Annotated in this window: 49 protein-coding genes (2 of these 49 cut by a window edge); 14 read left to right on the top strand and 35 right to left on the bottom strand. The window is 63.3% G+C overall.

All coding sequences use genetic code 11. The features are described from left to right. On the bottom strand, positions 1-562 hold the 5' portion of the coding sequence (locus tag HNP33_RS03765) for an ABC transporter ATP-binding protein (RefSeq protein WP_184705440.1). 524 nt of this gene lie to the left of the window's left edge; 562 of the gene's 1,086 nt are visible here — the first part of the coding sequence; it begins with the start codon at positions 560-562; its stop codon lies off the left edge, out of view. 3 nt (positions 563-565) lie between these two features. Continuing rightward, on the bottom strand, positions 566-1,714 hold the full coding sequence (locus HNP33_RS03760; RefSeq protein WP_184705438.1) for an ABC transporter ATP-binding protein: 1,149 nt from the start codon (positions 1,712-1,714) through the stop codon (positions 566-568). A 229-nt stretch (positions 1,715-1,943) separates the two neighbouring features. Here HNP33_RS03760 and HNP33_RS03755 point away from each other — a divergent pair, with 229 nt between their 5' ends. Both HNP33_RS03755 and glpK read left to right on the top strand, forming a co-directional pair. Then, positions 1,944-2,705, top strand: a complete 762-nt coding sequence (locus tag HNP33_RS03755; RefSeq protein ID WP_184705436.1) for a DeoR/GlpR family DNA-binding transcription regulator — start codon at positions 1,944-1,946, stop codon at positions 2,703-2,705. A gap of 110 nt (positions 2,706-2,815) precedes the next feature. Then, positions 2,816-4,309: a glycerol kinase GlpK gene (gene glpK, locus HNP33_RS03750; protein WP_184705434.1), complete on the top strand. Its 1,494-nt coding sequence runs from the start codon at positions 2,816-2,818 to the stop codon at positions 4,307-4,309. A 119-nt stretch (positions 4,310-4,428) separates the two neighbouring features. On the opposite strand, the gene aqpZ is transcribed toward glpK, so the two are convergent. Then, positions 4,429-5,130 (bottom strand): aquaporin Z, encoded by a 702-nt coding sequence (aqpZ, locus tag HNP33_RS03745; RefSeq protein ID WP_184705432.1) that lies wholly within the window; start codon positions 5,128-5,130, stop codon positions 4,429-4,431. 160 nt (positions 5,131-5,290) lie between these two features. On the opposite strand from aqpZ, the gene HNP33_RS03740 reads away from it, so the two are divergent. Beyond that, a complete protein-coding gene (locus tag HNP33_RS03740; RefSeq protein ID WP_184705430.1) occupies positions 5,291-6,520 on the top strand; it encodes an esterase-like activity of phytase family protein in 1,230 nt (409 codons plus the stop codon). 54 nt (positions 6,521-6,574) lie between these two features. Here the strand turns inward: HNP33_RS03740 and HNP33_RS03735 are convergent, their stop codons facing one another. Further along, positions 6,575-7,702 carry an ABC transporter substrate-binding protein gene (locus tag HNP33_RS03735; protein WP_184705428.1) on the bottom strand — a complete coding sequence of 376 codons (1,128 nt, stop codon included), beginning with the start codon at positions 7,700-7,702 and terminating at the stop codon, positions 6,575-6,577. 365 nt (positions 7,703-8,067) lie between these two features. Between HNP33_RS03735 and proC the strand changes: the two genes are divergently transcribed. Together proC and HNP33_RS03725 are read left to right on the top strand one after the other, a co-directional pair. Next, positions 8,068-8,901, top strand: coding sequence for a pyrroline-5-carboxylate reductase (gene proC / locus HNP33_RS03730; RefSeq protein ID WP_184705426.1), 834 nt, complete (start codon positions 8,068-8,070; stop codon positions 8,899-8,901). Positions 8,902-9,075: 174 nt separating this feature from the next. Beyond that, positions 9,076-10,356 (top strand): aspartate carbamoyltransferase, encoded by a 1,281-nt coding sequence (locus tag HNP33_RS03725; protein ID WP_184705424.1) that lies wholly within the window; start codon positions 9,076-9,078, stop codon positions 10,354-10,356. Positions 10,357-10,574: 218 nt separating this feature from the next. On the opposite strand, the gene ubiA is transcribed toward HNP33_RS03725, so the two are convergent. The 4 genes from ubiA to recG form a co-directional block, all read right to left on the bottom strand. Beyond that, positions 10,575-11,462, bottom strand: coding sequence for a 4-hydroxybenzoate octaprenyltransferase (gene ubiA / locus HNP33_RS03720; protein WP_184705423.1), 888 nt, complete (start codon positions 11,460-11,462; stop codon positions 10,575-10,577). 50 nt (positions 11,463-11,512) lie between these two features. Further along, the gene (locus tag HNP33_RS03715) at positions 11,513-12,454 is read right to left on the bottom strand and encodes a phosphatase PAP2 family protein (protein WP_184705421.1); all 942 of its coding nucleotides are present in this window, start codon (positions 12,452-12,454) and stop codon (positions 11,513-11,515) included. A gap of 166 nt (positions 12,455-12,620) precedes the next feature. Then, the gene (locus tag HNP33_RS03710) at positions 12,621-13,589 is read right to left on the bottom strand and encodes a LysR substrate-binding domain-containing protein (RefSeq protein ID WP_184705419.1); all 969 of its coding nucleotides are present in this window, start codon (positions 13,587-13,589) and stop codon (positions 12,621-12,623) included. Between the two features lie 237 nt (positions 13,590-13,826). Continuing rightward, entirely contained in the window at positions 13,827-16,037 is a 2,211-nt protein-coding gene (recG, locus tag HNP33_RS03705) for an ATP-dependent DNA helicase RecG (protein WP_184705416.1), read from the bottom strand. 280 nt (positions 16,038-16,317) lie between these two features. Between recG and HNP33_RS03700 the strand changes: the two genes are divergently transcribed. Continuing rightward, positions 16,318-16,686, top strand: coding sequence for an FHA domain-containing protein (locus HNP33_RS03700; protein WP_184705414.1), 369 nt, complete (start codon positions 16,318-16,320; stop codon positions 16,684-16,686). Between the two features lie 12 nt (positions 16,687-16,698). On the opposite strand, the gene HNP33_RS03695 is transcribed toward HNP33_RS03700, so the two are convergent. Both HNP33_RS03695 and HNP33_RS03690 read right to left on the bottom strand, forming a co-directional pair. Next, positions 16,699-18,234, bottom strand: coding sequence for a glycine betaine ABC transporter substrate-binding protein (locus HNP33_RS03695; protein ID WP_184705413.1), 1,536 nt, complete (start codon positions 18,232-18,234; stop codon positions 16,699-16,701). A 605-nt stretch (positions 18,235-18,839) separates the two neighbouring features. After that, positions 18,840-19,868: an ABC transporter substrate-binding protein gene (locus HNP33_RS03690; RefSeq protein WP_184705411.1), complete on the bottom strand. Its 1,029-nt coding sequence runs from the start codon at positions 19,866-19,868 to the stop codon at positions 18,840-18,842. Positions 19,869-20,089: 221 nt separating this feature from the next. Between HNP33_RS03690 and queA the strand changes: the two genes are divergently transcribed. Next, positions 20,090-21,262: a tRNA preQ1(34) S-adenosylmethionine ribosyltransferase-isomerase QueA gene (gene queA, locus HNP33_RS03685; RefSeq protein WP_184705409.1), complete on the top strand. Its 1,173-nt coding sequence runs from the start codon at positions 20,090-20,092 to the stop codon at positions 21,260-21,262. 96 nt (positions 21,263-21,358) lie between these two features. On the opposite strand, the gene HNP33_RS03680 is transcribed toward queA, so the two are convergent. The 5 genes from HNP33_RS03680 to HNP33_RS03660 all read right to left on the bottom strand — a co-directional run bounded on the left by HNP33_RS03680 (position 21,359) and on the right by HNP33_RS03660 (position 25,764). Further along, positions 21,359-21,691, bottom strand: a complete 333-nt coding sequence (locus HNP33_RS03680) for an FHA domain-containing protein (RefSeq protein ID WP_184705407.1) — start codon at positions 21,689-21,691, stop codon at positions 21,359-21,361. A 212-nt stretch (positions 21,692-21,903) separates the two neighbouring features. Further along, entirely contained in the window at positions 21,904-22,659 is a 756-nt protein-coding gene (locus HNP33_RS03675; protein WP_184705405.1) for an ABC transporter ATP-binding protein, read from the bottom strand. Positions 22,660-22,687: 28 nt separating this feature from the next. Next, positions 22,688-23,662, bottom strand: a complete 975-nt coding sequence (locus tag HNP33_RS03670; protein ID WP_233464343.1) for an iron chelate uptake ABC transporter family permease subunit — start codon at positions 23,660-23,662, stop codon at positions 22,688-22,690. A 61-nt stretch (positions 23,663-23,723) separates the two neighbouring features. After that, complete coding sequence (locus HNP33_RS03665; RefSeq protein WP_184705401.1) at positions 23,724-24,755, bottom strand: ABC transporter permease; 1,032 nt, start codon at positions 24,753-24,755, stop codon at positions 23,724-23,726. A 37-nt stretch (positions 24,756-24,792) separates the two neighbouring features. Then, positions 24,793-25,764, bottom strand: coding sequence for a siderophore ABC transporter substrate-binding protein (locus tag HNP33_RS03660; RefSeq protein ID WP_184705399.1), 972 nt, complete (start codon positions 25,762-25,764; stop codon positions 24,793-24,795). A gap of 551 nt (positions 25,765-26,315) precedes the next feature. Between HNP33_RS03660 and HNP33_RS03655 the strand changes: the two genes are divergently transcribed. Continuing rightward, positions 26,316-27,215 (top strand): DMT family transporter, encoded by a 900-nt coding sequence (locus tag HNP33_RS03655; RefSeq protein ID WP_325064904.1) that lies wholly within the window; start codon positions 26,316-26,318, stop codon positions 27,213-27,215. Positions 27,216-27,351: 136 nt separating this feature from the next. Here HNP33_RS03655 and HNP33_RS03650 read toward each other — a convergent pair whose 3' ends face one another. The 3 genes from HNP33_RS03650 to HNP33_RS03640 form a co-directional block, all read right to left on the bottom strand. Then, on the bottom strand, positions 27,352-27,915 hold the full coding sequence (locus HNP33_RS03650) for an HdeD family acid-resistance protein (protein WP_184705395.1): 564 nt from the start codon (positions 27,913-27,915) through the stop codon (positions 27,352-27,354). Between the two features lie 195 nt (positions 27,916-28,110). Beyond that, on the bottom strand, positions 28,111-29,712 hold the full coding sequence (locus tag HNP33_RS03645; RefSeq protein WP_184705393.1) for a gamma-glutamyltransferase family protein: 1,602 nt from the start codon (positions 29,710-29,712) through the stop codon (positions 28,111-28,113). Positions 29,713-29,724: 12 nt separating this feature from the next. Then, positions 29,725-30,786, bottom strand: a complete 1,062-nt coding sequence (locus tag HNP33_RS03640; RefSeq protein WP_184705391.1) for a Bug family tripartite tricarboxylate transporter substrate binding protein — start codon at positions 30,784-30,786, stop codon at positions 29,725-29,727. Between the two features lie 310 nt (positions 30,787-31,096). On the opposite strand from HNP33_RS03640, the gene HNP33_RS03635 reads away from it, so the two are divergent. After that, the gene (locus HNP33_RS03635; RefSeq protein ID WP_184705389.1) at positions 31,097-32,011 is read left to right on the top strand and encodes a LysR family transcriptional regulator; all 915 of its coding nucleotides are present in this window, start codon (positions 31,097-31,099) and stop codon (positions 32,009-32,011) included. Between the two features lie 71 nt (positions 32,012-32,082). On the opposite strand, the gene HNP33_RS03630 is transcribed toward HNP33_RS03635, so the two are convergent. The 8 genes from HNP33_RS03630 to HNP33_RS03595 form a co-directional block, all read right to left on the bottom strand. Continuing rightward, positions 32,083-32,787 carry a uracil-DNA glycosylase gene (locus tag HNP33_RS03630; RefSeq protein ID WP_184705387.1) on the bottom strand — a complete coding sequence of 235 codons (705 nt, stop codon included), beginning with the start codon at positions 32,785-32,787 and terminating at the stop codon, positions 32,083-32,085. Positions 32,788-32,809: 22 nt separating this feature from the next. Further along, entirely contained in the window at positions 32,810-34,309 is a 1,500-nt protein-coding gene (locus tag HNP33_RS03625; RefSeq protein WP_233464341.1) for a sensor histidine kinase, read from the bottom strand. Then, positions 34,264-34,995: a response regulator transcription factor gene (locus HNP33_RS03620; RefSeq protein ID WP_184705385.1), complete on the bottom strand. Its 732-nt coding sequence runs from the start codon at positions 34,993-34,995 to the stop codon at positions 34,264-34,266. The genes HNP33_RS03625 and HNP33_RS03620 overlap by 46 nt, the downstream gene beginning before the upstream one ends. A 65-nt stretch (positions 34,996-35,060) precedes the next feature. Further along, entirely contained in the window at positions 35,061-36,323 is a 1,263-nt protein-coding gene (locus HNP33_RS03615) for a TolC family protein (RefSeq protein WP_184705383.1), read from the bottom strand. Positions 36,324-36,327: 4 nt separating this feature from the next. Next, complete coding sequence (locus HNP33_RS03610) at positions 36,328-39,438, bottom strand: efflux RND transporter permease subunit (RefSeq protein WP_184705381.1); 3,111 nt, start codon at positions 39,436-39,438, stop codon at positions 36,328-36,330. A 133-nt stretch (positions 39,439-39,571) separates the two neighbouring features. Further along, positions 39,572-40,723 (bottom strand): efflux RND transporter periplasmic adaptor subunit, encoded by a 1,152-nt coding sequence (locus HNP33_RS03605; protein ID WP_184705379.1) that lies wholly within the window; start codon positions 40,721-40,723, stop codon positions 39,572-39,574. 139 nt (positions 40,724-40,862) lie between these two features. Continuing rightward, on the bottom strand, positions 40,863-42,674 hold the full coding sequence (locus HNP33_RS03600; RefSeq protein WP_184705377.1) for an enterochelin esterase domain-containing protein: 1,812 nt from the start codon (positions 42,672-42,674) through the stop codon (positions 40,863-40,865). Between the two features lie 26 nt (positions 42,675-42,700). Further along, the gene (locus tag HNP33_RS03595; protein ID WP_221451984.1) at positions 42,701-44,803 is read right to left on the bottom strand and encodes a TonB-dependent receptor; all 2,103 of its coding nucleotides are present in this window, start codon (positions 44,801-44,803) and stop codon (positions 42,701-42,703) included. Positions 44,804-45,162: 359 nt separating this feature from the next. On the opposite strand from HNP33_RS03595, the gene HNP33_RS03590 reads away from it, so the two are divergent. Then, positions 45,163-45,543: a DUF5329 domain-containing protein gene (locus HNP33_RS03590; RefSeq protein WP_184705373.1), complete on the top strand. Its 381-nt coding sequence runs from the start codon at positions 45,163-45,165 to the stop codon at positions 45,541-45,543. 71 nt (positions 45,544-45,614) lie between these two features. Here the strand turns inward: HNP33_RS03590 and trpC are convergent, their stop codons facing one another. From trpC to rpe, 9 genes are all read right to left on the bottom strand, one after another. Then, positions 45,615-46,457 (bottom strand): indole-3-glycerol phosphate synthase TrpC, encoded by an 843-nt coding sequence (gene trpC, locus HNP33_RS03585; protein WP_184705371.1) that lies wholly within the window; start codon positions 46,455-46,457, stop codon positions 45,615-45,617. A gap of 14 nt (positions 46,458-46,471) precedes the next feature. Continuing rightward, entirely contained in the window at positions 46,472-47,506 is a 1,035-nt protein-coding gene (trpD, locus tag HNP33_RS03580; RefSeq protein ID WP_184705369.1) for an anthranilate phosphoribosyltransferase, read from the bottom strand. A 31-nt stretch (positions 47,507-47,537) separates the two neighbouring features. After that, positions 47,538-48,197: a LysE family translocator gene (locus tag HNP33_RS03575; RefSeq protein ID WP_184705367.1), complete on the bottom strand. Its 660-nt coding sequence runs from the start codon at positions 48,195-48,197 to the stop codon at positions 47,538-47,540. Further along, positions 48,197-48,769: an anthranilate synthase component II gene (locus tag HNP33_RS03570; RefSeq protein ID WP_184705365.1), complete on the bottom strand. Its 573-nt coding sequence runs from the start codon at positions 48,767-48,769 to the stop codon at positions 48,197-48,199. Before HNP33_RS03570 ends, HNP33_RS03575 begins: the two co-directional genes overlap by 1 nt. Positions 48,770-48,771: 2 nt before the next feature. Then, positions 48,772-49,101, bottom strand: coding sequence for a chorismate mutase (locus HNP33_RS03565; protein ID WP_184705363.1), 330 nt, complete (start codon positions 49,099-49,101; stop codon positions 48,772-48,774). Beyond that, on the bottom strand, positions 49,098-50,609 hold the full coding sequence (gene trpE / locus HNP33_RS03560) for an anthranilate synthase component I (RefSeq protein WP_184705361.1): 1,512 nt from the start codon (positions 50,607-50,609) through the stop codon (positions 49,098-49,100). Before trpE ends, HNP33_RS03565 begins: the two co-directional genes overlap by 4 nt. Before the next feature lie 325 nt (positions 50,610-50,934). After that, the gene (gene speD, locus HNP33_RS03555) at positions 50,935-51,345 is read right to left on the bottom strand and encodes an adenosylmethionine decarboxylase (RefSeq protein ID WP_184705359.1); all 411 of its coding nucleotides are present in this window, start codon (positions 51,343-51,345) and stop codon (positions 50,935-50,937) included. Positions 51,346-51,516: 171 nt separating this feature from the next. Continuing rightward, positions 51,517-52,230, bottom strand: coding sequence for a phosphoglycolate phosphatase (gene gph, locus HNP33_RS03550; RefSeq protein ID WP_184705357.1), 714 nt, complete (start codon positions 52,228-52,230; stop codon positions 51,517-51,519). A gap of 138 nt (positions 52,231-52,368) precedes the next feature. Then, the gene (rpe, locus tag HNP33_RS03545; protein ID WP_184705355.1) at positions 52,369-53,049 is read right to left on the bottom strand and encodes a ribulose-phosphate 3-epimerase; all 681 of its coding nucleotides are present in this window, start codon (positions 53,047-53,049) and stop codon (positions 52,369-52,371) included. 29 nt (positions 53,050-53,078) lie between these two features. Here rpe and apaG point away from each other — a divergent pair, with 29 nt between their 5' ends. The 4 genes from apaG to HNP33_RS03525 form a co-directional block, all read left to right on the top strand. Further along, positions 53,079-53,489, top strand: a complete 411-nt coding sequence (apaG, locus tag HNP33_RS03540) for a Co2+/Mg2+ efflux protein ApaG (protein WP_184705353.1) — start codon at positions 53,079-53,081, stop codon at positions 53,487-53,489. Beyond that, positions 53,489-55,594 (top strand): site-specific recombinase, encoded by a 2,106-nt coding sequence (locus tag HNP33_RS03535; protein ID WP_184705351.1) that lies wholly within the window; start codon positions 53,489-53,491, stop codon positions 55,592-55,594. The genes apaG and HNP33_RS03535 overlap by 1 nt, the downstream gene beginning before the upstream one ends. A gap of 7 nt (positions 55,595-55,601) precedes the next feature. Beyond that, positions 55,602-56,579 carry a thiamine-phosphate kinase gene (gene thiL, locus HNP33_RS03530; RefSeq protein WP_184705717.1) on the top strand — a complete coding sequence of 326 codons (978 nt, stop codon included), beginning with the start codon at positions 55,602-55,604 and terminating at the stop codon, positions 56,577-56,579. An 87-nt stretch (positions 56,580-56,666) separates the two neighbouring features. Beyond that, positions 56,667-57,671, top strand: partial view of a DUF4139 domain-containing protein gene (locus tag HNP33_RS03525; protein ID WP_233464340.1) — the 5' portion only. Its footprint extends 654 nt past the window's final position; only the first 1,005 of its 1,659 coding nucleotides appear in the window; it begins with the start codon at positions 56,667-56,669; the stop codon falls past the right edge of the window.

The following is a 57,671-nucleotide window of genomic DNA, read 5'->3' as shown; positions in this document are numbered from 1 at the left end:
CCTGGTGAATCTGCTTGAGCTTGCGGCGCAACTGCCACTTCAGGTGCGGATCGATCACCGTCAGCGGCTCATCAAACAGCACCGCCGCAACATCGGGCCGTACCAGGCCCCGGCCCAGCGATATCTTCTGCTTGGCATCGGCCGACAGGCCTGCCGCCCGCTGGTTCAGCTGACCGCTCATCTCCAGCATCTCGGCGATCGCACCCACGCGCTTGCGAATCTCAGCCTCCGGCACCTTGCGGTTGCGCAGCGGAAAGGCCAGGTTCTGCTCCACCGTCATGGTGTCGTAGATCACGGGAAACTGGAACACCTGCGCAATATTGCGCTGCTGCGGGGTCTCCTGCGTCACATCGCGCCCGTCAAAAAGCACCTTGCCATGCGAAGGCGTCAACAGGCCCGACATGATGTTGAGTAAGGTCGTCTTGCCGCAGCCCGATGGGCCCAGCAGCGCATAGGCACCGCCATCGGCAAACTCCATCTGCAGCGGCAGCAGGGCGTAATCGCTGTCCTGCTGCGGTTGAGGGCGATAGGCGTGCGCCAGATCCAGGGAAATACGAGCCATGGCTTACACCTCTTGCGCCGCACCGGGCCACTGTGACGACGACCGCTGTGGCTGATGCTGCTGTTGCGGCAACTGCAGCAGGGCGCCGCCCTGATTGCCTGCGCGCTCAGTCTCAAAAACATAGCAGTCTGCGGGCGCCAGATAAAGACTGACCTGCTCATTGGCTGCCAATTTGTGCACACCCGTCAGCTGCGCCACCCATCCGCCCCAGGGCAGTTGCACATGCACAAAGGTGTCCGAGCCGGAAATCTCCACCAGATACACCTGACCATGCAGATGGATGTCGCCCGGGCGCTCCTGCAGCCGCAGCGCGCTCGCTCGCGCGCCCACCACCACTTCACCGGCTGCGGCAGTGGCGGGCAGTGGCTGCGCCAGCGGCAGCGTAGCGCCTTGCTGCAAGGCCAGTTGCGCGCCGCCAGCCTGCACCTGCGCCGTTACCAGGTTCATCGGCGGATCGCTGAAAGCCCGCGCCACACGCAGCGAGCGCGGAGCGTGGAAGACCTGGGCCGTCGGCCCGTACTGCAGCAGCTCGCCCGCATCCAGAACCGCGGTGTAGCCGCCCAAGAGCAAGGCCTCGCCCGGCTCGGTGGTGGCATAGACCACAGTGGAGCGGCCCGCCTCAAAGAGCTGGCTCAGTTCATCGCGCAAGCCTTCGCGCAGCTTGTAGTCGAGGTTGACGAGTGGCTCATCCAGCAGCATCAGTGGCGCATCCTTGGCCAGGGCGCGCGCCAGGGCCACACGCTGCTGCTGGCCGCCCGAGAGCTCGGCAGGCAGGCGATCCAGAAACATATCGATGTGCAGGCGCTCAGCCAGGCTACGTACCTTGCTATCAATTTCAGAGTCGCCGCGCAGCCGCAGGGGAGACGCAATGTTCTGCGCCACGGTCATCGAGGGATAGTTGATGAACTGCTGGTACACCATGGCCACATCGCGCTGGCGCACCGACACGCCGGTCACATCCTGGCCATCCACCAGCACGCGGCCGCTGGCCGGTTTGTCCAAGCCCGCCATGATGCGCATCAAGCTGGTTTTACCCGCCTGCGTTGCGCCCAGAAGCACCGTCACAGCATTGCTTTGCAGCGATAAATCCAGCGGATAGAGCCATGTCTGCCCTCCGACCCGTTGGACCACATTCTCCAACACCAGCTGCATCATCGCCTCTCTGCTCCGAATGTAAGAGCAAGCCTGCAAATCTGTGAAAATGAAAGCCTTGCGCTTTCGAATTCGTTCATTTTTGTTCTTTTGAACGCGCCTCCAATAGAAAGTTACCCTAGTAAGGGTTCGTTTTAATTCGATCTACAGTGTTTGGGAGCAAACTGCCGCAGACGCCCACTGCTGCGCCCGCGCCCTCCCCACTGCCCCTACCTACACCTCCTGCGCTGTGAACACCAATCCACGACAACTCCAATTGATAGACGAGGTGCGCCGCCGCCAATCTGCCACGGTCGAGCAGTTGGCAGACATCCTGGGCGTCACCCTGCAAACCGTGCGGCGCGACATCCAGAAACTCGCAGACACGGGGCTGCTGGTGCGCTTTCACGGGGGCGTGCGCGTGCCCAGCTCCACCACCGAGAACCTCGCCCACACGCAGCGCGAATCGCTCAATGCCGATGGCAAATCGCGCATCGCCAAGGCCGTCGCTGCCCAGGTGCCCAACAACTGCTCGCTCATCCTGAACATCGGCACCACCACCGAGGCCATTGCCCGCGCCCTGATGCAGCACCGTGGCCTGCGCGTCATCACCAACAACCTCAACGTGGCCGCCACGCTCAGCAGCAATGCCGATTGCGAAGTGATCGTCGCCGGCGGCGTGGTGCGCGGGCGAGATCGCGGCATCATCGGCGAGGCGGCGGTGGATTTCATTCGCCAGTTCCGCGTCGATATTGCGCTGATCGGCATCTCGGGCATCGAATCAGACGGCAGTCTGCGCGACTTTGATTTCAGAGAAGTGAAAGTGGCGCAAACCATCATGGAGCAGGCCCGCGAAGTGTGGATGGCCGCCGACCAGAGCAAATTCGGCCGCCCGGCCATGGTGGAGGTGGGGCCGCTCTCGCGCATTGACCGCCTCTTCACCGATGCGCAGCCGCCCGAGCCCTTTCCACGCCTGCTGCAGGACGCCAACGTGCGCTGCACCGTGGCGTGAAACATGAACACCCCCCTGAGCCGCTGCGGAACGCCCCTTGCCTGGCTGCTTTGGCCGGGCCGCTCCAGCGCCAAAGACGTGCGTAGCACGCAATGAATCACGGAAAACCTATGACCTACTTGCTTGCCCTTGACCAGGGCACCTCCAGCTCCCGCTCCATCGTGTTTGACGCGCGTGGCAACATCGTCGCGCTGGCCCAGCAGGAGCTGCCGCAGATCTACCCCAGCCCCGGCCATGTGGAACACGACCCGCTGCAGATCTGGGGCACGCAGCTCGCCACCGCGCGAGAGGCCCTCAAGAAAAGCGGCATCAGTGCCAGCCAGATCACGGCGCTTGGCATCACCAACCAGCGCGAAACCACCGTGGTGTGGAACCGCAAGACCGGCCAGCCCATCCACAATGCCCTGGTCTGGCAGGACCGGCGGGCAGAGCCCGTGTGCGCCCAGCTGCGCGAAGATGGCCACGCCGGCCTGATCCAGCAGAAGACCGGCCTGCTCGTCGACGCCTACTTTTCCGCTACCAAGCTGCAGTGGCTGCTCGACCATGTACCCGGCGCGCGAGCCGCCGCCGAGCGGGGCGAGCTCGCCTTTGGCACCGTGGATACCTGGCTCGTCTGGCAGCTGACCGGTGGCCGCCGCCACGTGACCGACGTGAGCAACGCCAGCCGCACCATGCTCTTCAATGTGCACACCAACCAGTGGGACGACGAGCTGCTGGCACTCCTGCGCATTCCGCGCTCGCTGATGCCGGAGGTGCAACCCTCGGCCAGCCACTTTGGCGATACCAAGGACGATTTTCTGGGCGCGCCCATCCACATCGGCGGCATGGCGGGCGACCAGCAAAGCGCCCTCTTCGGCCAGGCGTGCTTTTCTGCCGGCATGGCCAAGAACACCTATGGCACCGGCTGCTTCATGCTCATGCACACCGGCAGCGCCTTCCAGACCTCGCGCAATGGCCTGCTGACCACCAGCGCCGCGCAGGTATCTGCTGCGCCCCAGTTCGCACTCGAAGGCAGCGTCTTCGTTGGCGGCGCCGTCGTGCAATGGCTGCGTGACGGCCTGCGCGCCATCGAACACAGCGGCCAGGTGCAGCAACTTGCCGAAAGCGTGCCTGACAGCGGCGGCGTCATGATGGTGCCTGCCTTCACCGGCCTGGGTGCACCGTACTGGAACGCCGATGCACGCGGCACCATCACCGGCCTCACCCGTGGCACCACCTTGGCCCACATCGCCCGCGCCGCACTGGAATCCATCGCCTACCAGAGCGCCGCCTTGCTGCAGGCCATGAGCCGCGACGCCGTCGCCAATGGCGGCCAGCCCGTGACCGAGCTGCGCGTGGACGGCGGCGCCTGCGTCAACAACCTGCTGATGCAGTTCCAGGCCGACTTGTTGGGCATTCCCGTGGTGCGCCCTGCCTGCGTGGAAACCACCGCGCTGGGTGCAGCCTATCTGGCAGGCCTGGCCACTGGCGTGTACCAGGGCACCGATGAGCTGTCGGCGCTGTGGAAGGCCGAGCGCCGCTTCGTCCCCACCCAGGACAAGGCCCGCGCCGACGCCCTGATGGCACGCTGGGAACAGGCCGTGCGCCAGACTACGGCGCAATAAACCCCACAACTATCAATTTGATAGCTGCTGGTGCTTCAGAAGCGCACACCGGCAAACAAAATCACTCCATAAAAAAAGGGATGCATCCGCATCCCTTTTGCTTTGAGCCGTTGGCCTGCTCAGTCGTCCTGGCCTGCCAGCAGCGCCTTGTGGATCAGCGCGCCAATGACCGCGCCAACGATCGGTGCCAGCCAGAAGAGCCACAGCTGCTCCAGGGCGATCGATGGACCGAACAGCGCAGGGCCGGTGCTGCGTGCGGGGTTGACCGAGGTGTTGGTCACGGGGATCGAGATCAGGTGGATCAGCGTCAGGCACAGGCCGATGCTCATGCCTGCAAAGCCGGCAGCGGCCTTCTTGGCGGTAGAGCCCAGAATGACCAGCAGGAAGACGGCCGTCAGCACCACCTCCGTCACCAGCGCAGCCACCATGGAGAACTTGCCCGGCGAATGCTCGCCAAAACCATTGGTCGCCAGATCGGTGACCGTGGCACCGGCCTTGCCGGAAGCAATCAGGTACAGCACAGCGGCTGCGGCAATCGCGCCCAGCACCTGGGCAATGATGTAGCCTGGCAGCTCAGACGCCTTGAAGCGGCCCGCCACCGTCAGGCCCACGGACACTGCCGGGTTGAAGTGCCCGCCCGAGACCGGGCCGAAGGCATAGGCGCCGGTCAACACCGTGAGACCGAAGGCCAGCGACACGCCCAGCAGGCCAATACCGACCTGTGGAAACGCGGCGGCCAGCACGGCGCTGCCGCAGCCTCCGAAAGTCAACCAAAAGGTTCCTAAAAATTCCGCCGACCATTTTTGTGCTTGGGTTGCCATTGCATCACTCCTCTTGTTTACGTACGGGCGCAGCCATCACCCTGGCTGTTCGCTTCCAGGCGCGATGATAGGAACCCCGATGCCCCCGCAACACCGGGAAAATGTGAACAATTGCCGGACAGCACTGCGGCATCTGCAGGAATTTATACGCCAACAACATATGCGGCACAACCATCACATTTTTATTACAAAACGCTCCTGGCTTGCCATTGCCGTGGTAGCAGGCGTTCTGGCCGGTTGCGGCCATCCCGCAGTCCTCCAACCAGGCATCGGGTTTGGTGCAGACGCACAAGTTTCGCCCTCATCGCCGCCTGTACCACCATGTACGGACCAAGCCAGCTTTCACCTGCTGGGCGAGACGCGCTGGGGCCCCGATGTGCAGTTTGCCAGCGTGCCCGTGGGCGGCCTCTCGTCCATCGACTACAACGCCACCGATGACCGCTACTACCTCGTCAGCGATGACCGCGCAGCGCATGACAGCGCACGCTTCTACACCGCTCGCATTCACTATGACGCCAGTGGCCTGCACAGCGTGCAACTGGATGACGCACGCCACCTGGGCGCCCCCGACGACCAGCCCTACGCCCCCAAGCGTGCCGCACGTGCAGGCGTTGCCGTGCCCGATCCGGAAGCGCTGCGCGTGCTGCCCGGCAGCCAGCGCATCGTGTGGAGCAGCGAGGGCGATTTTGCACGTGGCTTCGGGCCAGAGTTGAATGAAGCCACGCTCGATGGCCGCTGGCAGCAGGCCTGGCCGCTGCCGCCACAATTGCAACTGCCCGCCCGCAACAGCGGCAGCATCGGCCCGCGCAACAACATGACGCTGGAGGGCATGGCCATCAGCGATGATCAGAAAACGCTGTGGCTGGCCATGGAAGGCGCCTTGAAGCAGGACGGACCGCTGCCAGCACGCGGTGTGCCGGGCGGCCCCTTGCGTATCACCCAGTACGACATTGCCACGCGCCAGCCGCAGCGCCAGATCGCCTACGTGCCTGACGCCCTCCCCGTGGACAACCTCACGCTACCCCTGGTGGCGGTGAACGGCGTCAGCGAAATCCTGGCGGATGGGCCTGGGCACCTGCTGGTGCTGGAGCGCTCCTATGTGCTGGGCACGGGGTTTTCAGCACGCCTCTACCGCATTGCCACCGATGCGACCAATACCCTGGCCATGGACGCACTGGTGCCCGGCCAGTTTGAACCTGCCTCCAAGACCCTGTTGCTGGACCTGGCCCAGGCAGGCCTTCAAACGGTGGACAACATCGAAGGCATGACCTGGGGCCCGCGCTTGGCCAACGGCCAGCGCGTATTGCTTCTGGTGAGCGACAACAACTTCAACCCTGCCGAGGTGACGCAGTTCATCGCGCTGGCCGAAACCCCGACCTGCCCGCGTTGAAAAACCTTGAGAGCGGTCAAGCAAGCACGGGAACAGCAGCACGCCACGGACCGATCATCCAATGATTCGCTTGTCCGCCGTCAACATGCTCATCTCGACAAACTTCGAGCCCATGTGGCTGCGTGGTGTGAAGGTGACATCAAAGCCGCCAAAGGACTGGCGATCCAGCGTCTCCAGGCCGGCGATCAGCCCGTCGCGCGTCGGCGCCCTGGCGCGCTTGAGCCCCTCCACGAACACCTTGGCAGCCAGATAGCCTTCGATGCTGGCATAGGTGCCTGCAGCCCCGCCGCCTTTGCGCATGGCCTCCTGATACTCGCGCGCCAGCGCCGACGAGCCGCTCGTGGGCGAGGGCACAACCTGCGAGACAACGACGCCCGCGCCTTCCTTGCCCAGCTCGTTGGCCAATGCCTCTGCCCCCACAAATGACACGTTGTAGAACGTGCCGCTGAAACCGGCCTTGCGCGCCGCACGAATGAAGGCCGCGCAGGATTTGTAGGTGCTGACCTGCACCACGGCATGCGGTTGCGCGGCCACAATGGCGCGCACGGCCACGTCCACATCGACCGAGTTGCGCTCCACAACGCCGGTGGCGACCGGCTTGAGCTTGTGCTGCGCCAGCGCCTGGGTCACGCCATCGAGCCCGGCCTTGCCATAGGCATCGTTCTGGTAGAAGACGGCGATCTTGTTGTTGCCAATGGTGGTGAGGTGGCGCACGATCTGCGCGGTCTCGTCGTTGTACGAAGCGCGCACATGGAACACATTGCGCTGAAACGGCTCGCGCAGCGACATCGCGCCGCTGAACGGGGCAATGAAAGGAATGCTCTCGGCAGCGGCCAGCGGCAGCGCAGCCAGGCTGGTGGGGGTGCCGATATAGCCGAACAGTGCAAACACCTGCTCCTGAATCAGCTGGCGCGTGTTGGCAGCCGTGCGTTCGGGGTCGTAGCCATCGTCCAACTGGCGAATCGTCACCGGACGCTGGCCGCTTTGGGCGTTGTACTGGTCCAGATACAGCTTGGCGCCCTGGTGAAACTGGATGCCCAGTTGCGCAGCGGGCCCGGTAAATGGTGCCGACTGGCCCAGCACCAGCGGCGCATCTGCGGCCTGTGCACGGGGCAAACCCATGCTTGCCAAAGCGGCAGATCCCGCCAATACCGAAAAATGCCTGCGGTTCAAACTCGTCATCTCTTCTCCTCGGGAAAGGGGGTGGCTACCTTGGCGCCATCAAACTGCAATAATTTACTAAAAATTCTGCTCAATTGTTATTTCAATCGCTACCGAGGCTATCCCTGCCATGGCGGGCTTGTTACACGTCAAGCAAAACACGGGGAATTCGCTCCTTGGTGACGCATGGCGGGTAAGTCGGCTTTCAGCGCATGGCAGGCACGCGCAAAACCATCAAATTGCATAGCAAAAACCCGCTTGTCGGCTTGGAGTTGCCAGAGGCATTTGGGCCGCGCCACAGCCACCGCTATAGTTCACGATGAAACGCGCTGACCCGTTCCCCAGCGCAGCCATCCTTCCTGCCGACCTTCTTTTTCCTCATGATCATGAGCACCACAGACTTTTCCCAATTTCCCCCCATCGCCTTCATCGGCGGCGGCAATATGGCCAGCGCCATCATCGGCGGCCTGATCCGCCAGGGTGTACTGGCCTCGCGCATCATGGTGGTGGAGCCTTATGAGCCTCAGCGCGCTGTGCTGCTGCAGCAATTCGGCATCAACGCCCTGCCTGCGGCCGACGGCTCGCTGGCCAGTGCGCAGGTCGTGGTGTGGGCAGTCAAGCCGCAAACCTTCAAGGATGCGGCCGCTTCGGTCGCGGCGTTCACGGGTCACGCCCTGCATCTGAGTGTGGCCGCTGGCATCCGCAGCAGCTCCATCGCCACCTGGGCCGCCAACGAACATATCGTGCGCGCCATGCCCAACACCCCCGCGCTGGTAGGCCAGGGCATGACAGCGTTGTTCGCGCGCCAGGGCGTGACGCCCGCGCAGCAGGCGCTGGCCGAGCAGATCATCGGCACCACCGGGCAATTCATCTGGGTGCAGCAGGAGTCGCAGCTCGATGCCGTAACAGCACTCTCTGGCTCCGGCCCCGCCTATGTGTTCTATTTTCTGGAAGCCATGCAGCAAGCCGGTGTGGAAATGGGCCTGCCCGCCGAGCAAGCACTGCAGCTGGCGATCGGTACCTTCACCGGCGCATCGCAGCTGGCCGCGCAGTCGAGCGAGCCGCCTGCCGTGCTGCGCGAGCGGGTTACCAGCAAGGGCGGCACCACCTTTGCGGCGCTGGAGAGCATGCGGGGCAGCCACATGGGCGCTCATTTCATCGCCGCCATGAAAGCGGCCGAAAAGCGCGCCGTGGAACTGGGTGACGAATTCGGCGCCTGAAAAACCGGCTGGTACTGGTGCGGGCCTTGGCCTTCCGCGCGGCGAGCACCCGCACCGCCCCAGCTGTGCTTTACGGGTTTTGGCGCACAGATGAAACGCAAAGCGTATATTTTCACCAAAACACAAACGCAAAGCGTATAATTCTGCCCGTTCGCCATTTACCGGAGCCCATACATGGACAGCCAGCAGGATTTCCTCCGCGACGCAATGCGCCGTTTGAACTTGACGCGCGATGCATTTGCCGAGCGCCTGGGCGTGCGGCGCCGCACGCTGGACACCTGGCTGCTGCCCGAGGCCTCGGGTGAAGCCCGGGCCATGCCCGACATGGCGCAGAAGTTCGTCTCCGAAATCCTCTCACGCGAAGCTGCCGGCACCGACACGCAAAAGCACAACCGCCCGCTGGCCGAGCGCATGTCGGCAGATGGCCGCCCGCAACTGCTGTCCGTCGCGCAGCTGGAGCGCGAAAGCCTCGAAGAGTTGTTCCGCATTGCCGATGTGATGCAGCCGATTGCGCGCCGCCACAAGGTGTGCCGCGTGCTGGAAGGTGCCGTCATGGGCAGCCTGTTCTTCGAGGCCAGCACCCGCACCCGCGTGAGCTTTGGCGCCGCCTTCAGCCGACTGGGCGGCTCGGTCTGCGATACGACTGGCTTTACCTTCTCGTCGATGGCCAAGGGCGAATCCATCTATGACACCAGCCGCGTGATGGCAGGCTATGTGGATGCACTGGTCATCCGTCACCCCGAACAGGGCTCGGTGGCTGAATTTGCCCGCGCCACCAACATTCCGGTCATCAATGCCGGCGACGGCCCGGGCGAGCACCCCAGCCAGGCGATTCTCGACATGTACACCATCCAGCGTGAGTTCTCGCGCCTGGGCAAGCTGATGGATGGCGCGCATATCGCCATGGTGGGCGACCTGAAGTATGGCCGCACCGTGCATTCGCTGATCCGCCTGCTGTCGCTGTACAAGGGCATGAAGTTCACGCTGATCTCGCCCGCATCGCTGGAAATGCCTGCCTACCTGGTGGAGCTGGCCTCCACCAATGGCCATGTGGTGGAAATCTCCACCTCATTGCAAGACCTCAAGGGCGCAGACGTGGTGTATGCCACCCGCATTCAGAAAGAGCGCTTTGCCGGCGAGAACATCGAGGGCTACACACCCGAGTTCCAGGTACAGAAATCGCTGGTGGACGCAGTCTGCAAACCCGACACCATCATCATGCACCCGCTGCCGCGCGATGCCCGTCCCGGCGCCAACGACCTGTCGACCGATCTGAACCACGATCCGCGCCTGGCCATCTTCCGCCAGACCGATAATGGCATACCAGTTCGTATGGCTTTGTTCGCGGTTTTGATGGGCGTGGAGAACCAGATTTCCCGTAATTTACGAGATGTCACCTGGCGTTCTCCGGCTTTTGTTGGCCCTGACGATGCAGTGTTTGACACTTTGGATTAAACTCTGCTTTACACAACACCATGATTTGAGACATTTTTTCTAAATATGTCCTCAAGCAACTACCACACTTAACGGTTTTTTCCTGCGACTCCAGTGTTAGCGGCCATCAATTGATGGCCGCTTTTTTCTGTGCTTTGCCTATGAATTTGCAGGAAAAAATCACCCAAACCACCCATTCCTGCCATCGGTATTTGCCGCAATAGCGGCGCGCGGCGCAATCAGCGAACAGCGTATCCCAGCACCACACCGGCAAACAGCGCCACGCCGATCCAGTGGCTCTTGCTGAAAGCCGTAAAGCACCCCTCGCGCGTGCGCGTGCGGATCAGACTGTAATGCCACACCATCTGGCCCACAGCCACAGCCACGCCCGCCCACCAGGGCCAGCCCAGGCGCTGCGGCGCAATGGCAGTGATGGTGAGGGCCAGGCACAGCCCAAAAAACCCCATGATGGCAGCCACATCGAAACGACCCAGGGTGATGGCCGAGGTCTTCATGCCAATCTTGAGATCGTCGTCACGATCCACCATGGCGTACTCGGTATCGTAGGCAAGCACCATGAACATATTGGCCAGCCACAGCAGCCACGCCGTGAGCGGCACCGTGCCCTGAACCGCTGCGAATGCAATCAGCACCCCGAAGTTGAAAGCAATGCCCAAGAACGCCTGCGGCATGGCAAAAAAGCGCTTGGTAAAAGGATAGAGAATGGTGAACAGCACCGCAGGCACCGACCATGCGACAGCCTCCCAGCGCGTGGTGAGCACGAGCCCCAGCGAGACCAGCGCCAGCACCACGCCCACCATGGCCGCCTCGAACACCGAAATCTTGCCCGTGGTGATGGGCCGGTTGGCCGTACGCTTGACGTGCTTGTCAAACTTGCGATCAGCAATGTCGTTGATGCAGCAGCCCGCGCTGCGCATCAGAAAAGTGCCCAGCACAAACACGATGAGCAAATGCCAGCCAGGAAAACCGCCCGATGCCACCCACAACGCCACCAAGGTGGGCCACACCAGCACCAGCCAGCCCGCCGGCCGGTTGAAGCGGATCAGATCGAGATAGAGCGAAAACCGCTCGGGCAGAGAAACAGAAGGGCGGGATGCTGCGGACATAGGCGCCCAGCATAGCGCGCAAGCGGTATCCCAGGCAGGCTCTCGATTCTTCAGGGCTGCGCGCGGCCCCGCTCCAGCGCCCATATGGCCAGACCGAGAATTGCCAGGCCCAGCAATCCGCCGCCCACCACATCACTGGCAAAGTGCGCTTCCAGCCAGATGCGGCTGGCGGCAATCAGCGCCACCAGCAACGCCAACCCGGTGCCCAGCACCACCCGAGAGCGGCGCGGCAGGCGCCCTCGCAGCAACCACCACAACAGGCCATACACCACGACGGAGCCCGCCGTATGGCCGCTCGGAAAGCTGGCGCCCGAAGTCACCAGTTCATGCAACGCCTGCGGTCGCGCACGGTCAAAGGCATTTTTCAACACCCGGGTGGACAGCCCGTTCAGGCCGATGGCAAATACCCAGATCTGCAGCGGCAACCAGCGCCGCCGCAACGCCAGAAGCGCCGCCACCAACACCGACAGCATCCCCAGCCACAGTACATCGCCCACATCCGTCACATGGCGCAGATAGGCACGCGTCGAAACACTGACATGCTGCTGCGACCACTGCTGCGCCGCCTCGTCCCAGCCCACCAACAACGCATGCAGTGCATGGGCCGGATCTGCCAGCCCCCACCCCAGCAGCAGCACAGCCGTCACACACAACGCGGCCCCCGCCAAGAGCCATGGCGACAGCGGCGGCGCCACGGGTGCATCGGCCCCCAGTTGCATGCGCAGCCGCTGCTGTGCACGCAGAGGTTGTGTTGCCTTTAGCCAACAATACGCCCCCAGCAGCAACCATAGCGACAGCAAAACCGGTATCCATGGATCAAGGTGTGCCAGCCCCTGGGCCACCTGCTGCGCCGCCTGCACCGGCACCATGGCCTGCGCGGCACCAGCGGGGAGCAATGCAACGCACAGCCACCAACCAGGAACACGGGTGGGCGCGCGGCCCACCGCTCGCAGCGGCGAGAACACAGACGGGAAGAAGGGACGACAGCGCATGCTGCCATCATAGAGAGGGCAGCAATTCCTCAGCCAACAATCGCCTTTGAGACTTTACTGGCAAGCGCTATTAGCTATGTTTTTAAGAGTGACCAGGTAAAAACAAACCCCATGCAGGCGGGCCTGGCATGGGGTCGTGTTCAAAGGCGGATGAGAGCGTAAAAGCTCAGGACTGCAACATCTCCACGCCGGGCAGGTTGCAGGCGAAGATGGCGTTGCGCAATGCGGCAATCGCTTCGTAGCGGGTAAAGCTGCGACGCCACACCAGCACCACGCGGCGCTTGGGCGCTTCGCCGTTGGAGTCGTCGGTCAGCGGGATGTAGCGGATGTGGGTCTCGTCCGATTTACGGCGGCGGATGCCCTTTTCCAGCGCGTCCTTGGGCACCGACAGGCGCGGCACGAGGGTCACGCCCATACCGGCAGCCACCATGTGCTTGATGGTCTCCAGCGAGGAGCCTTCAAACGTGCGACGAATGCCTTCGGTATTGCTGGAGTAGCGGGCAAACTCAGGGCAGACTTCCAGCACATGGTCCCGGAAGCAGTGTCCCGCGCCCAGAAGCAGCATGGTTTCGTTCTTGAGTTCGCTTGACGAAATGCTCTCACGGGAGGCCAGCGGATGCACACTGGGCACAGCAGCGTAGAAAGGCTCGTCGTACAGGGGCGCCATGGCCAGACCGGTATCCGGGAAAGGCTCGGCCACGATGGCGCAGTCGATTTCACCGGTACGCAGCATCTCCAGCAGTTTGGCCGTCATGTTCTCATTGATCATGAGCGGCATCTGCGGAGTGCGTTCGATCGACTGGCGCACCAGTTCGGGCAACAGATAAGGGCCGATGGTGTAGATCACGCCCAGCGTCAGGACACCGGCGAGCGGATCCTTGCCGCGCTTGGCGATTTCCTTGATGGCCGCGGCCTGGTCCAGCACGATCTGCGCCTGACGCACTATCTGGTCGCCCAAGGTGGTTACGGAGACTTCAGAGGCGCTGCGTTCAAACAGCTTGACCTCGAGTTCCTCTTCCAGCTTCTTGATCGCAACCGACAAAGTGGGTTGGGACACGTAACACGCGTCGGCAGCACGTCCAAAATGCCTCTCGCGTGCCACGGCAACAATATATTTGAGCTCTGTAAGTGTCATGTCGGTTTTTTATAAGAATCGCTGAATAGTACATGCGTTCAGTTCCGAAGAACAGAGCACTGCGTTGAGATTCTGAAAAGACGCAAGCGTACATTTGTACCCGATTCTGGCCGAAACCGGTTTTGGAAATGTCCTACAGCCAAAATAGGAATTATCTATTATGGATGTTTGCGAGCATTTGCTTATAAGAAAAACCAATATCCATGACAAAACGCAATGAATTCACGGGATCTGCGCTCAAGCCTTGAGGTATTCCGCCTTGCCACCGAGCCAGCGTGATACATGGGTGATGGCAAGTTCGGGCCAGCGGTCCAGCATCTCAGGGGCCAGTTCGCGCGCCCATTCAAGCAGATGTTTGTCCGCCTCCAGATCGGCAAATCGCAGCAAGGGCGCACCGGACTGCTTCGCGCCCAGAAACTCTCCCGGGCCGCGAATTTCCAGATCGCGCCGGGCGATCTCGAACCCGTCGCTGGTCTCGGCCATGGCTTTGAGGCGCTCTTTGGCCGTCTCCCCCAGCTTGCCGCTGTCGCCCACTGCGTACAGCAGCACGCAGGCAGAAGCCGCAGCACCTCGTCCCACGCGCCCGCGCAGCTGGTGCAGCTGCGAGAGGCCAAAGCGCTCTGCGTGCTCAATCACCATCAGGCTCGCATTGGGTACATCCACGCCCACCTCGATCACCGTGGTTGATACCAGCACGCCCATGACGCCCGCGGTGAACAGTTCCATCACCGCCTTTTTTTCTGCCGTGGGCATGCGTGAATGCAGCAGCCCCACCATGACTCCAGGCAGGGCCTCGCTCAGATCGGTGTGGGTGGCCGTGGCGTTGCTCAAATCGAGCGCCTCGCTCTCCTCGATGAGCGGGCACACCCAATAGACCTGTCGCCCCTGAGCAATCTGATCGGCAATGCGCGCCACCACTTCGTCGCGCCGGCTGTCACTGATCAGTTTGGTGACCACCGGCGTGCGGCCCGGCGGCAGCTCGTCGATGGTCGAAACATCGAGGTCGGCGTAGTAACTCATCGCCAGCGTGCGCGGAATGGGTGTGGCGCTCATCATCAGCATGTGCGGCTCCATCCCCGTTGAAAGCAGCTTCTGCCGCAGCGCCAGCCGTTGCGCCACGCCAAAGCGGTGCTGCTCGTCGATCACCGCGAGACCCAGTTTTTTGAACTGCACCTGCTCCTGGATGACGGCATGTGTGCCCACCACCAGAGCGGCCTCTCCACTCTCCACCAGCGCCAGCATCGCGGCGCGTTCCTTCTTTTTCTGCGCGCCGGCCAGCCACGCCACCTTCAGGCCACGCGGCGCCAGCAGCGGCTCCAGCCAGCCCACCAGCTTGGCAAAGTGCTGCTCGGCCAGAATCTCGGTGGGCGCCATCAGCGCACATTGCCAGCCCGCATCGATGGCAATGACGGCCGACAGTGCCGCCACAATAGTCTTGCCCGAGCCCACATCGCCCTGCAGCAGGCGGTGCATGGGTACATGGCGCGCCAGATCACGGGCAATCTCTTCGCACACGCGACGCTGGGCACCTGTCAGCGAAAAAGGCAGCGCCGTCAGAAACTGCTCATGCAGATTGAGGTGGCCGCCTTCCATGCGCGGTGCCTGCAGGGCCGGGGCACGCAAGCGGTCACGCTCGCGCTTGGCAGTCAGCTGCGACAGCTGCTGCGCCAGCAACTCCTCAGCCTTGAGGCGCTGCCAGGCCGGGTGGCTGTGGTCTTCGAGCGCAGCAATCGATACATCGGGTGTCGGGTGGTGCAAAAACTGCAGCGCATCGCGCAAGCTGTATGCCTGAGATCTTCCGTTTTCACCTAAATAGCGCGCGTACGGCAACTCCACGCCAGGCGGCAGGGTTTCGCTCAGGTCGGCGCGCTGCAGGCCGCTAATGACGGCACGGCGCAAGTACGGCTGCGGCAGACCAGCCGTGGTGGGGTAGACCGGCGTGAGCGACTGGGGCAGTTCGCCACCCGCCTGGCGGAAAGCTGGGTGCACCATCTGCCTTCCCCAGAAACCGCCCTTGATCTCGCCGCGAATGCGCAAGGTGGCGCCCACGGACAGCGTCTTTTGGTGCGATGGGTAAAAACTGAAGAAGCGCAGCTCGCACTGGTCGCCATTGGCGTCTTCCACCTGCACCACCAACTGGCGGCGCGGGCGCATCTGTATTTCACTGGAGATGACGGTTGCCTCGATCTGCGCCACCTCGTCGTCGCGCGCATTGCGCAACGCCACGATGCGCGTCTCGTCTTCGTAGCGCAGTGGCAGGTGCAAGGCCAGATCGATATCGCGGATGAGCCCGAGTTTGGCAAGCGCCTGCTGCGCCGGGTTTTTCGCTACCGCCTTGGCGGGCACCACTGCAGCGCCGTCGGCCGCAGCCGCTTTGCGCGGGCGGCCGGGTTTGCGTGCCTTGGGTGCGGCACTGGCAGCAGCAGAAGATGCAGGCGTTGCAGGCATGGACGGGCTCAATCACTGCCCATTCTGGCATGGTTTGCACAGCTACTGGTTATAAATCCAGTAAAAACACTCTCATATTGGTAGCTGGCTGCTCCAATCTGGCATAAGTTGGATGCCGTTTTGAAGGGGTATCGCACGCGGGCAGCACTGTGGCATGGATCCAAAGAAATGCAATCTGTTACTGCGTTTCCCTCCGATTGGAGGGTGCGCTCACAGACCAGAACCTGTAGATTGGCGCGCTTCCGTGCAATGCCTCCACTCCCAACAAGGTCTATCTGCCATGCCGCCCGAACTGCTCGTCAAAGATGCCAATGCACAGTTGCTGCATTCACTGATCGTGAAGGACGGCCTGTTCAGTGTGGGCCGTGAGCCTGGTTGCGCCATAGTTCTGCCCGCGCCCGACATCAGCCGCCGCCATGCGGCCTTCACGCACAGCAGCCGTTTTGGCGTGCTCGCAGTAGAAGACCACGGCAGCAAAAATGGCACCTTCGTCAATGGCCTGCAAATGCGCCGCTGTGTTTTGTACACGGGCGATGTGGTGCGTGTGGGCAATTACCTCATCCATGTGCGCGCCGGCTCATCCGGCCCGCCTGGCATGGGCGATGCAATGGCCCGGCGCGAGAGTCGTGTGGGCGATGTTGCCCTCTGATATCACCACCTTTTAGCGCCGCATCCGCTGGCGGCGCAGATAGCGCTCCCACAACTCGAAAAACAACTCGCTGAGCAGCGCCAGCACCGCTGCAGGCAGGGCACCCGCCAGCATCAATGCGCTGTCGTTGAGCGCCAGGCCCGTCACGATCCGCTCGCCCAACCCCCCGGCCCCAATGAAGGCCGCAATGGTGGCGGTGCCGATGGCAATCGCGCATGCGGTTCGGATCCCGGCGATGACGGTAGGCATGGCAATCGGCAGTTCCACCCAGCGCATGCGCTGCGGGTGCGTCATGCCCAGTGCCGATCCTGCGTGACGCAGACCGGGCGACACCTCGGCTAGACCCGCGCAGGTGTTGCTCAGGATCGGCAGGATGGAATATGCCGTCAGCGCCACCAGTGCAGGAATCCGCCCGATCATCCCCAGCGCAGCAATCAGCACCGCCAGCAGCGCCAGCGACGGAATGGTCTGCATGACACCCGCCGCCCCCAGCGCCAGCGCGCGCAGGCGCGTGTGCGGAAACAACGCAATCCCCGCAGGCACTGCGATCAATGCTGCAGCCCCCACCGAGATCAGCACCAAAAGCAGGTGCTGGCCGGTCAGCCGCCACAGGTCATCGGCCACCAGGCGCTGCCACAGTTGCGCAGCAAAGCCGGAGCGGCTGCCGGCTTTATCCGCAACGGGCGCAGCGCCCTTGGCGCCTCCTGCCAGAAACTGCTGCGCAATCGCTGCAAAGCCCTGGCCCTGCAGCTCGGCCTGCGCGTTCATGTGGATCATGCCCGCCTCGCTGATGCGGCCAGCGAGTGGCTGCAGCGCGGCCCACGCGGCCGGGTGCTTCTGCGGCAAGTCCTGCCGGTACAACAGCACGGCGTCGTAGCGCGGAAAATACTGGCGGTCGTCCTCCAGCACCAACAGCCCCAGATGGTCTATCTTGGCATCGGTCGTGTAGATGTCCATCACATCGATGTGCTGCTGCGCAATCGCCTCGTAGGCGAGGCCATGGTCCAGTCCCTGCGGCTGCGCCTGCAGGCCATAGCGCTGCGCAAGACCCTTCCAGCCATCGGCACGGCCCACAAACTCATTCGACAGGCCATAGCGCAGCGTGGGATGGCGGGCCAGATCGCTCAGGCTGCGGATGCCCAGCTTGCCGGCCATATCGCGTCGCATGGCCAGCGCATAGCCGTCATTGAAGCCCAACGGCACGCCCACCGCCAACCCCAGCGGCGCCAGCGCGCGATTCAGATCCTGCAGCGAGGTATGGGCTGGGTCCTTGACGATCTCCTGCGCAATGGTGCCGGTGTACTCGGCATACACATCGATCTGCCCGCTCTTGAGCGCCTCGTACACGATGGCGGTATTGCCCAGACCCTGGCGCACCTCGGCGGTAGTGCCCGCAGCCCGCGCGGTCTGCGCAACGATTTCGGCAAGGATGTACGACTCGGTAAAACGCTTGGAGCCCACCCGCAAGGGTTCGGCCTGGGCCCAGGCCGACAGTAGCAGACACCAGGCCGACAGGGCGGCCACGAGCAGTGGGTAGGCACGCTTCATCGGGCCACTATAGCAAGTAGTGGGTGGATGCGTCTGTAGGTGGCGAGGCTGGGGTAGTGGCTGGCTGTGGGGGCGGCTGTACGTATGTATGTACGCATGCACTGCAGGCGCATGGTTTTCTATTGGGGATTGCTGGCCGGGTCTCGCCCCGGCAGGCGAGGCACTTTTCTTGGCGGCCAAGAAAAGTACCCAAAAGAAGGCCGCCCTGCTGCCTGCGTCCCTGCGGCTTCGCCTTCGGGCAACCTGTGTCGCGGCGTCTGCAAAAGGGGCAACCCGACAGCCCGTGTCGCCTCTCCCCCACCCTTCTGCCTGCGCCGAGGAGCACAGGGCGTGGGCTGGGCAGTTGCACCGTAGAGTGCAACTGCATCGTGAACTGATGCACCGCATCTGTTTGAACGGAGTGTAAAGCGCACAGTGAGTTATGCGGTGCAGCCCACGCCCGCGCACCGCAGGTTGCCCGGAGCGAAGCGCAGGTTGCCCGGAGCGAAGCGCAGGTACGCAGGCAGCAGGGCGTATTTCTTTGGGTACTTTCTTGTTGCGAGACAAGAAAGTACCTCGCCCACCGGGGCGAACTCCTGGCACCTGCGCGCCAGCGCAGAATCACATCAACGTGGCAGCGATTCCACTTCCTTGGTCCAGCGGTCAATCAGACGCTTGCGCTCGGCAGATTTTCCGTACTTCTCGAAGTCGTACTTGATCAGCTTGACGTCGTCCATGGTCGGAATGCGCGGATCCATCTTGAACGTCTTGTTGGCAGGCACCTGGTAGCTGCCCACCTTGGCGCCAACGGCCTGGCCCTCGGGGCCCATCAGCCAGTCGTAGTACTTCTTAGCGTTGTCCATGTTGCGCGCCCCCTTCACCAGCGCAATGCCGCCCACCTCGTAGCTCGTGCCTTCGCAGGGCGCATGCGTCTTCACGGGGTATTTGTCGGCCTTCCACTTCTCGAAATTGAACATGAAGGTAATGCCCACACCCACCTCGCCCTTGGCCACATTGGGCGCCTGTGCCTGGCCGCTGCGGGTGTAGGTGGTCGTGTTCTTATGGAGTTTCTTGAGGTAATCAAACGCCTGGTCTTCGCCCATCAGCTGCACCAGCCCTGCGATCACCGTGTAGGCCGTGCCGCTGGAGGCGGGGTGCGAAATCTCCACCTCGCCCTTGAACTCGGGCTTGATCACATCGGCCCAGCACAGCGGCTCGGGCAGCTTCTTTTTCTTCAGGATATCGGTGTTGTAGCCAAAGCCGATGGCCGAGCTGTAGAAACCGCCCACCTGGTTGCCCGACATGGCGTACTGGCGCACGCTCCAGTCGCGCAGATCATTGATGTAGGCGGGGCGGTATTCGGCCAGCAGGCCTTGCTCGGCCGCCTGCAGGAAAGGATCACCCGTGCCACCCCACCAGATGTCGGTCTTGGGATTGTTGGCCTCTGCGCGCAACTGGGCAGCGATCTCGCCCGTGCCCTTGTGCGCCTGGTTCACCTTGATGCCGGTCTTCTTGGTGAACTCCTTGGCCGCAGCTTCGCACCACGGTGCATCGGTACTGCACAGCGCATTGACCACGCCTTGCGCCTGGGCGCTGGCGGCGAGTGCGGCCAGCACGGCGGCGGCGGAAAGACTGCGGATGTTGAAGGGTGCCATGGGCTTGCTCCTGGTTGTGTTGTTTGAATACGCTGGAAAAACGGTTTGCAATTTGGAAATCGGGCGGATGGCAACATCCCACCTCGGCGCCAATTGTGACAAATTTATGACAACTCTCGGCGTTTCCCGCGCAACCTGCTGTGTCACTTTTGCGGTGGCACAATCGCCCCCTTGTTTGATCCCTGTGAGCTGCGGGTGTGTACCGCCTGCAAGAGCCGAAGATGACTGCCTTTTCCGGTGCGCGCCGCACCTTTCACCTGAGCGATTTCGATTTCGAGCTCCCTCCAGAGCTGATTGCCCAACACCCCGCTGCCGAGCGCAGCGCCTCGCGCCTGCTGGACGCGCGCGAGCCCGAGCTGGCCGACCGCCACTTCTACGAACTCCCCGATCTGCTGCAAGCGGGCGACCTGCTGGTCTTCAACGACACCCAGGTGATCAAGGCCCGCGTGTTTGGCGAAAAATCCAGCGGCGGCAAGATCGAGTTGCTGATCGAGCGCGTGCTGGACGGCAACGAAGTCGTCGCCCACATGAAAGTGAGCAAGAAACCGGCCATCGGTGGTGTGCTGCACATGGTGGGCGGCAAGAAGGCGGGCGGCTTTGACGCCATGCTGATGGGCCGCTGGCCCAACGAAATGGGCGCCCTGTTCCGCCTGCGCCTCGACGGCCCCCATGGCGAAACCCCGTGGGAGCTGATGCAGCAACACGGCCACATCCCGCTGCCGCCCTACATCGAGCGCGAACAGCAATCGGGCCAGGACCCGAACCAGGCCGAAGACGAAGTGCGCTACCAGACAGTGTTTGCCAAAAACCCCGGCGCCGTGGCGGCACCCACTGCCGCGCTGCATTTTGACGACAAGGTGCTGGCCGCCCTCGAAGCCAAAGGCGTGGAGCGCGCGAGCGTCACCCTGCACGTCGGCGCAGGCACCTTCCAGCCAGTCAAGACCGAGAACCTCAAAGACCACCAGATGCATAGCGAGTGGTACAACATTCCACTGCCCACCCTGGCAGCGCTGGAGCGCTGCCGCCAGCGCGGCGGCCGTGTGGTTGCCGTGGGCACCACCACCGTGCGCACGCTCGAATCATGGGCGCGCACCGGCCAGCTCTCGGGTGACACCAACATCTTCATCACGCCCGGCTTCCCCTACCGCGTGGTCGACATGCTGGTCACCAACTTCCACCTGCCCAAAAGCAGCCTGATGATGCTGGTGAGCGCCTTTGCGGGCTACGAACACATCATGGATCTGTACAAGCACGCAGTCGCCCAGCAGTACCGCTTCTTCAGCTACGGCGACTCGATGCTGCTGCAGCGCAAAAAACACATGGCCGCAGGCGAAGAGGCCCAGCCTGGCAGCGAAGAGCCCACACCCGCCGCACCTGGCGCTGCAGCTGCATGATCTGATGGCGTGATGGCGTGGTGGACTGATGGCCTGGCCCACCACCCAACCCAAAAGCTGCTGTCTTCAGCAGCTTTTTTTATGGGCATGTAGCACTTAGCCCCCGGCCGATGCATCGCCCCCCTGGGTCGACCCATGGCGCACGTACAACTGGAAATCACCCACCTGCACCACGTCGCCGGTGAACAGTATCTTGCGCTTGACCCGTACCCCGTTGACCAGGGTGCCGTTGGTGCTGTCATGGTCCTCTACCGTCAGAATGCCAAAGCGCTCGCGCAGAAAGAAGGCACCATGGTGGCGGCTGACGCTGGCATGGTCCATCACGATGGCGCTGCCGGGCTCACGGCCAAAAGTGGAAAAGCCGTCCTCCAGGAACAGCGAGCGCAACGCAAGCCTGTTGTGCTCCTTGATCAGCAATTCGGTGGTCATGGGAAGATAGTTGGAAGGTGTTTTGTATCAAATTGATATTAATTATACTAATTAGTAAAAATTCCAAAACATGGAATTCTTGCTACTTACTTGTTAATTAAACAATTTCACAATAAATCATCAAACGTACTTGCTGTCAATGTCTGCCGCTTATAGGCAGGGCATTACCTATTTCTCTGCCCTCCATCCTTGACGGAAGCGATGGAGAACGGTCAGAAATAGTCGCAGAACCGCCGCCCGCCCACTTCATGCACACGCACATCGATGGCGTACAGGTCGCTCAGCACCTCGTTGCACACCACCGTCTGCGGCGGGCCCTCGCGGTACAGGTGGCCGTCTTTCATCGCAATGATGTGATCCGCGTAGGTGGCCGCAAAATTGATGTCGTGCAACACCACCACCACGGTCTTGCCGGTGTCCCGCACGGCCCGGCGCAGCAGCTTCATCATGCCCACGGCATGGGCCATGTCCAGGTTGTTGAGCGGCTCGTCGAGCAAGATGTAGCGCGTGTCCTGGCACAGCACCATGGCGATGTAGGCCCGCTGGCGCTGGCCGCCTGAGAGTTCGTCGAGAAAGCGCGCCTCCAGCGATTCCAGGTTCAGATAGGCCAGAGCCCGGTCCACATGGGCCTTGTCCTCTGCGCTCAGCCGGCCCTTGGAATGTGGAAACCGGCCAAACGCCACCAGATCGCGCACCGTCAGGCGCAGCGCGCTCTGGTTGTCCTGCCGCAGAATGGCCAGAATGCGAGCCAGCGCATCACTGGCCGTGGTGGCAATGTCCCGCCCCTCGATGCGCACCTGGCCCGATGTCATCGGCACCAGGCGGCTGATCAGGCCCAGGGCAGTGGATTTACCCGCTCCGTTGGGGCCGATGATGGCCGTGAGCTTGCCTTGCGGAATGCGCAGGTCCACCCCATGCAGCACTGTGGTGGTGCCATGGGTTTTGCACAGGTTTTCTGTTTCGATCATGACTTTCTGACTCTCCAGCCTTCGGCTCTCAATGCCTGGTTTTTCGCACCAGCAGGTAGATGAAGGTGAGCCCGCCCAGAAACTCCACCACGATCGACAGCGAGGTGTTGAAGCCAAACAGACGCTCCAGCACCATCTGCCCACCGACCAGAAGCAGTGCCCCAAGCAACACGGTGGCCGCCAGCGTGTAGCGGTGCTGGTGCGTATGCATCAACTGGTAGGCCATGTTGCTCACCAGCAGGCCAAAGAAGGTGACCGGCCCCACCAGCGCGGTGGAGACCGACACCAGAATGGCGATCACAACCAGGATGCCCATCACCGCGCGCTGGTAGTCCACACCCAGGTTGATGGCGACCTCGCGGCCCAGCGCCAGCACATCCAGCACATGGCGCTGGCGCCATACCCACAGGCCCATGGCCGCAATCACCACGAGCGACAGCGCGAGCAGCGGACGCGAGACGGTGTTGAAGTTGGCAAACAGGCGATCCTGCAGCACCACAAAATCATTGGGGTCCATCACGCGCCAGACGAAGTTGTTCAGGCTGCGGAAGAAGATGCCCGCCACAATGCCCACCAGCAGCAGCAGATGCAGGTTGCTGGCCTGCCCGCGAAACAGCCAGACGAACAAAGTGGTGGACAGCACCACCATCAGCCCTACATTCATGCCAAAGCGCGCCAGCTCGGGGATCTGCATGGCAGCCACACCTATGGTGAACGCCAGCACGGACTGGATCAGCTGGAACAGCGCGTCAAAGCCCATCACCGCGGGCGTCAGGATGCGATTGCCGGTCACCGTCTGGAACAGCACGGTCGATACGCCAATTGCAAACGCCACCGTCCACAAGGTAGCCAGCTTGGTGCCTCGCAGCGGCAGCACAAAGCTCCACTCGGCCTGCACACCAATGGTCATGAACAGGCCACTGGCAAGCAGCGCCAGCGCCAGCAGCAGCCACAGGCGACGGACGGGTGTGCCTAACAGCGACAAATTTGCAGCTTTTTTCATAGCTGATGGCGCATCACCTGCAAGCGCTGCAGGCATGTTTTGCATGGATGCCCTGCTCACATCAACCTCCCACGCGCTTGCGCCGCGCCAGCAGCAGGGCGAGGAACATGGCACTGCCGATCACCCCCATCACCGTGCCGATCGGCACCTCGTAGGGCGCAATCACCAGGCGGCCGATCAGGTCGCAGGCAAGCGCCATCAAGGCTCCGGCCCAGGCTACCCACAGTACCGACTTGCGCACGTTGTCGCCCACCACCAGCCGCACCAGGTTGGGCACAATCAGGCCGACAAACGGGATGATGCCCACGGTGACGATGACCGACGCCGTGACCACCGACACCACGGCCACGCCCTGCGCCACCAGGCGCTTGTAGTTGAGCCCCAGGTTGGTGGCAAAGTCCTGCCCCATGCCGGCCACAGTAAAGCGGTCGGCCGCCACCATGGCCACGATGGTGACCGCCAGCGACAGCCACAGCAGCTCGTAGCGGCCTTGCACGATGGCGGAAAAATCCGCCGTCATCCACGCGCGCGCCGTCTGCATCAGATCAAAGCGGTAGGCGATGAAGGTGGTGGCCGATTCGATCACCCCCGACAGCACCAGCCCCACCAGCGGCACGATCAGTGCCGCCCGCAGGCGAATGCGCGAGAGCACCGCCAGAAACAGCGCCGTGCCCGCAAGCGCAAACACCGCAGCCAGCCCCATCTTGGCAAAGACGGGCATGTCCGGCCACAGCAGCACACCCACGAGCATGCCCATGCCTGCGGATTCGGCGGTGCCCATGGTCGACGGCTCCACGTAGTGGTTGCGCGCCAGCATCTGCATCAGCAGGCCCGCCACGGCCATGGCGCTGCCAGCCAGCAATAGCGCCAGCGTGCGCGGCACGCGGCTGGCAACCAGCACCTGCGTGGCCAGGTCGTCTTCGTTGTGCGAGAAAAGGCGCACGATGGTGGCGACCGACACATCGCTCACCCCCACCAGCAAGCTGATGAAGGCCAGAACGGCCAGGGCCGCCACGGCGGGCAGCGCGAAAGCCAGCGGGCGCAGCACCGGGCTGCGCTCGCTGCGTGGCGCTTTCAAAACCATGTCTGTCATGCTGTGGCTCGCGGCAAGGCTGGCTGCAGCCCGGCCATCAGGCCTGGGAGAATGCGTTGATCAGCTGCGTCACATCGTCGTGGAGCGAGCCGGGGCTGGCGTTGCCCAGCAGGTACCAGTTGGCCGAGTTCAGATAGACGATCTGCTTTTTTCGGGCCGCCTTGGTGGCGTTGACCAGCGGGTTGTCCAGCAGCTTGGACGCCGATGCGCCTTCGCGGCCAATGGCGGCATCGCGGTCCAGCACGAACAGCCAGTCCGGATTGGTCTTGAGGATGAACTCGAACGAGATCGCCTGGCCGTGGCCCGCCACCTGGATGTCCTTGTTGGCCGGCGCAATGCCGTACACATCGTGCAGCATGCCAAAGCGCGAGCCAGGGCCGTAGGCGCTGAGCTTGCCGCCATTGGTCATCACCATCAGGCCCGTGCCCTTGCCTGCCGTCAAGCCCTTGAGCTTGTCGATATCGGCCTGCATGGCGGCGATGAGTTCATCGGCCTTGGCCTCGGCGCCCACCATCTGGCCCAGAATCTTCAGGTGCTTGAAGGCGCTTTCCACCGGCTTGGCATTGTTCACCGTCAGATCGAGCGTTGGCGCAATCTTGGACAGCTCGGCCACCTTCGCTGCCGAGCGGCCACCGGCCACGATCACATCGGGCTTGAGGCCCTTGACCACTTCGTAATTGGGCTCGAACAGGCTGCCGATACGGGTGAAGTCCTTGCTGGCGTACTGCTCCAGCACCTCGGGGAACTTGACGACATCGGGCACGCCCTTGACCTGCGCGCCCAGCGCTCGCAGGCAGTCGAGCGCCGCCAGATCGAACACCAGAATGGTTTTTGGTTTGACGGGCACCTGCACCGCACCATTGGATTGCTGCACCGTAAAGCTTTGCTGCGCCAGGGCCGAGCCCGCCGCCCAAGGCAGGGTCACCAGCGTGCCCAGCTGCAGGAGCGACTGGCGGCGGTTGACGGAAAACGTCGAAGCCCCCGAAGAGGACAAGGCAAAGCGCGACATGGAACATCCTTTGGTCGGTGAGCTGGCAGCCCATGCATGCATCCGACCCAAGCCCGTATCGCTACGTGATGCTATTGATTGCTCTCCAATTCATAGCTTCTTGCGCCCGCCACATATGCCCCAGCGGTTGATTTACTGGAATGATCGCAATCCCCGTGAAAAATGGACACCGCTGTACACGATTTGCACAAAATTAACACGCATGCGAATAATTCTCATTTAATGGTAACACGCTGTTGCTGCCTCAACCAAACGCAAGGCCTTTATTCCTGCATGGCGCGTGCGGCTTTGGGGGGTGTCGCAGGCCGGACAGCAGCGCCGCAAAATGGCCTGCCCCGGGCCTGCGCAGGCTCGCCAACGGCGGCAGGCTTTTTACAATGGGAGCGCCATCGCGCCAGCCCTTCGACTCCGCAGGAGACCGGTTGCCGCGCCTTGCACCAGCCCGCGTGACTTCCCCGACCGCCTCCCCCGCGCCTGTGGCCCTGCGCCCAGGCGATCTGACCTTGACTGCCTCCGCAGTACCGCAGTTGCCCACCAGCAATGTGGCGCCAGTGACCACGCCCCCGCCTTCGGCCCCCCGCCCTGGCAAGGGCTCGGCCTTCACCGGCATTGCCCTAACAGTGACGGCCTGCGCCTTTTTCTGCCTGCTGGATACCGGCTCCAAGTATGTGGGCGCCGTCTTGCCGCTGCTGATGGCGCTGTGGCTGCGGTACGCGCTGCAATCCATCTTCACCCTGGGCTGGGGGCTGGCACAGAGCGGTGTGGATATCTTCCGCACCACGCACCCGCGCTTTCAGGTGATGCGCGCCGCACTGTTTTGCAGCAGCAATGCCTGCGCCATGATGAGCCTGCGCTACCTGCCGCTGGCCGAGTTCACCGCCGTGGTAGCGATGACGCCGCTCGCCATGACCCTGGTGGCCGCGCTGTGGCTGCGCCAGCCGGTCAGCCCCCTGCGCTGGGTGCTGGTGGCCATGGGCTTTATCGGCACGGTGGTCATCATCCGCCCCGGCGGCGCCAATTTCAGCGGCGGCGCCCTCGTCTGGCCTCTGCTGCAACTGGCCGCCAATACGGCCTACCAGATCGTCAGCAGCCAGATGGCCGGCAAGGAGCGGCCGCTGACCACGCAGATCTACACCAGCCTGCTCGCCCTGGTGCTGACCACCGCAAGCCTGCCCTGGTTCTGGCAGATGCCGGACACCGCAGCCCTGTGGCTGGGCGCACTTGCCATGGGCGTGGGCAGCACCATTGGTCACTTGATGTTGCTCAAGGCTTACGAACATGCCAAGCCGGCAACCATTTCGCCCTTCCTCTACAGCCAAATCCCCTTTGCGGTGTTCTCCGGCTGGCTGCTGTATGGCCACATCCCAGACCATTGGGCGGTGCTGGGAATGGTGGCCATTGCCGTAGGCGGCGCACTGAGCGCGTGGCTGTCGGTGCGGGAATCGCGCTAGCTATTCATTTCATAGCTGTTCGCGCTTTACAGATGCGCGCCAGCGATGCATTCATTCATTGTTTGCAGGCCCCACACTGCGGCCAGCAAAAAGCCCCGCCAAGGCGGGGCCAGAAACTGTCACAACGCAATACGCATCAAGACGCCAGCTTGCGCACCTTGAAGGCTGCAAAAATCTGCAAGAGGCCGTACACGAGAGCGCCCACACCAATCCAGATCACGCCAACGATCAAGCCAGCCAGCGGCGCGGCCAGCATCAGGCCGCCCAGAATGACGCCCAGCACGCCGCCCAGAATCAGCATCCACTCGTTGTCGATCTCCTCGCGCACGCGAATGGCGAACACGATGCGCATCACGCCCGAGACGATGAACCACACCGCCATCACCATGACGATGCTGGCCGCCATCGAGACCGGGTTGGCAATCGCCATGACGCCAAAGGCGAGCGAAATCAGCGCGTAGAGAACCATCCAGCCGCGCGAAACCCCGGCGTTCTTGCCAAATGCGCCAATCAGGCCCACCACGCCTTCTGCCACCGCCAGAATGCCGATGGCCCAGGTCAGGCTCGCCCCCATCGACAACGGGTTGACCAGCGCCATCACCCCAAACAGCGCAGAGACGATGCCAAACAGCAATATCACCCACCAGCTGCGGCCAACGGTGTGCCGCAACGAATCAGACAGCGGAAGATTGGTAGCCATGGTTCACTCCTTGTGGATAAAACCATCCGATTATCCAAAGGCCTGCGCGGACGGCACGTCGTCCAATGCCGCAACATGCGTCGCATTGCCACGGCGTCCTCACCTGCTTCTACAAGGGGCTTGCTGGCACGCTATAAAAAAAGCGCCGCAGGCAATGGCACTGCGGCGCTGGCTGGAGTGTTCGACGGTCGCTGCTCAGTAGGCGACCGCCTGGCCGTCCTTGCGCGGGTCGGAGCCCGCTATGTAGTGGCCGCCTTCTCGCAGAATCAGCTGCGCGCCGCCAAAGGCAAACACGCCATTGCCTTCTTCGACCGTGATCTCGTGGCCGCGCGCACGCAGCGCCTCCACCACCTGCGGATCAAAGCCGGGCTCGACCGAGACCTTGTTGCCCCCCGTCACGCGCCAGCGCGGAGCATCGGCAGCGGCCTGCGGGTTCTGGCCGTAGCGCAGCACGCGCACCGCCATCTGCAAATGGCCCTGCGATTGCATCGGCCCGCCCATCACGCCAAAGGCCATCTGCGGCGTACCGTCGGCATTCATCGCAAATGCAGGAATGATGGTGTGCGAAGGCCGCTTGCCCGGCGCCACCTGGTTGGCATGGCCCGCCTCGGTCGTAAAACCGGCGCCACGGTTTTGCAGGCTGATACCGGTGCCCGGCACCACCACGCCTGAGCCAAAACCCATGTAGTTGGACTGGATGAAAGAGACCATCATGCCGCTCTCATCGCACGCGCACAGGTACACCGTGCCGCCGGGCCGGGGCGCGCCATAGCTGGCCACACGGGCCTGGCTACGGTCGATCAGCTGCGCGCGCGCTGCCAGATAGGCGGGATTCAGCAGCTCCTGCTGCGGCTTGACGCGCATGTGGTCGATATCGGCGTTGTATTGCGCCAGATCGGCCAGCGCCAGCTTCATCGCCTCGATCTGCAGGTGCACGGTCTCTGCGCTGTCCAGCGGATCGCTGCCGATGCCCAGGCTATCGAGCATGCCCAGCGCCATCAGCGCAGCGATGCCCTGGCCGTTGGGCGGAATCTCGTGGATCACCGAATCGCCAAACGGCTGGGACACCGTGCCCACCCAGTCGCAGCGGTGCGCTGCCAAATCTTGGACAGTCATCACGCCGCCATTGGCCTGGCTGTGCGCCGCCATCTTCTTGGCAAGCGCGCCCCGGTAGAAGGATTCGCCCATGGTCGCGGCAATTTCTTCCAGGGTCTGTGCATGGGCTTCGCTCTTGAACACCTCGCCCGCCTTGGGCGCGCTGCCACCCGGAGCAAAACATTCCTTGAAGCCGGGCTGATCGCCCAGCTTGGCCAGGCCCAGCGCCCACAGCTTGGCAATGGTGGGCGAGACGGCAAACCCGTGGCGCGCGTAGTCGATGGCCGGTTGCGCCACCTGTGCAAAGGGCAGCTTGCCAAAGCGGCGGGAAAGCTCCACCCAGGCCGACACCGCGCCCGGCACGGTCACGGCGTTCCAGCCTTTTTCGGGAATGCCGCCCAGCTTGTCGAAATACGCAGGCGTCCAGCCTGCGGGCGCGCGGCCCGATGCGTTCAGGCCATGCAGCTCCTTGCCGTCCCACACAATCGCAAAGCCATCGCTGCCGATGCCGCAACCGGTGGGCTCCACCACCGTCAAGGCCATGGCGGCTGCCAGCGCAGCGTCTACCGCGTTGCCACCGGCCAGCAACATGCGCAGGCCAGCCTGCGCCGCCAGGGGCTGCGAGGTGCTGACCACGTTGCGGCCCAGCACCGACGAGCGGTGCGATGCATAGGGCAGCGCCCAATCATGAATGGTTGTCATGTCTTTGCCTTCTTATTCCAAAGTAATGCGGTTGTCCTTGATGACCTTGGCCCAGCGCGTGCTGTCGGCCTTCACCATATCGGCAAACTGCGCAGGCGTGCCGGGCTTGGCCACATCGGCGCCCAGCTTGGCCAGATTGGCGGCCACCTCTGGCGTCTGGATCGCCTTGTTGAAGGCGGCATTCACCTTGGCCACCAGCTCGGGCTTCATGCCTGCAGGGCCATACACGCCAAACCAGGTGACAGACGAATAGCCCGGCAGGCCAGATTCCGCAATCGTGGGCAGATCAGGCGCCAGCTTGGTGCGCTGCTCGCTCGTCACCGCCAGCGCACGCAGGCGGCCGCTGGCCACGTGCGGCATGCCGGTGGGGATGGAGTCGAACAGCATGTGCACCTGGCCGGTGGCCAGATCGCTGATGGACTGCGCCGTGCCCTTGTATGGCACATGCGTCAGCTGCACGCCCGCCTGCGCCGCAAAGGCGGCGGTGTTCAGGTGCACGATGGTGCCGTTGCCGCTGGTGGCGTAGTTGAGCTTGCCAGGGTTGGCCTTGGCGTAGGAAATCAGCTCCTGCACATTCTTGACAGGCAGCGACGGCGTGACCAGCAGCACGCTGGCGGCATCGGCCACATGGGCGATGGGGGTGAAATCCTTGTCTGCCTTGTAGGCCAGCTTGGGCATTAGGTGCGGTGAGATCGCATGCGTGCTGCTGGTGGTAAAGAGCAGCGTATAGCCATCGTTGGGCGCCTTGGCCGCTTCTGCGGTGCCAATGGTGCCGCCCGCGCCGGGGCGGTTGTCGATCACCAGCGACTGACCCAGCTCGTGCGCCACCTTCTGAGCCACCACGCGCGCCACCAGATCAGTGGCGCCGCTCGCCGGGAAGGGCACGATCACGCGGATCGCGTGTTCGGGCCAGCCACCGCCCTGCGCCAGCGCAGCTTGCGGCAGCGCCGCGAAGGCGGCCAGGCCCGCAAGGCCCAGCAGAGTGGTAACTGCATCCCGGCGCGATGGAGAGTGCTGCACGCGCTGCTGAGGGCTATGGAAGGAGCTGAGAGATGGGGTGGTAGTGCGTGGCATGAAAAGGCTGCAAAAAAGCAGAAAAGCGGGAAAAGCGTGGCTGACAACAAGGTACTGCGGGGCGCCGAAGGCGTACCGCGCAAGTACCGGATACCAAAAAGCCCTGCCCCGCCATTGGCCCTGCGTGCTTAACGCCAGCCATCGCGCCTACCTGGGTGTTTGTGTGCGCTGCGGTGTGGTGCTTCTGAATCAATTCAAGGCATTGATAGTAAAAGCAGCGGGGGCGAGGCGCCATCACTGATTTGGCAAGGGCTGTTTGCCGATTCGGCAATGCAATAATTGCAATCAACACATTTTCAGCAACACCGCCATGCCCACGCGCCATCCTTCGCACCTGCAAGACACTGCTCTGCGCTACTTCTACGAGGTGGCGCAGTGCGGCACGGTGAGCGCAGCCTCTGCCAATCTGCATGTCGCCAGCTCGGCCATCAGTCGCCAGATCAGCGGGCTGGAGGCCCAGCTGGGAACGCCCTTGTTCGAGCGCCACGCCCGGGGCATGGTGCCCACAGCGGCCGGGCTCATCGTGGCGCAGCTGGCGCGCCGCATCAGCCTGGACGCCGAGCAGGCCATTGATGCCATCAACGCGCTCGACAGCCTGCGCGCAGGCACCGTGCGCATAGCCACCTCCGACGCCTTTGCCAACGAGCTGGTGCCGCAGGCCTGCGCCGCCTTTCAGCGCCAGCACCCCGGCGTGCGCTTTGAGGTGACCATGGTGCCGACCTTGCAGGTCTCGGCCCGGGTGCTGGCAGGCGATGCCGACATCGGCCTGCGTTTCAGCATGTCGCCGCTGCAGAACATTGCCGTGGTCTACCGCCAGAGCGCCCCCGTGCTGGCAGTGCTGCGGCCCGACCATGCACTGGCCCAGGAAGCCACGCTCACGCTGGCCGATCTGGCCCGCCATCCGCTGGCGCTGCCGCCAGCCGAAACCACTATCCGTCAGATGATCGACCTCGCCTGCAGCCGCCAGGGTCTGCAGCTCGACGCAGTGCTCACCACCAACCACGCCAAGACCTTGCTGAACTTTGTGCTGCACAGCGGCGGCGTCACCGTATCGAGCGAAGTCGGCGCACGGCACATGCTGGAAGCGGGGCTGTTGGTCGCCAGGCCGCTTTCCGATGCGGGCATGGATCTGCGCGACATCGAAGTGCAGACCCTGGCCGGGCGCCAGCTTCCAGTGGCGGCCAAGGCGTTTCTGGATCTGCTGGTAGCGCAACTGGCGCCTTGACGCCAAAAGCTCCCTTTTTTTAATAACAAGTAGCGCTTATCCATCAAGCGCCAATCTCCAATTTCCGCGAACTAACCGGCCTGCTGCGCCTCTCGAAACGCCTTGGCCTTGCCAAAATGCCCGTTGCCAATGAACGGCACCGGCGGCCGTAGCGCGGACAGTGGCGAGGGGTGGTTGCTCGTCAATACCAGATGACCCCGGTCTTGTGGGATGAAAGCGCGCTTGGCCTGCGCATGGCTGCCCCACAGCATGAAAACCACCGGCCTGTCGCCCTCTGCCACCTGCCGGATGACTGCATCGGTCAGCTGCTCCCAGCCCTTGCCACTGTGGCTGGCAGCCTGCCCTTCTTCCACCGTGAGGCAGGTGTTGAGCAGCAGCACGCCATGCGTCGCCCATTTCACCAGGCTGCCGCCCGGCTCTGGAAACGGCGGAAACGGCACGCCCAGATCGCGCTGCATTTCCTTGAAGATGTTCTGCAGCGATGGCGGCAGGCGCACGCCCGGTGCCACCGAAAAGGCCAGCCCTTCGGCCTGTCCCCGGCCGTGGTATGGATCCTGCCCCAGAATGACCACGCGCACCTCCTCGGGCGGCGTGAGCTCAAGCGCCCGCAGCGGCTGCGGCGGAAAGATAGCCGCGCCCGCATCCAGGCGCTGCTGCACAAACTGCGTGAGCTGCTGGCCCTTGGGGCTTGCAAAGAAGGCGTCCACCACGGGCTGCCAGCCCGGGGCGACCTGGTGATTGTGAAAGGCTTCGGTTGTCAGTTGCATGGGCCGCATTGTGCACGCTGCAACGCAGGCCTTAGAACGTGCTGTGCGATGGATGCAACGCCACTGGCAGCAGAATCTGCACCGAAAAACCCGGCCGCGTATTGCGAAATCGGAGTTGCCCCCCATGCAAACGCACAACAGCCTGCACCGACGCCAGGCCCAAACCAGTGCCAGGTTGCTGTTGCTGCGCCCGAAAAAAACGCTGCGACAGCTGGGGCAGATCGGCGTCGGCCACGCCCGGGCCATCGTCCTGCACCACGATTTCCACATGCGCCACAGCCCCATCATCGGCGGCTGGTACACGGCGCGCCTGCAGCACGATGTGCGGGCCAGCACCATCGCGGGCCCCGTATTTGATGGCGTTCTCCACCACATTGGCCAAGGCGCTGGCCAGCAGATTGGTATCGCCCAGGGCAAGGCACGGACCTTGCTCGTGTTGTTGCTGTTGCTGCTGGTTGTGCAACTGCGGCGCAGGCAGCTGCAGTGCCATGCTTCCGCCCTGCTCCTGCACCAGGGGCTCGTACAGCTCGTGCAGCTCCACCAGCAGCGCCGCCACATCGACAGCGGTAAAAGCCTGGCGCAGCGCACCGCTTTCCACCTCGGCAATTGCCAGCAACTTGTCGAACACCACGCCCAGCTCCGCCACCTCATCGGCCACCAGGCCAAGGGTGGCGCGCTGGTCTGCAGGGCCTGCGTGCTCTGCCGCGCGCAGGCGCAGCAGAATGCGCGTCATCGGCGTGCGCAGGTTGTGCGCAATGGTGTTGGAGACGTGGCGCACACCATCCATCAGATGCTGCAATCGCTCCAGCATGCTGTTGATATCACGGCTCAGAAGAGCGAACTCGTCCTTTTCCTGCCGCTGCACCGGAATGCGCTGCGCGAGGTCTCCCGCTGCCACACGCGCCATGGTGCTGCGAATGCCCGAGGCGCGTGCATCGACCAGGCGGCGAAAGCTGACCGCCCCCACCACCGCCATCAACAGCGCAATCAGCACCACCAGGCCGCTGGCACGCGCAAACAGGTCTTCGATACCGGCCTGCGCCTGCATGTCGCTGCCCACCACCAGATAGTTGCCATCAGGCAGCAAAACCGCCTGCACGCGCCCGACCACCTGGCGCCCCATGCGCTGTACCGTGAGTTCGCGCATGCCCAGCTGCGTCAACCGGCGCGCAGGCACGATGTCTGCGTTGCCGATGATGGTCTTGCCTTCGGGGGTGAGCAGCAGGATGATTTCAGTATCGGTATTGATACCGTCGCGCAACAGATGATCGACCTCGCTATGCAGCGCGCTGACGCCATGAACGGCAGCATAGTCCTGCAGGCGCTTGAGCTGGGTCGTTGCGTACTGGTCCAGCCGGTTGCGCAACACGCCCACCACCTGCACATAAAACACCGCCAGAACCACCGCCACGGTGAACACCAGCATCGATCCATAGCTCAGCGCCAGGCGAAAGGCCAGAGAACGCCAGGGCAGCACCCGCGCCATCACAGCCCCTTCGCCAGCAGTGCACGCGGGTCGGTCGTCAGGCAATAGCCAACGCCTCGCACGGTATGGATGAGCGCCAGCGCATGCCCCTTGTCCACCTTGGCGCGCAGGCGGCTGATATGCACATCGATCACATTGGTCTGCGGGTCGAAATGGTAGTCCCACACCGATTCGAGCAGCATCGTGCGCGTGACAATCTGGCCCGCATGCTGCATCAGATAGGCCAGCAGGCGAAACTCGCGCGGCTGCAGCGCCAGGGCCTGCCCGCCGCGCTCGGCGCTGCGCGTCATCAGGTTGATGCGCAAGTCCTCCACCTGCATTTCGCGCGGCTTCTCAACGGTTTGCGAGCGGCGCATCAAGGCTTCTATGCGCGCAACCAGCTCGGAAAACGCAAATGGCTTGGACAGGTAATCATCTCCGCCCGCCTTCAGGCCCCGCACCCGTTCATCGATCGACGACAGGGCGCTGAGCACCAGCACCGGCGTCTGCTTGCCCATGGCGCGCAAGGCCTGCACGATCTTGAGACCGTCAAAATCACCAGGGAGCATGCGGTCCAGCACGATCGCATCCCACTCTTGCCCTACGGCCAGCGCCAGGCCACGCACGCCCTCATTGCATACGCAGACCTGCGCGCCTTGCTGGCGCAGGCCATCCGCCATGAAGCCCGCGTTCAGCGGGTCGTCTTCGACGATCAGATATCGGTGGTTGGACAAGCTGGTGACGACTCCCATGCGTGAAACTATACCTGCGACAGGCTGGCTAAAGATGAACGCCCTCGGCCGTGCCCTTGGCAGGATCAGTGCTGCAGTTGCGGCACATTGCCACTGGCCACCCGCACGCGCCACTCGGCATCCAGCATGTCCTTGACCAGATCGAGATGATCCATGCGGCGCTCGCGCAGCGTATCCAGTACATCGATCAACTCCAGCACATTGCTCTTGCCCAGCTGGTATGAATCCTGCGCCATGCGGCGCAGCTGCTCCAGTTGCGACATGGCCGCGGACTCAAACGCCTCCAATGCATCGTTGGCCATGCGCAGTTGCTGAAGGCTGCGCAGCAGCTCGGCCTGCGCAGCCACCTCGGCTGCCTCCTGCTTGTACTGCGCCTGCATCTCGTCGGCGCGCGCCTTGTCGATAGCGCCCTGCTTGCGGTCGAACAGCGGAATGTCCACCGAAACACCAACAATGCCATAGCGCCCGTCCTGCCGGTGGTTGACACGGGTGTAACTGAGCGACGGCGTGGGAATCGCTTCGCGCTGTTGCAGCGCAATCTGCTGGCGCGACTGCTCCAGGTCAGCGGCCGCTGCCTTCAACGCTGGCAGACGGCTGCGCGCCTGCTCCCACAATGCATCGCTGCTGGCATAGGCGCCCAGCTCCACCGGCTTGAGCGAGCCCAGCGCCACAGGCTCCCAGCGCGGCAGGGAGGCCAGCGCCGCCATCTTGCTGACGGAATCCTTCAGCGCCGCCTGTGCCTTGCGAATCTGCACGTCCATCTGCGCCACCTGCAGCGCAATGCGGGCCCCGTCGTACTGGCTGCGCGCACCCGCCTCGATCTGGCCCCTGACGATCCGGGCCGCACCCGACAGATCATCACGGGCGGCCTGCCACAGCGCCAGCCGGCGCTGGGCTACCAGCACCTCGTTGAACGCGGCGGCTCCATCACCCAGCACGTCCTGCACACTCCCTTCCAGCTGCGCAGCGGCCACATCTTCAGCCTGGCGCGCGGTTTTCACCCGCTGGCTCAGTTGGCCAAAAATGGGCAGCGGCTGCTGGATGCCCAGGTCCTTTTCCAGCCGCTGCCGACTGGCCGACACCGTGGGATTGGGCCAGGTGCCTGCTGTCGTGGTATCGGCTCTTGCTGCATCGATGCGCGTGCGATCTGCCTTGATTTGGGCGCTGTTGCGCGCCACAAGCTGCAGGTACTCGTTCAGCGTGACCGAGGCGGGCGCGGTCTGCGCGCCAACCGGGACGGGCTGGCCATTGGCATCGGTGGAAACCTGGGCAGATGCCATGCCTGCGGACAGCGCAAGAAACAGCGCCAGGCTCAGGGCTCTTGGCATGGATTTAGTTGGCCGAACGCTCATCTTCTTCTTCCTGGGTCATCATGGTTTTGGGGCCCAGCACGGCGTACAGCACCGGCAGCAGCACCAGGGCGATCAGCGGCAGCACCATCATGCCGCCCACGATCACCGACGCGAAGGGGCGCTGGGTTTCACTGCCCACGCCGGTGGACATGGCCATGGGCAGCAGGCCCAGCAACGCCAGCAGCGCCACCAGAATGACCGAGCGCATGCGCTCGGCCGTGCCCTCCACCAGGGCCTGCAGCAGCGGCAGGCCGGCGCGGCGGCGCTCTTCCACACTCGACAGCACAAGCAGCCCCACCAATGCCACCTGGCCGAGCAGCGCGATGAAGCCGATGGCCGCGCTGATCGACAGCTCGATATGCGTCACATGCAGAGCCACAATGCCGCCCACCATGGCGAACGGCGCGCACAGCATGATCACGCCTGCGCTGCGCGCGCGCCCCAGCGCACCAAACAACAGGGCGTACACGATCAATAGCGACAGCGGCACCACCACCTTCAGGCGCGCGGCGGCGCGCTGCTGGTTTTCCCACTCGCCGCCCCACACGGCGGTGTAGCCCTCGGGCATCTTCACGTTCTGCGAGAACGCGGCCAGCGTGTCCTTCACCACCGAGCCGATGTCCCGCCCTTCCACATTGAACTTCAGCGCCATGTAGCGCGCATTGCCTTCACGAAAGATGGAAGAGTTGCCGATGGCCACCTGCACGTCGGCCAGCGCGTGCAGCGGGAACGACTGGCCCTTGGGTGTGGGAATGGCGATGTCGCGGATGCGGGCCTCGTCCATGCGGTTGACGTAAGGCAGGCGCACACGCACGGGTACCGGGTATTGCCCTTCCCACAAGGTGGTGACCACATCGCCCGCCAGCGCCATCTCCAGGGTCTTCTGCGCGGTATCCATGTCGATCCCCTGGCGCGCAAGCGCGTCGCGGTTGAAGGTGACGTGTACCTGCGGCGCCGGGGCATCGCGGTACAGGCCCAGGTCCACCACACCGGCAATCGGCTGCACCACATCTACCGTCTTTTGCAACAGCGCGCGCAGCTGCGGAATCTCCGGCCCGAAGATCTTGAGCACCACCTGGCCGCGCGCGCCGGAGCTGGACTCTTCCACGCTGTCCCGAATGGGCTGCGCAAAATTGAAGGCCACACCGGGTATCTCCCGCAGGCTCTCGCGCATCTGTTCGATCAACTGCGGTTTGGTCAGGCCCTGAGTCCACTGCTCATGGGGTTTGAGGCGCACCAGTACCTTGGCCAGATTCAGGGTTTCATTGTCGGTACCCGATTCAGGACGGCCCTGCTCCGAGATGACCGAGATCACCTCAGGGTACTGGCCCAGGCGCAGGCGCACCTCGCGCAGCACTTCCTGGCCTTTTTCCAGCGAGATGGATGCAGGCATTTCCACCAGCACATAGGCATCGCCCTCGTCCAGCTCGGGCAGGAACTCCGTCCCCAGCCAGCGCCCGGAATAAGCGGCCACTGCCAGGATTGCCACGGCAACCAGGGCCACCAGCCAGCGCGCGCGCGGCAATTGCAGCACCTTGCCGATCCAGCGCTCGTAGCCATGCTGCGCATGCTCGAACACCTTGGGCTCCTCCACCATCACATGCCTGGGCTTGAGCAGCAAGGCGCACAGCGCGGGCACCAGCCCCATGGCAAACACCAGGGCGCCCAGCAGCGCAAAGGTATAAGTCATCGCCAACGGGCGAAAAATGCGGCCTTCGATGCTCTGCAGCGAAAACACGGGAATCAGCGCCGCAATCACGATCGCCATCGCAAACAGCGTGGGCTTGGCCACGGCTACAGCCGAGTCGATGATGATGTGGCGCATGTCGGCCTGCGTCTGCGGCTTGCGCTGGCGCGCATTGCGGATAATGTTCTCGGCCAGCACCACCGCACCGTCGACCATGATGCCGAAGTCGATGGCACCCATCGAGATGAGGTTGGCCGGCATGCCCAGCCAGTGCAGGCCGATGAAGGCCACCAGCAGCGACAGCGGAATCACCGTGGCCACAATGATGGAGCCGCGCAGGCTGCGCAGCACTAGCCACAGAACGCTGACGATCAGCACCGCGCCAAACAGCAGGTTGTGCTGCACGGTAGCCAGCGTGTGGCCCACCAGGGTCGAGCGGTCGTAGCTCGTCACCATCTTCATGCCTTCGGGCAGCTCGCCGCCATTGAGCTGATCAACCTTGAGGTGGATCTGGTCGAGCACGCGCGAGGGGTTCTCGCCCCGCTTGAGCAGCACAATGCCTTCGACCACATCATCGTGCTCGTCCATGCCCACCGAGCCCTGGCGCGGCGTGTGCGACTGGAACACCCGCGCCACATCGCCGATCGTCACCGCCTGCTCGCCGCGCATCGCCACCACCACGCGCTGAATATCCTCGGGCTTGCCCAAAAGGCCAATGCCGCGCACGATCAGCGATTGCTCGCCGCGGCGCAGCAGGCCGCCGCCCACATTGCGGTTGGACTTGGCCAGGGCATCGCCGACGTCTTCCAGCGAAATATCCAGGCTGTAGAGCTTTTGCGGATCGACCTCGACATGGAATTCCTTGACGAAGCCACCGATGCTGACGATATCGGCCACGCCTTGAATCTGCTTGAGCACGCGGGTAACGTGCCACTCCTGCTCGGTGCGCAACTGGGCCAGCGTGTGGCGATCGCTTTGCAAGCGGTAGTAGTAAATCTTGCCCAGAGGGGTGTAATCGGGCGCCATCTCGGGCGTCACGCCCTGCGGCAGATCGGCCTGGGGCAAGCGTTGCGCCACTTCGGCACGGGCCTTGAAGCTATCAGCGTTGTCGTCGAACACGAGGTTGATCATCGACAGACCGAAGTAGCTCTCCGAGCGCAGCGACATGAGACCAGGCGTGCCGTTGAGCTCGCGCTCCAGCGGCTGGGTGATCTGGCGCTCCACCTCTTCAGGTGCCAGGCCGGGCGCCTGGGCAATCACGCCAACCTGAACGTTCGTCACATCCGGATAGGCCTCGATGGCGGTGTTCAGGTAGGAATACACGCCATAGATGGCGATCAGCAGCGTGGCGCACAGCGCCAGCATGCGGCGGTGCACGACGAAGGAAATCAAAGAACGCAGCACTTGAATGTTTCCAGGTTATTGCAGTTCCAGATCCATCGAGGACGCGAAGGCAAAGCGAAGACAGTGCAGTAGCACGGCAAGGCTAGGCGCCCCCGCAAAGCCGACAAAGTCATCGATGGATATGGAAATACATTTAGAGCATCTGGCTGGCTGCGCCGTCCAGCAGCAGCCCACCACGCACCACAATCCGGTCGCCAGCCTTGAGCCCGCTTTGCACCGGCACCATGCCGCGCAACGGCTGGCCCAGCACCACGGTGCGCGCCTCGAAAACCCCGTCCTCCACCTGCACGAAGACCAGTGAGCGGTCGCCATCCTTGATGAGCACCGCCGTCACCGGAATGAGCATCTGCTGCGTGGCGGCCAGCGGTATCTCCACCGACGCCTGCATACCAGGGCGCAGGCCGGGAGCTTGCGTTTTCATGTCGATCAGCACGGTCGCGCGGCGCGATTCCTTGTCCAGCACCGCACCGATATTGCGCACGGTGCCTGGTGTGGCAAGCGCCAGCTGCTGCACCTTGACCACCGCATCGGCGCCCACGTGGATGCCCGCCAGGTCCCCCTCGAAGGCATCGGCTACGATGCGCATCGCCCCCGGATCGCCCACCAGAAACAGCGCAGCCCCCGACTCCGCTGCCGCGCCGGGCACGGCATTGCGCTCGGCAATCACACCAGCCCGTGGAGCGCGCAGCACGATCTTGTCGCCGCTGCCGGTACCCAGCAAGGCCGCCACGCCCTGCGCGCGCGCCAGCTCCTGGGAGGTTTCACGCAGCTTCGATTGCGCCGCGCGCAGCTCCATCTCTACACCAACGCCCTTGGCCACCATGGTGCGCTGGCGCTGCTCTTCCACTGCAGCCAGCTCCCTGGCAGTGCGTGCGGCCTCCACTTCGTAGCGGATGCGTAGCGCCTCCGGGCTGACCAAGGTTGCCAGCGTGTCGCCAGCCTGTACCTTGTCCCCCACCTGCACATTGACCGACACCACCCGCCCTTCGACCGGAATGGCGACGGCCGCCACCTTGTCATCCTGGAAGGCCACGCGCGCGGGCATGGCCACGGTCTGTGCGGCGCCAGACTGGGTCAGGCTCACGATGTCCAGCATCTTCAGCGATGCGGGCTGCAGCCGCACCTGGCCAGGCGCGAGCGCAGCGGCCTTGGGCTGAGATGCGCCCGCCTCTTGCGCAGCAGCATCACTCCTGCCGCTGCAGCCAGACAATGCCAGCGCCATGCTGGCAGCCGTGGTGGCCCACACCAGCCCTCGGCCGGTGTGGGAGTTGAAGAGAAATTGCATCCTTGCCCCTGGTGTTCTGTCTGGTCATGTCGCCGCGTGGCGCGGACTCCATGCTAGACAGGCCCCTGGGTGCTCGGCATTACCGACGGATTACCGTTTGGTTAGTTTTGTCCACGTGTGTACACACCGGCACTGGGCTCTACTTTCCGCTGGCAGATTCACACGCCTCTTGCACCCGGCTCCAGTTGGCTGGCTGCAACAGCGCCACCAGTCCGCAGGCGAGCGAGCCCTGCCAATGCACATAGTCGTGACCGGTGTTGTGCTCCACCTGCGTCACGCGGTAGCCTTTGGCGCGCAGCACGTCGCCCAGGGCGCGGCTCGTCTCCAGAATGCCCGCCTGGCCGCCGCGTGCGCTTTCATACCGGCCCGCGTCAAAGTAGAACTCCACCGGCAAGCGGGGCGCAGCCTCCCACCAGCGGGCCAACGCGTTGGGCGCTTCGCCCGAGGGCGACCACCAGTACGAGCCCGACAGGCTCAGCACCTTGCCAAATCGCCCGGGGTACTGCAGCGCCACGTAGCTGGAGGCCAGACCGCCATAGCTGGACCCGGCCAGCACCGTGCGCGCTGCAGGCACGTCAACGCCCTGCGCAGCGAGCCATGGCATCAGCTCCTCGCCCATCATGCGGGCAAAGGCAGGGTTGGGCGGCAGTTCCTTGCCACGCAGCGTACTGCTGGCATTGGCCACCAGTACCACGGCGGTGTTGGGGATCAGCCGGTCGGCAACCAGGTTGTCCACGATCTGCGGCGTGGGCACGTCGTGCAGGTAAGCATGGGCATCAAACAGCACCAGCACGCTGCGCTGCGCCGCGGGCGCCTGCGACCAGCCCTTTGGGCGGTAGATCCATACATCGCGCCCATTGCCCAGCGCCTGCGAGGTGAACCAGTGGCGCTGCAGATCGCCGCGCGGCACGCCTGCACGCTTCTGGCCCCACGGCTGGGGCGGCGCATCGGCCAGTTGCAGCACAGAGCGGCCCTGGTAGCGATCCACCGGCGGCGCGCCGTCTGCTCCTGCGCCCCAGGTACGGGCATTGAAGGGGTCGCGCTGCAAGGTGGCGAGAATGCTGCGCCGCTGTTCCTGCGCCGGGGCATCGATATTGGGTACATCGGGCGCAAACCCGTAGCTCAGCCGCACATCGCTGGGCATCACAAAGCTGGCCCACCATACGTCGGATGCGCCCAGGCGCTGCAGCGATTCATGGTTGCCGCTGGGCGACCCGAACAGCCGCACGCTACGCTGCGCGCCGCGCCACACAAAGGTGACGAGGCGCTCGCGCTCGCTCCATGGCTCCACCAGCGGCGCGCCGTGTTGCGCCACCTCCTGCCAGAAGGCTTCGGCATTGCCCCCGGCCTGCAGCTGCAGGGCCAGCGCCTGCAGGCGTGGGCTTTGCAGCGGGCGCTCGGGCAGTTTCACCTGCTGGTCGGAAGCAGGCTGCCAGGCCTGCTCCAGCAGCAGGCGATATTGGCCATTCTCCGCGGCAGCGCCCGTAGGCTGCACGCCCCCAGCTATTGTTTTTGCGGTAGCGTACCCAACAACCGGTGCATCACTGGCGTGCAACACCAGCTGCTCGCCCGCCTGTACCTGCCAGGTAAAGCCTTCGCCTCGGGCATCCTTGCCCAGCAGCCGCCGCACGTGGCGGCCCTGCGCATCCTGCACATCCAGTTGCAGACCGGTGGCATCGATCTCTCCGCGCACCACACTGCCTGCGGGCAGCGCGCGGGCATCGAGCTGCCAGCGCTGCTGCGTGCCCGGGGCGAGCTGGCCTTGCACAGCCGTGCCAACCGCCAGCACGGTCGAGGGGGCGGCGACCTGGGCGGTCGATGGTGCGGTTTCAGTAATCATGCGGTCGGGCGCGACGCAAGCCGCCAGCAGGCCAGTGGCAGCCAGTGCTGCGGCAATGCGGTCGGCGGATTGGCGCCATGGCTTCAGATAAAACAAGGCATCAGCGCTCATTGACAATGCGCTCGCAGCTATCATTTTTAAAAGTCCACAGAGGCGCTGACACGGTAGGTGCGCGGTGCGCCCACGGTCAAAAAGTTGTCGGCAAAGGCACCTGCCCAGTACTTGCGGTCAAAGGCGTTGTCCACATTGGCGCGGAACACGGTTCTTTTGCCTGCCATCGTGGTGGCATAGCGCGCGCCCAGGTCCACGCGCGTCCAGCTGGGGGCGCGCAAGGTGTTGGCGGCGTTGACCCACTGCTTGCCGGTGTGCACCACGCGGCCGCTCAGTGCTGCGCCAGGCAGACCCGGAATGTCCCAGTCGCCGCCGAGGTTGGCTGTCCAGCGCGCCGCGCCAAAGGCGTCGTTGCCGTCGTTCTTGCCGCCTTGCGTGCCCGTCAGCCGGGGCTGCAGGTAGGCGATGCCGCCCAGCACACGCAGGCCACGCAGTGCCTCGCCCGAGGTGTTCCATTCCACGCCACGGTTGCGCTGCTCGCCGCCCAGTTGCAGCGTGTTGGTGGCGCTGTCGATCACAGTCGATGGTTTTTCGATCTGGAACAGCGCCAGCGTATTGGTGAATGCGCCCGCGCGCCACTTCACGCCCATCTCCATCTGCTTGGTCTTGTAGGGCGGAAACACCTCACCCGCGTTGGCGTAGGTGGAGCCCACTTCCACGCCCGGGCTCAGGCCCTGGATGTAATTGGCGTACAGCGATACGTCATCTCCCCAGGGTTTGACGACGAGGCCCGCAGCGGGTGTCACGGCTGATTCGTCGTAGCCCTTCATCTTCTGGTGCACGCGCTGGTGGCGCAGGCCCAGCGTCAGCAGCACCTTGTCCTGCGCGAACGAGAGCGTATCGGCCAGTGCCAGGCTGGTGATGTCGTTGTCGTTCTCGCGCCGCGTTCCCTGGCGCGCCGGTGCCATGATGGGGTCGACCGGATCGTAGATGTTGGTGGTGTAGTTGGGGCTGACGGTGATCGGCAACGCGCGGCCACTCTTCTGGTTCATGAAGTTGTAGGCCACCACCACCTGGTGCTTGACTGACCCGGTCTCGAAGCTGCCGCGCACGCCGGTCTCCCAGGCCGTGGTGTTGGTGAAGCCTTCGAGGTTGTAGGTCTGGCCCACGGCCGAGCCGTCGCCCACCGCATTGAGCACCACGCGCGTGCCTGTCGGCTGGCCCTCGTAGTGGTGCAGCGCGCGGCCCGCGCTGCCGAATAGCTGCCAGCGGTCATTCAGATCAACGCTGCCACGCAGCACCACACCTTCGTTCTCGACCACTGAATTGACGCCCCGGAACAGGTTGTTGCGGCCATCGGGCGCGGCGATCAGGTGGTCCATCTTGGCAAAGCTCACCATCACCGGACTGCCGTTGTTCATGTGCGCGCGGTAGTGGTAGGCGTCCAGCCCCAGGCTGAAGCGGTCACCCTGGTAATCGAGCGCCAGCGCGCCCAGGTTGCGGCGGCGCTTTTGGTCGTCCACCGAGGTCTCGCCATTGCCCAGCAGGCCGTTAAAGCGGATGCCCAGGCGGTTTTCCGGCCCGAAGCGGCGCGATACATCGGCATGCGCCTGTAGCTGCGAGCCCGAGGTGAAGGAGGTTGTCACTCGCGTGAGCGGCTGCGCGGTGGGCCGCTTGGTGACGATGTTGACCACACCGCCCACGCCCCCAGCCGGAGACATGCCGCTCAGCAGCGCGCCCGGTCCCTTGAGCAGCTCAACGCGCTCAATGAACTCCGTAGGGATGTTGCTGTCCGGCGCAATGCCGTAGAGGCCATTCATGGCCACCTCGCTGGCGTTGATGTCAAATCCGCGGATCAGGTAGTTCTCGTTGATGTGACCGGTGTTGGTGGTAAAGCGCACCGAAGGGTCGTTTTCCAGCACGGCGGCCACGGTGGATGCATTCTGGTCCTGCATCAGCTCGCTGCTGTACGCGGTGATGTTGAAGGGCGCATCGATGGTGTCGACATTGCCCAGCAGGCCCAGGCCTGCTGCCTTGCCCACCTGGCCGCCAGGTGCGAGGCGCGGCAGCTGGCTCTTGTCTTGCGCAGCCTGCACCTTGACTTCACTCAAGGTGGCCTCAGGGCTATTTGGGGCAGTAGGCGCTGCGGGTGCAGATTGCGCCCATGCGGCAGGAGAGATGGCGAGCATGGCAGCAGCCACGCCATGCAAACGGCGCGCCTTGTGCGCGCCCAGGAGTTTGGTTTTCAAGGTAGACCTCTGCGGTGGTGTCATTCCGCCTTCCCACCCGGTGCGCGAAAACGACACAAGCTGTACCCGGTATGGCTGGCAGGTCGTCAGAGCGGTCGCTGGGTAGAAAGATGGATCAGGCCTGCTGGCTGGGCACACGGCAGAAGTCTGCTTGGCTGAGGCAAGCGTGCGAGTCGCCGTCGAGGGCTTTTCGCAGAACGGAAAGCCATGGCGATTCGCACCCATTAATGAGAATAATTCTCAATAAATGTTAACACAGGTTTACAGCTTGGTGGCGCAGTTCACGGCAATATCTGCGCATGTCATCTTTCACCTTCACTTTTGCAAAGGCCGCATTGGCGGCCGCTTGCCTGTCTGCCGCCGCGGTACACGCCGCGCCGCAAGCCGCCACGGCTATCGAAATTGACGGCCTGTTTTCAGCCCTGCTCACATCCGGCTGCGAATTCAACCGCAACGGCAGCTGGTACAGCGCCAAACAGGCCAGCCAGCATCTGCAGGGCAAGTACGACTACCTGCTCAAGAAAAACCTGGTGCCCACAACCGAGGCCTTCATCGACCGTGCCGCCAGCCAGAGCAGCATGTCGAGCAAGCCCTACCGGGTGCGCTGCCCCGGCCAGCCCGAGACCGACAGCAAACAGTGGTTTACCGAGCAGTTGGAGCAGATTCGCGTCAGAAAATAGCTCCATGATTTAAAAAAAGAGCTGCTGGCGCACCAAGGTAGCACGCCAGCAGCTCTTTTTTTGATAGTGTTTTAAGCGCGTTCGACCGGATTGGCAAACAAGGCTGCCAGCGCCTCTCCAGGCTCATCGGCACGCATGAAAGCCTCACCCACCAAGAAAGCGTTGATGCCGGCATCGCGCATGGTCTTCACATCGTCACGGGTCGTGATGCCCGACTCCGTCACCAGCAGGCGGTCGGCAGGCACATGCTTTTGCAGATCGAGCGTCGTCTGGATGCTGACCTCGAAGGTGCGCAGGTTGCGGTTGTTGATACCCACCAGCGGCGTCTTGAGCTTGAGGGCGCGCTCCAGCTCGGCACCGTCGTGTACCTCCACCAGCACGGCCATATCGAGGCTGCGCGCGATCTGCTCCATCTCGGCCATCTGCGCGTCATCCAGACAGGCGGCAATCAGCAGCACGCAGTCGGCGCCCATCGCCCGCGATTCATAGATCTGGTAGGGATCGACCATGAAATCCTTGCGCAGCACCGGCAGCAAGGTACTGGCACGCGCCTGCTTCAGAAAATCGGGCTCGCCCTGAAAAAACTGGCGATCCGTCAGCACCGACAGGCAAGCCGCTGTCGCGTTACCGTGAATTTTGGCCTTGTTGTTGCTATTGCCCACCATGTAGCTTTGTGCAATGTCGGCCGGGTCAAAATCTGCGCGAATGACGCCCTTGCTCGGACTCGCCTTTTTGATTTCGGCAATCACCCCCGCCTCACCCGCAGCGATTTTGGCGCGCAAGGCCCCTACAAAATCGCGCGTCACGACGCGGCTTTCCGCATCGCGGCGCATGCCTTCAAACGACAAGCGCTTTTTCGCTTCGGCCACTTCTTCGACTTTGACGTCGCAGATTTTCTTCAAGATATCGGACATAGATATTACTTTCTTCAGGCGTTGGCGTATTGCTGGGTGAATGCCACCAGCGCTTTGAGCTTGGCCAATGCAGCACCACTGTCGATTGCCGCGCGGGCGCGCTGCAGACCGTCTTCGATGGATTCGGCCACATTGGCCGCATAGAGCGCCGCGCCTGCGTTCAGGCAGACAATGTCGCGCGCCGGGCCTTTTTCGCCCTGCAGAATGCCCAGCAGCATGGCTTTGGATTCTTCGGGGTTGTCCACGCGGAAGGCGCGGGTGCCGACCATCTGGATCCCGAAGTCTTCGGGGTGAATCTCGTACTCGCGCACCACGCCGTCCTTCAGCTCGCCCACCAGGGTGCCTGCGCCCAGGCTGATCTCGTCAAGCCCGTCACGGCCATACACCACCAGTGCGTGCTCGGCGCCCAGGCGCTGCAGCGCGCGCACCTGGATGCCGACCAGGTCTTCGTGGAACACCCCCATCAGGATATTGGGCGCGCCCGCCGGATTGGTGAGGGGACCCAGGATGTTGAAGATGGTGCGCACGCCCAGCTCCTTGCGCACGGGCGCCACGTTCTTCATGGCCGGGTGGTGGTTGGGCGCAAACATGAAGCCGATGCCCACCTGCGCAATGCTTTGCGCAATCTGCTCGGGGGTGAGGTTGATGTTGACGCCCAGCGCCTCCATCGCATCGGCACTGCCGGATTTGCTGGAGACACTGCGCCCGCCATGCTTGCTGACCTTGCCGCCAGCCCCAGCAATCACGAAGATGGCGCAGGTCGAGATATTGAAGGTGTTGGCGCCATCGCCGCCGGTGCCGACGATGTCGACCAGGTTGCTGCGGTCGTTCACATGTACCTTGTTGGAGAACTCGCGCATCACCTCGGCAGCCGCGCTGATCTCGCCAATGGTTTCCTTCTTGACGCGCAGGCCGGTGAGGATGGAGGCCGTCATCACCGGCGATAACTCGCCCTTCATGATCATGCGCATCAGGTGCAGCATTTCATCGTGGAAGATTTCGCGGTGTTCGATCGTACGTTGCAGCGCTTCCTGGGGGGTAATCGACATAGTGTTGTCTCTGGTTATAGAGTGAATTTCTTCAGGTGCCAGGCTTTTCGCTCAATGCCAGCTTGAGCCCGAAGCCGATGAACATGGCGCCTGCCGTGCGATCGAGCCAGTGCAGGCGCGGACGCAGCCAACCGGCACGCCGTGCCAGGCTCGATCCCATGTACACCCACAAGGCATTCACCGGAATGGCGTTGATATTGAACAGCAGCCCCAGCGCCGCAAAAGCCAGGCTCTTGTGGGCGTAATCGGGCGAAATGAACTGTGGAATGAAGGCGAGGAAAAAGATTGCAACCTTCGGGTTGAGCACATTGGTCCAGAAGCCGCCCCAGAAGATACGCGCCAAACTGATGGAGCCAGCCGAAATACCGGTCTCGCGCGCATCCTGCGCCAGCAGCTTGCTATCATTCTTGGCAAACAGGAGCTTGATGCCCATCCACATCAGATAGGCAGCGCCCAGCCATTTGAGCACGGTGAACGCAGTAGCCGAGGCTGCCAGTAGCGCCCCGACACCCAGCGCCGCTGCTGCCACATGCACCATGCATCCCGCCGTGATGCCAGCACTGGCCACCAACCCGGCACGCATGCCCTGCCGCGCCGCGTGGCTAACCATGTAGAACACATCGGGGCCAGGCGTGAGGTTGAGCAACCAGCCCGCAGCAACAAACATCAGCAACTGGTGCAACTCGATCATCAGCGCTGCTCCAGAAAGTTCTTCAGCATGGCGTGGCCATGCTCGGTCAGAATGCTTTCGGGGTGGAACTGCACACCCTGGATCGGTAGCGTCTTGTGGCGCACGCCCTGGATTTCACCGTCTTCACTGGTCGCCGTCACTTCCAGGCAATCGGGGCAGGTGCTGCGCTCGATCACGAGGGAGTGGTAGCGGTTGACGGTGAATTCCTCTGGCAGATCGGCAAACACGCCTTGCTGCGTGGTGTGGATGACACTGGTCTTGCCGTGCATCTGCTGAACCGCACGGATGACATTGCCGCCAAAGGCTGCGCCAATGGCCTGGTGGCCCAGGCACACCCCAAGAATGGGCAGCTTGCCTGCAAAGTGCTGGATGGCCTGCACGGAGATTCCCGCCTCCGCTGGACTGCAGGGCCCGGGCGATATCACCAGCCAGTCTGGTTGGTGGGCGGCAATCTCGTCGAGCGAGGTTTCGTCATTGCGCACCACGACCACATCGACGCCCAGCTCGCCAAAGTACTGGACGATGTTGTAGGTGAAGCTGTCGTAGTTATCGACCATCAACAGTTTTTTCATCGTCACTCCCTCGGTGTGCCGCCTGCCTGCAGGCGCGCCAGTTCACGGTGTTCATAGGCGATGTAGGTTTCCATCATCGCGCGGTAGATGGCCTCAATCACATCGGGCTGGCCCCCTTCCAGTGCCGCGCGCTCACGCACGCGGGCAACGATGGTTTCGATGCGCTCTTCGTCGCGCACCAGATCGGGGTTGTTCTTGACCTTGGCGGCCTGGGTCATGTAGCCGCCGCGCTCCACCAAGAGTGGCACCAGGATGTCGTCGAGCGCGTTTACATGGCGGCGCACGTCGGTCATGGTGTTGCAGTCTTGCACTTTGTCGATAGCGCGGGTCATTCCAGTCCTTCCTCTACGAGTTCGGCCGCGCGCAGCAGTGCACGCGCCTTGTGTTCAGTCTCTTTCCATTCCAGCTCGGGCACCGAATCGGCCACCACACCGGCTGCGGCCTGCACATACAGCATGCCGTCCTTGATCACGCCGGTGCGGATGGCAATGGCCAGATCCATGTCGCCGGCATAGCTCAGGTAACCACAGGCGCCGCCATAGATGCCGCGCTTGACGGGCTCTAGCTGGTCGATCACCTCCATCGCATGCACCTTGGGCGCGCCCGACAGCGTGCCCGCCGGGAAGGTGGCCTTGAGCACGTCCATGCTCGTCATGCCGTCTTTCAGAATGCCTTCGACATTGCTCACGATGTGCATCACATGGCTGTAGCGCTCCACCGCAAAGGCCTCGGTCACCTTGACGCTGCCGGTCTTGGCGATGCGGCCGATGTCGTTGCGCGCCAGATCGATCAGCATCACATGCTCGGCACGCTCCTTGGGATCGTTCACCAGCTCGTGCTCGGTTGCCCTGTCTTTCTCTGGCGTGGATGCGCGCGGGCGCGTACCGGCCAGCGGGCGGATGGTGATCTTCTGGCCCACACCGCCTTCATGCTCGACCTGCTCCTGCCGCACCAGGATCTCGGGGCTCGCCCCCACCACCTGGAAGTCGCCAAAGTGGTAGTAGTACATGTAAGGGCTGGGATTGAGCGAGCGCAGCGCCCGGTACAGCGAAAGCGGGCTTTCGGTGTAGCGCTTGTGGATGCGCTGCCCCACCTGCACCTGCATGAAATCGCCTGCCGCAATCATCTCCTTGGCCTCTTCGACGGCGCGCAGGTAATCCGCCTTGGCAAAGCTGCGCTCTGCCGGGTAGCTCTCTCCCGCACGGATGCGTGGCACGCTGACCGAATAGCGCAGTTGCTCCTTGAGCTGGCGCACGCGCTTCTTGGCCTTACTGTAAGCCTCGGCCTCGCCGGGGTTGGCGTAGACGATCAGGTAGAGCTTGCCCGAGAGGTTGTCGATGACGGCCACCTCCTCGCACTGCAGCAGCATGATGTCGGGCGTGCCCAGGGTATCGGGCGGGCAGCTGTTTTCGAGCTTCTTCTCGATGTAGCGCACCGCGTCGTAGCCAAAATAGCCTGCCAGGCCACCACAAAAGCGCGGCAGGCCCGCGCCCAGCGCGACCTTGAAGCGCTGCTGGTACGCAGCGATGAAATCAAGCGGATTGCCCTGGTGCGTCTCCACCACCTTGCCGTCGGTCACCACTTCGGTGTTGGCCGCAGCGCCAAACCCCGTCGCGCGCAGCAGGGTGCGCGCGGGCAGCCCGATGAAGCTGTAGCGGCCAAAGCGCTCTCCACCCACCACGGATTCCAGCAGAAAGCTGTGCTTGCCATCGTCATGCGCATGGCACAGCTTCAAATACAGCGATAGAGGTGTTTCGAGATCCGCAAACGCATCAGCGACGAGAGGAATGCGGTTGTAGCCTTGGTTGGCCAGACTTTTGAATTCGAGTTCGGTGATCACGAAGAATCGTCCCCAGCTTTGGCAGCGCACGCTGGATGTGTGCGTATCGTGCGCTGCAGTTCATCTTGGCGGCCATACCGGTCGGCATGGCCTCGGGCGCACGCTGGGGCGTGTCACCCAGCGGCAATCAAACAGACATGGTCGCAGGCTTACGCCAGGGCCAAGCTCCCCGGCCTGCGAGACCTGCAATGACTGCGTGATGGATGAACATGGGCTTTAGTGTAGCAAACCATTGGAGGCGCCAGTGCCAATTTCCCGCAAATGCCGGATATTGGCCCACGATGCGGCGTGATCGCGCTGTCAGGCAGCGTTGCAGATGCGCCAATCAGCGGCCACCGCCGCTGTCAAAGGCAACTGCCGCGCTGGCGTCGCCCCGCCGTAAGTGCTGTTGATGCACACGGGTGGGCGCCAGCGCTTTGAGCAGGCTTTGCATCAGCACGTGGGCCTTGGCGGTGTTGTCTTCCGAGAAGTTGCAGACGTACAGATCCAGCGACACACTGCCGCTTTCGGGCCAGGTGTGGATCGCCAGGTGTGACTCGGCCAGCAGCACCGTTCCGGTAACGCCCGCAGGTTTGTCGTTCATTGGCGGAAAGCTGTGCCAGCGCTGCGCCACCACGGTGAGGCCCGAACGCATGGTCTGGCCCACGCACAGCTGCGCCAGCTGTACCTGCTCCGTCAGTAGCGACGGGGCGCACTGGCATTGGTACAAATCGGCAGTCAGGTGCAATCCATCCATGGGGTAACAATGTAGTTTGGCAAGGGCGAAGGCGCGTCCAAAACCACCCTGCAGGCGGTTGGCAGCAGCGCCATCATAGCTGCAGGGCCTTGCTGGGCATGAATTGCATGCCAAGAGAACTTACCGCCAGCGCTACTCTCATGGGCGCGAAACATTCAAAATCGATAGCATTCAGCGTGTCAGTTCAGCCAGCGAATCCACATACCCGGCCGCCTGAACATTGCGGATTGGCTGGCCGTGGTTGTAGCCGTAGCTCACCAGCACCACGGGGCAGCCAGCGTTGTGCGCCGCTTCGGCATCGTTGCTGCTGTCGCCCACCATCAGCGTGGTGGCGGGCTGGCTGCCCAGGGCCTGGCAGGTCTTGAGGAGCGGCAGCGGATCGGGTTTTTTCCGCTCGAACGAGTCACCGCCAAAGACGCAGTCGAAATAATCACGCAGGCCCTTGGCCTTGAGCAGCGGCTCGGCAAAGGATAGCGGCTTGTTGGTCAGGCAAGCCATCTTCAGGCCGAGGTTGCGCATCTGGCGCAGGCCTTGCTCCACGCCGTCGTACACCCTGGAGAACCGGCCATTGATCGCCAGGTAGTGGTGCTGGTATTGCTCCCAGGCACGGGCATAGTAGTTGTCGATCTCTGTCGCAGCTGGTACGTGCCCTTGCCGCGACAGCACGTGCTGAAGCACCGACCGCAGCAGATTCTCCGATCCCTTGCCCACCATGGGCTCGATGGCTTGCGCATCAATCGCAGGCAGCTGCAGATCCGCCAGCATGCGGTTGAGGGCCTCGGCAAAATCGCCCATGGTGTCAACCATGGTGCCGTCCAGATCGACGATCACGGCTTCAATGGCACCGCCGTTGGGAAGAGGCAGCTTGGCAAGCGATACGGTCATGGCTTTCTTCGATATCAGCGCGTGAACTTTCCCATTCGGCAAGGCAAGCGGCCGAATAGTGCGAATCACGCATCAAAACAATAGCTATCAGCGCCCGCTGGGCAAGCGCTGGCAGCCGTTTTACCTATTTTCAGCGACTCAGGCCAGCGCCGTACGCATCTGGTCGATCACCGCCTTGTAATCTGGCTTGCCAAAAATGGCGCTGCCAGCCACAAAGGTATCGGCACCGGCATCGGCCACCTTGCGGATGTTGCTTTCCTTGATGCCGCCATCCACTTCCAGGCGAATATCCTTGCCGCTTGCCTCGATGCGCTTTCGGGCGGCCTCGATCTTGCGGAAGGTGTTGTCGATGAAGCTCTGGCCGCCAAAGCCGGGGTTCACGCTCATCAGCAGGATCAGGTCGATGTCTTCGATCACCCAGTCCAGAACATCAAGCGATGCGGCCGGATTGAATACCAGACCCGCCTTACAGCCCTGTGACTTGATGGCCTGTATGCTGCGGTGTACGTGGGTCGAGGCATCCGGGTGGAAGCTGATATAGTCAGCACCCGCCTCGGCAAAGGCGGCTGCCAGCGCATCGACGGGCTGCACCATCAGGTGCACATCGATGGGCGCAGGCTGTCCATTGGGCAGCACCGCGTGCGGCTTCAGGGCCGCGCATACCATGGGGCCAAATGTCAGATTGGGAACGTAATGGTTGTCCATCACGTCAAAGTGAATCCAGTCGGCACCGGCAGCCAGTACGGAGCGCACCTCTTCACCCAGGCGGGCAAAGTCTGCGGACAGGATCGAGGGGGCAATTCGGTAAGGGGAGCTCATCCCGTTATTGTCGCAGTTAGTATTTCCATATGCCAAAGCACCAGTTTGATGTCTCAGTGACACCGCAGTACATGCCCGAGCACTCGGCGCCTGAAGCCGGGGTCTACCAGTTCGCCTATACCATCACCATCCGCAACAGCGGCGCCACCGCTGCGCAGCTGATCGCGCGCCACTGGATCATCAAGGATGCCAGCGGCAAAGTGCAGGAAGTGCGTGGTCTGGGTGTGGTCGGCCACCAGCCGCTGCTGCAGCCCGGCGAATCCTTTCAGTACCAGAGCCAATGCCGCCTGGCCACCCCCCAGGGCAGCATGGAGGGCACGTATTTCTGCATCACCGAAGATGCCGATACCTTTGACTGCCCGATTCCCCGCTTTGTGCTCGATGCCACGCAGTACCCCGAGCAGGACGACGATCTGGCCCACGGACGGGTTCTGCACTGATGTTTGGCAAAAAAAAGCAAGACCGGCTGCCCGCCCTGCTGGCCAGCCTGAACCCCGATGCGCCGCTGGCCGAGCGCAACCTGTGGATCATCGAGGTGGCCGACTGGATTCGGGGCGAGCAGGTGTCGGTGGATGCGGCCGTTGCCCGCGTGGGCCAGCTCCTGGATGCGATGGAGGCCAAGCCCGAGCTGCGCCACAAGCTGCAGGCCTGGTGGGCGTGCCTGCTGCAGACTGTGGACCTGACGGCACTGCTGGCCGATTTCGGGTTTGCGCCACGCACCGCCTTCTTCAATGAGCTGGCCGAGCGCCTGCGCTGGAAGTTGCTGCCCTCGACGCCAGAGACAATCGACGCCACCGTGCTGTTCTCGATGGCGCTGCACACCCCGTTTGACGCGCAATGGCTCAAGGCACTGGATGCCAAGACGCTGGAGCGCATTGCCGCCCTGCTCTCGCCCGGTTTTGCGGCGATTGAAACACCTGTGGTGGTGCCCACCCAGATTGCCCAAAGCGATGTGCACGAAGGCGTCATCGCCGGGCAAGAGCATTACGGCAACCGGCTCTCGCCCTGGCAGATGCTGGTGCTCAACGCCGTCACTTACTGCGCCGGGCAGATTCTGGCCTCTGGTTTTACGCCCGAGCTGCGCCTGCGCATGAGCGGCAGCGCACAGAACACCCAGCCGTTCTACACCTTGATCAGCCATGTGGAAGAGCTGCGCAAGGCCATGCTGCACCACAGCCCCAAGGCCGCCGATGTTCTGGAGGCCGAGGTGAGCGTGCGCAGCAGTCTGGACGAATGCCGCGCTGCCGTGGCCTCGATCTACGAGCATTTCGAGGACAACGGCGTGTCGGTCGGCGTCGTCTTCCGCCTGCGCCAGCTGCGCATGCGCATTCTGCGCGTGCGTGAGCTGCTTGACTGCCTGCTGTCCGCCAACCCCAACACCATCACGGCCAAGCTGCTGGCCCATCTGGTGGTGGTGGGGCTGGAGCGCCAGAGCGTGCGCGCGCTGATCTCCTCCAACTCCTCGCTGCTGGCCTCCAAGGTGGCCGAGCGCAGCGCCGAGACGGGCGAACACTACATCACCCGCGACAGCCGCGAATACGCGCACATGGTTCGCAAGGCCGCAGGCGGCGGTTTCGTGATGGCCTTCACCACGCTCATCAAGTTTGCACTGCACGCGGTGGCACTGTCGGCCTTCTGGGGCGGCTTCATCGCAGGTATCAACTACGCCATCAGCTTCGTGCTGATCCAGCTGCTGCATTTCACGGTTGCCACCAAGCAACCGGCCATGACTGCTCCCGCCATGGCAGCCAAGCTCAAGGAATCGGGAAATACCGATGCCGGCATTGCTTCGTTTGTCGATGAGGTGAGTTACCTGGTGCGCTCGCAAGTGGCTGCGGTGCTGGGCAATGTGCTGGTGGTGTTCCCGACGGTACTGGTTCTGGCTCTGGCCTGGGCCTACGCCCATGGCACGCCGTTCATCGACAAGATCTATGCCATGCAAACCCTGCACTCCATCAGCCTGCTGGGGCCGTCGGTGCTGTATGCCGCCTTTACCGGTGTGCTGCTGTTCTCGTCGAGCATCATCGCCGGGTGGACGGAAAACTGGTTCGTGCTGCACCACATGGATTCGGCCATTCGCTACAACCCGCGCATCACCGGCCTTCTGGGCAAGGCACGAGCCGCGCGCTGGGCCCGCTTCATGCGGCGCAATATCTCCGGGTTTGCCTCCAATATCTCGCTGGGCTTCATGCTCGGGCTGATTCCGGTAACGGCGCAGTTCTTTGGCCTGCCCATCGACATCCGCCACGTCACCCTGGCGTCGGGCCAGGCAGCGGCGGCCGCCGCCAGCATGGGCCTGCAAGCCCTGCACTACCCCGGTTTCTGGCTGGCGATTGCAGCGTTGCCATTCATGGGCGGGTTCAATATTCTGGTGAGCTTTTACCTCGCCTTCCGCTTGGCGTTGCGCGCGCAGAACGTCAGCAATGTCGAGCGCTCGCACATCTACAAGGCGCTGACCAAACGCTTTTTCTCGCGCCCGATGAGCTTCTTGCTGCCACTGCGGCTGAGCAAGAGCGCAACGACAGAGCCCGTTGGAGGCCGATGACATGGCGCTGGGCGAATTCGATCTGATTGCCAGGTACTTCAAACGGCCGGTGCGCCGCGCCGTGCTGGGTATTGGTGACGACTGCGCCCTGCTCGCCCCTGCGCCCGGTCTGCAATTGGCCATCTCTTGCGACATGCTTGTACAGGGCCGCCACTTTTTCGCCGATGTGGACCCGCGTGCCCTGGGCCACAAGGCGCTGGCCGTCAACCTGAGCGACCTCGCTGCCAGCGGCGCCACCCCGCGCGCCTTCACCTTGGCGCTGGCTCTGCCACAGGTGGAAGAAGCCTGGTTGCAAGGCTTTGCCCAAGGCATGTTTGCGCTGGCCGACGCCCACGGCTGCGAATTGATTGGCGGCGACACCACGCAAGGCCCGCTCAACATCTGCATCACGGTATTCGGCGACGTACCCGCCGGGCAGGCACTGCTGCGCAGCGGTGCGCAGGCGGGCGACGATATCTATGTGAGCGGCAGCTTGGGCGATGCGCGGCTTGCGCTGGAATCCCTGCTCGGCCGCATCACCTTGCCCGCCCAAGCGCTGGCTGCCGCCCGTGAGCGGCTGGAACGCCCCACCCCACGCGTGGCGCTGGGCATGGCACTGCGTGGCATTGCCAGCAGCGCGCTCGATGTGAGCGATGGCCTGCTGGGTGATCTGTCGCACATCCTGCAGGCCAGCCAGGTGGGGGCCGAAGTTCACCTGGAAGCAACTACCCAGCTGATAGCTGCCAGCGCTCTATGGAAAAGCGCCACCGCCGGTTTTGACCAAAATCTCCTGCAACAGTGCACCCTCGCTGGCGGCGACGACTACGAACTGTGCTTTACCGCAGCCGCAAGCCTGCGTACTGCTGTACAGGCCGCCGCCATTGCGGCGCAGACTCCCGTCCACCGCATTGGCCGCATCACCGCCGAGCCCGGTTTGCGCGTACTGGATGCGCAAGGCCAGCCCGTCACGCCGCACTGGCGGTCGTTCGACCACTTCAAGACCTGAGGGCGCGACGAGGCCCGGAGCCTGCGGCGCGCCAGCAACCACGGCGGGCGCCAAGCCTGCTATCGTGGCAGCGGTACAGGAGACTCCATGCAACGCAAGCCTCGGCAATTCATGCAATTCATTCATCCCACCCCCATTACCCTGGCCACCGCCCTGGCCGCAGGGTGTGCCTCTGCATTGGCTGCGGACGTGGGCACACAGGTACTAGCTGGCGCCCAGGCACCCATCAGCCAGGTGGTGCTCTACCCCGGCGTGGCCGCGGTCGAGCGCACGGCCCGCATCAATGCAGGCACGCGGCAGCTTACATTTGAATGCCTGCCCGCGGCCATCGATGTGGCCAGCCTGCAAGTCAGCGCCGATGCCCAGGTTCGCATCGGAGATTACAAAACCCTGCTCCAACCGCGCGATGTGGCAGGCAAAAGCTGCGCCAGCCCGCTCGATACGCAGATCCGCGCGCTGGAAGACCAGCTTGCCGCGATCAACGCCGACTCCGGCGCGTCAACCCTGGTGGCCAGCTACCTGCAGGGCCTCACCCAGCCCGGCAGCGAAGGCAACAAGCCCACACCGCCCAGCCAGATTGGCGCCACCAGCGACGCCCTGCGCACCACCAGCCGCGACAACGCGCTGCGCGCCCACCAGCTGCTGCGCCAGAAAGAGCTGATCGAAGAACAACTCAAGCCGCTGCGCCTGGAGCGGGATCGCACCGGTGCACAACGTGCCCAGGTAATGCGCGTGACAGTGCAACTGGCCACCAACGCCGACGCCACCGTGCGCCTGAACTACCAGGTACGCGGCCCCAGCTGGCAGCCCAGCTACCGGGCGCAGCTCGATACCGCCAAGAACCAGGTGCAGCTGGAGCGCCAAGCCCTGGTGGTGCAGGCCAGCGGCGAAGACTGGAGCAATGTGCAGCTGACGCTGTCCACCGGCCAGCCTGGGCGCAACACGCAGGCCCGCCTGCCCCGCCCCTGGACGCTGGATGTACGCCAGCAGCGCGTGTATGAAGTCGCAGCAGCGCCTGCAGCGGCGCCAGCGCCAGCCCCCAGCTCGGTGACCTTGTTTGGCTCTGTGGACGCCAAATCCAGTGCACCATTG

Origin of the sequence: Comamonas odontotermitis, from assembly GCF_014207855.1 — a bacterium.
Lineage (GTDB): Bacteria > Pseudomonadota > Gammaproteobacteria > Burkholderiales > Burkholderiaceae_C > Comamonas > Comamonas odontotermitis_A.
The sequence above is the reverse complement of the archived record's forward strand: the minus strand, read 5'-3'. Positions and strand labels throughout refer to the sequence as shown.

Bases quoted from the DNA above. Each gene is read 5' to 3' on its own strand.
- HNP33_RS03760 (WP_184705438.1), bottom strand. From the start codon at position 1,714: ATGCAGCTGGTGTTGGAGAATGTGGTCCAACGGGTCGGAGGGCAGACA.
- glpK (WP_184705434.1), top strand. From the start codon at position 2,816: ATGACCTACTTGCTTGCCCTTGACCAGGGCACCTCCAGCTCCCGCTCC.
- aqpZ (WP_184705432.1), bottom strand. From the start codon at position 5,130: ATGGCAACCCAAGCACAAAAATGGTCGGCGGAATTTTTAGGAACCTTT.
- HNP33_RS03740 (WP_184705430.1), top strand. From the start codon at position 5,291: ATGCGGCACAACCATCACATTTTTATTACAAAACGCTCCTGGCTTGCC.
- HNP33_RS03735 (WP_184705428.1), bottom strand. From the start codon at position 7,702: ATGACGAGTTTGAACCGCAGGCATTTTTCGGTATTGGCGGGATCTGCC.
- proC (WP_184705426.1), top strand. From the start codon at position 8,068: ATGAGCACCACAGACTTTTCCCAATTTCCCCCCATCGCCTTCATCGGC.
- HNP33_RS03725 (WP_184705424.1), top strand. From the start codon at position 9,076: ATGGACAGCCAGCAGGATTTCCTCCGCGACGCAATGCGCCGTTTGAAC.
- ubiA (WP_184705423.1), bottom strand. From the start codon at position 11,462: ATGTCCGCAGCATCCCGCCCTTCTGTTTCTCTGCCCGAGCGGTTTTCG.
- HNP33_RS03715 (WP_184705421.1), bottom strand. From the start codon at position 12,454: ATGCGCTGTCGTCCCTTCTTCCCGTCTGTGTTCTCGCCGCTGCGAGCG.
- HNP33_RS03710 (WP_184705419.1), bottom strand. From the start codon at position 13,589: ATGACACTTACAGAGCTCAAATATATTGTTGCCGTGGCACGCGAGAGG.
- recG (WP_184705416.1), bottom strand. From the start codon at position 16,037: ATGCCTGCAACGCCTGCATCTTCTGCTGCTGCCAGTGCCGCACCCAAG.
- HNP33_RS03700 (WP_184705414.1), top strand. From the start codon at position 16,318: ATGCCGCCCGAACTGCTCGTCAAAGATGCCAATGCACAGTTGCTGCAT.
- HNP33_RS03695 (WP_184705413.1), bottom strand. From the start codon at position 18,234: ATGAAGCGTGCCTACCCACTGCTCGTGGCCGCCCTGTCGGCCTGGTGT.
- HNP33_RS03690 (WP_184705411.1), bottom strand. From the start codon at position 19,868: ATGGCACCCTTCAACATCCGCAGTCTTTCCGCCGCCGCCGTGCTGGCC.
- queA (WP_184705409.1), top strand. From the start codon at position 20,090: ATGACTGCCTTTTCCGGTGCGCGCCGCACCTTTCACCTGAGCGATTTC.
- HNP33_RS03680 (WP_184705407.1), bottom strand. From the start codon at position 21,691: ATGACCACCGAATTGCTGATCAAGGAGCACAACAGGCTTGCGTTGCGC.
- HNP33_RS03675 (WP_184705405.1), bottom strand. From the start codon at position 22,659: ATGATCGAAACAGAAAACCTGTGCAAAACCCATGGCACCACCACAGTG.
- HNP33_RS03670 (WP_233464343.1), bottom strand. From the start codon at position 23,662: ATGAAAAAAGCTGCAAATTTGTCGCTGTTAGGCACACCCGTCCGTCGC.
- HNP33_RS03665 (WP_184705401.1), bottom strand. From the start codon at position 24,755: ATGACAGACATGGTTTTGAAAGCGCCACGCAGCGAGCGCAGCCCGGTG.
- HNP33_RS03660 (WP_184705399.1), bottom strand. From the start codon at position 25,764: ATGTCGCGCTTTGCCTTGTCCTCTTCGGGGGCTTCGACGTTTTCCGTC.
- HNP33_RS03650 (WP_184705395.1), bottom strand. From the start codon at position 27,915: ATGGCTACCAATCTTCCGCTGTCTGATTCGTTGCGGCACACCGTTGGC.
- HNP33_RS03645 (WP_184705393.1), bottom strand. From the start codon at position 29,712: ATGACAACCATTCATGATTGGGCGCTGCCCTATGCATCGCACCGCTCG.
- HNP33_RS03640 (WP_184705391.1), bottom strand. From the start codon at position 30,786: ATGCCACGCACTACCACCCCATCTCTCAGCTCCTTCCATAGCCCTCAG.
- HNP33_RS03635 (WP_184705389.1), top strand. From the start codon at position 31,097: ATGCCCACGCGCCATCCTTCGCACCTGCAAGACACTGCTCTGCGCTAC.
- HNP33_RS03630 (WP_184705387.1), bottom strand. From the start codon at position 32,787: ATGCGGCCCATGCAACTGACAACCGAAGCCTTTCACAATCACCAGGTC.
- HNP33_RS03620 (WP_184705385.1), bottom strand. From the start codon at position 34,995: ATGGGAGTCGTCACCAGCTTGTCCAACCACCGATATCTGATCGTCGAA.
- HNP33_RS03615 (WP_184705383.1), bottom strand. From the start codon at position 36,323: ATGCCAAGAGCCCTGAGCCTGGCGCTGTTTCTTGCGCTGTCCGCAGGC.
- HNP33_RS03605 (WP_184705379.1), bottom strand. From the start codon at position 40,723: ATGCAATTTCTCTTCAACTCCCACACCGGCCGAGGGCTGGTGTGGGCC.
- HNP33_RS03600 (WP_184705377.1), bottom strand. From the start codon at position 42,674: ATGAGCGCTGATGCCTTGTTTTATCTGAAGCCATGGCGCCAATCCGCC.
- HNP33_RS03595 (WP_221451984.1), bottom strand. From the start codon at position 44,803: ATGCTCGCCATCTCTCCTGCCGCATGGGCGCAATCTGCACCCGCAGCG.
- HNP33_RS03590 (WP_184705373.1), top strand. From the start codon at position 45,163: ATGTCATCTTTCACCTTCACTTTTGCAAAGGCCGCATTGGCGGCCGCT.
- trpC (WP_184705371.1), bottom strand. From the start codon at position 46,457: ATGTCCGATATCTTGAAGAAAATCTGCGACGTCAAAGTCGAAGAAGTG.
- trpD (WP_184705369.1), bottom strand. From the start codon at position 47,506: ATGTCGATTACCCCCCAGGAAGCGCTGCAACGTACGATCGAACACCGC.
- HNP33_RS03575 (WP_184705367.1), bottom strand. From the start codon at position 48,197: ATGATCGAGTTGCACCAGTTGCTGATGTTTGTTGCTGCGGGCTGGTTG.
- HNP33_RS03570 (WP_184705365.1), bottom strand. From the start codon at position 48,769: ATGAAAAAACTGTTGATGGTCGATAACTACGACAGCTTCACCTACAAC.
- HNP33_RS03565 (WP_184705363.1), bottom strand. From the start codon at position 49,101: ATGACCCGCGCTATCGACAAAGTGCAAGACTGCAACACCATGACCGAC.
- speD (WP_184705359.1), bottom strand. From the start codon at position 51,345: ATGGATGGATTGCACCTGACTGCCGATTTGTACCAATGCCAGTGCGCC.
- gph (WP_184705357.1), bottom strand. From the start codon at position 52,230: ATGACCGTATCGCTTGCCAAGCTGCCTCTTCCCAACGGCGGTGCCATT.
- rpe (WP_184705355.1), bottom strand. From the start codon at position 53,049: ATGAGCTCCCCTTACCGAATTGCCCCCTCGATCCTGTCCGCAGACTTT.
- apaG (WP_184705353.1), top strand. From the start codon at position 53,079: ATGCCAAAGCACCAGTTTGATGTCTCAGTGACACCGCAGTACATGCCC.
- HNP33_RS03535 (WP_184705351.1), top strand. From the start codon at position 53,489: ATGTTTGGCAAAAAAAAGCAAGACCGGCTGCCCGCCCTGCTGGCCAGC.